The organism is Acinetobacter sp. YH01022, assembly GCF_013420235.1.
Lineage (GTDB): Bacteria > Pseudomonadota > Gammaproteobacteria > Pseudomonadales > Moraxellaceae > Acinetobacter.
The window spans coordinates 57,672-107,808 of sequence record NZ_VOYP01000008.1 but is presented as its reverse complement, the minus strand read 5'-3'; the positions used below and the strand labels follow the sequence as shown (position 1 = coordinate 107,808).

Sequence of the window (50,137 nt, the reverse complement as noted above, 5' to 3'; positions counted from 1 at the left end):
TGTAGCTTCCCCAAGGTAGTTGAAAATGTGGACCATCTTTAAATGTTTTCCAGTCGCCACCCCATTCAATAGGAACGTTCAGTTCTTTTGCGGCTTGTTTAACGGCATCGGCAATTTTGTAATACAGAGGCCAATCCCAGCGAATGTCTAAACCCATCATGGCGACCAGATCGACAGCATGACCCGTAAGGTGGCGAGAGTTTTGAGTTTGGCTTGCACCTGATTTCACCAGTTCAGCTTGACGAGCCTTAGTCCGAAGTCCTTCTGAAACACGGAAATCAACTTCAGTGATTTCAATTGCTCGTTTAACGACTTTGACTAAATCTGGGTGAACACCTTCAAGACGGCTTAAGCTCAGCCTGGATAAGACAAATTTCTTTTTTTGTACTTCAGACATTGAAATAAACTCTTATTTAACGTCTTGTAAGTTTTGATGATTTTGCAAACTATTCCTTGCGGAACTACTTCCATAAAAAAACCGCCCGGAGGCGGTCAGTGGAGAAAAAGTAAAAGCAATTAGCAGGCAAACATATCGAGCTGTCGGTCATACTTTGAAACGGCTGGAGTCTTACTGACCTGATTTTTACGGACAGATCGAATCCAGCGTGTTGTGACATTATATTTTTTAGCAAGCTGACGTTGAATATCAGAGGATGCCCCTAATTCTGCAAGGTCCTGTTCAATACGCTTATCACGTAGAATACCCAGATAACGGTCAGACTTAGGAATGTAAACAATATCGCCATTCCAGAACTGGCAGAGCTTTTTCAGATTATTGAAGCCCAGCAGCTCAGCAAGTTCATGGCTTTCAGAAATGGATTTAAGGGGAGGGAAACTATAGTCAGAACCGCCATAATGCTTGATCAGAATCATGGCAGTTCTATAGTCAGTCAGCTGAATAATCAGCCGAAGGTTTTCAGGTAGTTTGTCTAGGTATTCGTCTTGTTTCATTAGCGGCCCGCTTAGCTTTGTACTCCAATGCTGCCACTATACGCCACAGTTCGTTTTCTGTACAAAATTCTAACGCTTCCTTTTGAAACATTTGTTTTGCAATGCCTTTTGCATAATTCCAATGCAATTTATGCTCGGTTAAATGTGCCTCAATTTTGCCTATTAATGCCTCCTTACTCAACTTCACTTTGGGTTTTTTTCCAAAATTACGCTTGGAAAAACCCAGCTGGTCCAGATGCTGAATGACTTTAAGCAAGTCATTCATGTCCATGTCTTTGGCAGATCGCTTACTGGTGACATGCTCAAGCATGTCTCGGTACGTATCCTCATCCAGATTCAACGCTTTTTTCCCCATGTGAATGGCAGCTAAACGTTCATTACGGGATGATTTTTTCATGCAGCCATCTCCGCTAGAAGTTCAATTGAATCGCTGACTTTGATCAGGTGTGATAGAGCTGCTTTAGGTGAAGAAAAATAACAAGATTTCGACTCAATGACCTTGTCTAAGTCAGGAAATGATTTTTTTGCTTCACGTTTACCTAAAACTTTAATGATTTCAGCTTTAGATTTTTGGCTGTATATTTTTACTTTTTTAGTCGGTAAAAATTTTGCCTCTGGATGTTTATCTGGTTCAGTCAGCCAGATTCCCTTAAACATCAGGTCAATGTAAATATCCACGACCAATTTCATTTTCATGCGAACCAGGCGAAGTGTGACATCGTGGCCATCACAATGCAGGATGACTTTGTTATAAGGGATGTCTAATTCTTTAAGTACATGATTTTGCTGTTCTTTGCTTAGGCTCATAATGATGTCCCCAATCTTTCATATTGCTTACCACCATTCATTGCTTGGTTAAGTTGGGCAGATTTACCTGACTGTTGACCTGCACGGTAATCCGAGTGGTTTATAGTCTTGCCTTTATTACGATCTTTGGGTGTAAATGAATTAAGACTTCCATGAGTCTGATCCATATATTTTGTGATCCGTGCTGTGGTGTTTGCTACAACCTCAATATTAATTCCAATAATTAGATGTCGAACTGCTTCCACCCATCCTTCACAGAATAGATCGGCACGACGTACTTTATTTTTCTTAACTGTGACTCGTTTTAAAGAGGTCTCAATAAAAGATTTTCTTGCACGATTAACCTGTCGATAAAGTACATCAAATGCATATGATGCAATTTCAGGGGCTGGATCAACGCCAATAAAAGTCCATTGAGCTTTAGTGCCGTAGAAAGGATTGCCTGAAGAAAAAATCAATCTACACTGCATTGATTTGGTAATTGTGCTTACTAACATAGCCTCCCAAGTTTGAGGGGTTTTCTTCACATTACTGGAGCAATTGGCTTCAACAATATCCAATAAATCAGGATCAATTTGAAACTCAAGCATTAATGCCTGAGCTTGACGCAAAGCAATAGCCGCTTCATGTTCATTACCTGATTTAGATAATGCCAAGCACTTTTTAATTTTTAGAATAGCTTCTTCACGTGACATACTCATTATGCGGTCTCCTTAAGACTATCCACTACTTCTGGTGGCAACTTGTCTAAATCTTCAATTTTGATCATTCTGTTTTCCTAAATTTTGGCCAAAAAAATCCCGCCAAAAGGCGGGACCTTTTGTTTTTGTTTAATCAATTGGCTTTTGAGTGTTTAACCGTTAGAAATAACTGTTTATTTTTTCTAAGGTTGCGAATCAAAAGTTTGTAGTTTTCTACCGTTGGTTTTGCTTTGATCAATTCACAGCATCCTTGAAAGCTTTCCCCGCCTTAAATGTCGGGCTTTTGGTTGCAGGAATAGTGAGGGTTTCACCAGTCTTTGGATTACGGCCCTGGCGTTCAGCGCGGTTAGTAATTTTGAAAGTGCCAAAACCTTTAAGCTCTAACGTTTCCCCATTCGCCAGGCTATCAATAACAGCAGTTTCAAATGCCTGAAGGGCAGCTGTAGCTTGAGTTTTATTAATGCCCGCAGTAGTTGCGATGTGTTGAATAAGTTCTGCTTTGTTCATGGTTTTATTACCTGTATTTGTTAAAGTTTAAACATTGGCAAAATCGAGCGAAATCGCTTGATACTTGCCTTCACTGTCACGCTCATAAAAGCGCACATAATTTTTGCTGTCAGTCACAATAATGCTGTCACTGATTGCATCCATTGCACGTAGCCATTTCTCGTCACGAATATCCAGGCGGCGCAGGCTGAGTACACGGCCTGTTGAAATTTTCCCTTCCTTGTCAACCTGGAAGGCATCATTGATCAGCACACGAATGTTGTCGTTAGATCCGGCAGCCCATTCAGAAATACATTCATCAATTAATGCTTTGGCAGCCTGCAAGCTTTCATCAAAACGAATGCTTTCCTGGCTTTGGCGCACAATCTTGTATTTGCCGTCAAAGCTGAATAGCGTCACGTTACCTTTGTTCCCTCCTAATTGTACGCCATGCTGTTCAGCAGAAAGCTGAATAAAGGCAGCAATATCTTCAAATGCCAGTTTTTTAAATGCCAGCATTTGTTGCTGTAGTAGCTTGGCACCACCAATCAAACGTTCGACCAGATCACTACGTTCAATATCAATTGCTTTAACTTGATCAACTGGAATCAAACGTCCTTTGGCATCAATACGATAACCTGCTGGAACTTCTACAATTGCGTTCATTATTTCCCCATTAACGATATTGTTTGTTGTGAATTTCAACTACCGTTTGGCAGTCAATACAAAGTGTCACACCACCCAAGGCACGACGTTGTTCTGGAATTTGGCAGCCACATTCAAGGCACTCAAACTCACTTTCAGCGTTATATTGCTGACGGTTTTCAAGCGTATGAGCCAGATGCTCATCAGCAATTTCACCAGCAATGTCTGCTAAATCAGCCATTTATTTATCCTTTTAAAGAATTCTTTTTCTGATGCAGGCATGAGGACATTTTTGACAAGCTCTCCAATGCCGCATTTCCGCAGGGTTTTGTGTCGGAGCTTCACGTTCGCGGAAACTCACACACTTTTCTGGGCTTAGCTCTTGTTCAAGGTGAGGACAGTGAACACTGCCCAAAACCCGCATAACTGTTTTTTCCAATCTATCGGTATTCCCGACGTATTTACCGCGTAGGGCAAGTGACAGACTTGGCCTGGCATATCCCAGCTCATCGGCAACTTTTTGAATGCTTCCAAGTTGCTCTTTGCGCTGTTCAACTAGCAAAATCCATTCTGGTTTATGTGCGTTGTAGGACATAGACAAGTACTCCGATCAGTACGACATTCAGGCAAAGCAAAAGTGAAATCAGATTTTTGCTGCGTACCTGAGTTTCAGTAAGCTCCCGTTCATGCTGTTCAGCTAAAGCCTTGAACTTATTGCGTTCCGTGAACAAGCGCATTCGATCTTGGGCAACAAAAGCATGTGATTCAGGATTAATCTGGATATGGTTATTCATCATTAATTTCCTCTTGGTTGAGTGACAGAGTCCCATGCTTCAGTTCTTCTTCGAGTTCTGGGCGTTCTGTATACATCAAGGTATTGGTATTTGGATCAAACACTTGTTTTGCACGTTGGATCTGGGGTGGGTTTGGCCCAGTGTTCATATTCGGTAGCAATTGATACTTAGCTCTTCCACCTGCATTATTTGCTTGCTGTGTAACAACTAAATAACCAGCACGTTGTAACGCACGTAAATACTCTTTAGCAGTCTCAACTTTGATTGTTAACTCATCATTGGAGGCTAGTTGAGCTAGTTCATTTGCATTCAATGCACGCTTTGTAATTCGCAGTGCATTCCACATAGCTTTATTACCAGTCACCTTTGAAACTACAGTTCCATCCTTAGTTAGAGTTGGCACTGTATAACCAAGATCTTGAATCAATCTGTAATAACGTTTTTTAATTGATTTGGCGTGGTCATACACTTTGTCTTCACGAAGAATCTCTGTAACTCCTGCTTTTGTTAGACTGCAAATAAATTCTCGTGCACTTTCATATTTCATCTGACCTAATTCAGCGACTTGTTGAATCGTGAATTCATTACGATGCTTACGAATGGCAACCCAAACCCTTTGACGTGGTGATTGGTATGGTTGACCTGCATTCATAAGACTTTCCCCTTTTGTCAAAACTGACGAATTTGTACCAACTTGCATTTACAACAATCCTTAGAAACTGCGTGGTTTAGGGCTTTCGCCAGTAACGAATCCATCAGGCAGTAAACTTTTTAAAGTCTTAAGACTGATATGTTTAACGCCTTCTTCGAGTGCTTTTTCATTCAACATTTCGAGGTTTGTTGAAACACGACGTGTAGATCCGCGTACTTGACTTACAAGTTGCTCTAAAACAGGTTCATCAATTTCAAGCATTGGTGCGTAGATAGAGCAAAGTAACTTTGCATCTGAAATGTCAGCAGGAAGAGCAGGAACCCAGTTCAAAATGCGGCCATGGAATCGCTCCCATTTCTCAAGTTTCCTAGCCAGCATTTCCTCACCAATAATCAAGAATGTACCTTGGCTGGCTTCATACAGGTCACGCACAATTTCAACTTTGTTGCCTTGAACAAGATGATCAAACTCATCAATGATTAACGGGCGGCCAGACTTAGCCAGTTCACTACTTGCCAGTTCCATCATTTCGCTAAGTGTTACTGGGTATGGAATCGACATTTCACGCAGCAAGGCTTGTAAGAATGCTTTTTTTGTATAGGTACTTTTAACTTGTACATAAAAAGCATTAGTTTTAGTTGCAACATAATTTGCAGCTGTGGATTTACCAAAACCGCTAGGACCATAGAACGCTGAAATACCTGGTAATAAAGGATTACGTTCTAAAGTACGCTTCACTGCTGTATAGCACTGAGCAATATTGCGGTTCATTGCAATGCCATTAGGCACAAAATCATTAGGATTGACATTTTGGTTCATATAAATCACCATTAAAAAAGTAGGTTGTTTTAAAAGTGGTACTTGCAATACCGCTTTATCCCTGACGCTGGGCTAAATAGCTTTTTAGTTCAGCGTCTTCCTCTTCAAGTTCTCCAAACTTTTTAGAGGTCTGGAAAAGTTCCCAGAAAGTTTTGTCTGCTTCGTTCATCTCCTCATTACGGTTAAATTTTTGGTCTAAACGAATCCATCTCTGAATTTTGCTTTCAGTCATAGATGGCATCTCATCGTTCACTGTTTTCAATGCACTGGCTTCTTTAAAATAAATCACGCCATCTTTAGGTTTTGAAATAGGTAAAGCATTCAGCTCAGCCATCAATTCAGCATGTTGGTTTTGGTTAAATGGAATAACGGTTTGATTCTCGATATGCTCAATAACCAACTGTGGATTAACTTCCTGCAAGACTTCATCCTGCTTCACAGCCAGGCGGCGTAAACGTCCGTCAGCGCGACGCTGGCGAGCTTGTTCAACCTTGGTCATCGGGAAGTAACTGCGCTTATTGGCATTCCAGAATGCATAACAAATCAGGCGGCCATCTTCATCACGTACCGTAATGCGGTCAGCATTGTGGATGTCATAACCAACACAAACTGTATCCCCATGGTATTCAGCAAGTTCCTGGCTAAAGTAGCGGTTCCCGAACAGCTCAATCTCGCCACGACGTACCTTGCGTTCTTCATAAGGACGGAACAGATCCTCTGCGTCCCAGTCTTCAACACAGTCAATTGGCGCACCCATTTCTAACGCTTCGTTCCAGGCTTCTAACGGACTTTGATGGCGTGTTTTCATCGTCACAGGGTCAGTAATACGTTTCAGACTGCTATGCGGTTTGTTGTTGTAGTTGTTCACTACTTCAGCCACATAATTCAGAAAGTCAGCCCAGCTCATCAGTCCCTTGGAAACACCAATCTGTTTGATTTCGCTACGAGTGAGCTTGAACATCTTGTTGCTGGCTTCAGCATCCATGTCTTTACCTATATAAGACGGTAAGTTTTTGGCTGCCTTTACCCACAAAGTCTGGTGACTACGTTCAATCAAACCTTTGGCCTGAGAGTTATATGGCAGGGCATGACTCATTTCCGTATTTAAACGAGCCATCACGCCACGGCCTTTTGCTCCCATCATTTGGTTCTTATAACCAGAACCGTTGTCCACATAAAAAATGGCAGGGATGCCGCATTCACAGGCACTCATACGTACTGCATCCAGCACTGCCCAACCACTTTCCGCCAGGTCAATAGACCACCCAACCAGACGACGTGTAGCCACATCAATAATGGATGTAATTTCAGGGCGGAAAGGTTTGCCATGCATAGGGTGAGCAACTTCGGCATCAAAGCAGTGACCATCAGCGGTATAGACATCTGTAGGTAAAAGCTGCTCGGTATCACGACGGATAAAAGGCTGTAAGTTCTTTAACTCACGGTTGCCCATACGACCGCGCTGCGCCTCAACATTGCCCATTTTTTCTTTAATAAAACGGTATGCCTGATTATAGGTAGGACAAGGCACATCGGCTTTTAAATAGTTTGGAAGTAATTCCAACACGGCAGCCAATGTCGGTTTTTGTGGTTGTGCCCAAAGCTTAAGTAAGTCCATTGCCCAGACTGGAATATCCGAACGACGGGCTTTAGGTGCCAGCACACTAATGACATTGATTTTATGTTGTTCAGCTTCCTCTACTGATTTAACCCAGTCGAAAACACTGCGACGAGAAACGGTGCGGCCTTCACCTGCTTTGGCATTAGCCTTTTGCACAGCAAGCTGCATTTCTTCAGGTAATAAAAGCGCTTCTGCATCTGCAATAAATTGCTCGATTGCTGGAGTCTTTTTAGTACCTTGTTTGATTTGCTGCTGAATGTAGCGCACCACAAACAAACGGTTTTCAGCAATTTCACGTTGCCAGTCCATCAACTCCGTTGAGTTTTGAACACTAGTTGTACCTACAATACTAGAATTAATAACTGTTGGTTCTGAAATAGTTGAAACGTTCTTTTTGATATTTTTAAGAACCACTAAATCCATGAGATTTTTTGGTAGTTCGTATTCTTTGCGAAGCCCCCCTTTCCCGCGGCTTGGAAATTCTTTATACTTAAAACTGTTCCTAGCTAAGAACTTATCCAAACCTTTTTGAGTTTTGGGTAAACCTTCTAATTCCAAAGCTAGCAACTCGGCAACACTGTAGTGTGTTTTCATTAGGCACATTCCTTATTGCTATAACGAGGGTATATACGCTTGTTATCAATCGTCCAACGTTCTGGGAATAGCTCGTGCAAAGGTTTTCCGAGAAAATCGGAGATAACAATCTCGCCCTTTTTACTTGGGTGATACAGCGCATTACGAACTGTCCTGTCAGACATGCCGTAGTCTTTTGCAAGCTGGGTAACGCTTTTACCGCGTCGCTTAATTTCAGCTTCAATACTGTATCTATCCCATTGTTCTGTGGGTTTTTGCTCTAAGCCCATATGAACTCCTTGCCTTTTTAGGCATTTTTTTAAATCGTTAGACTAGGTATTTACCTAATCTAAAAAGAACTATAGGTTCTTTATTTTGAGCTGTCAACAGTTCTTTATTTGAAAATAGAACTATTTTGAGTTGTTTTTATAATAGTTTAAACTTTTCAATGGCTTAGGCAGTTCTTTTTTGAATAAGGTTTTTTGTCATGAGTTCTATAAACGCTGAAAATAATTCAGAACTTGATAATCCTCTTAAAGAAAGAATCAAGGCATTAATGTCAGTAAATGAATTAGCACACCCATATAGCTTCGCCACAAGAGTTGGTTTGTCGAAGGGAACTTTTACGGGTATATGGAGAGAGGGAAGGCAGTCCCTACATCAAGGAACAATAAATAAAATATGTGCAGCGACTGGGGCCGATCCTGGTTGGCTTGCGACTGGTGTGGGAGTTCCTTTTCCTGTTAACAACTATGATGAAATAATCAATCGTCAAATCGACGAAGCTTGCCAGGGGATGGTTGATGAGGATGAAATTGTTACTATTGAACTCGATACATCTTTATTAATTCAGGCTTTTGAGACACTTGATAAGGCACTATTGACAACTGGTCGTGTAATGCAACCAAAAGGTCGTGCTCGTTTTGTTGCTGCTGTATATGCAAGTTTGAAAGAAAATGAAGAGATGGATACCCAATTGCTTGAAGACTGTATTTTCACAATTGAAGAGTCTTTGAAATCTACGCGACGCACTATGTCGTCCAAATCAAAAACTGATTTGATTCTAATAATTTACGAGCTGTATAGTGGCAACGCTTCATATAAGGAAGCAATGACCTCAACAATAAACCAGCTAATAAGGAGCGTGTCTTAATATGCTAGAACCCAGTAATAACAATAGCTTTGGATTGAATGATTTAAAAGGAAAGGGTATTAAGCTAAGTACCAAAGCTATGCAAGTGTTTAGTGAAGAAGCAAAAAACCAAAATTTGTCTATACAAGTGAAGCTATTGGGAAGTGAGCTTTTTACTTTGCAATTTAACCTGGACAATATCAACAGCCCAGACAAGACCACTACCCACATTGTAGGGGCAACTGTTGAAGCTCTACTGAACCAAATTCCGCTCATAAAAACAGTGCAAAATAAAAACTAAAAAAACCACACATCCAGAGAAAGCGTTAAATTCAGTGCAAAATAAAGGGCAAATCAAGTTCAACCTGGTTTGCCCTTAAAAAAATCCTCAAATGCTTATCAGCTCAAGCTTTCATCCCACATAATCCCAGGACTTCCCGAATCTTCCCGCATCACTCCAGTGCAGAATGAATTAATAAGTCACACCTTAACAGCACTATCTTTAAAATCGCTATTTTTTGCCGATAATGCCGTTAAATTTAGACCAAGATTAGACCAAGAATATAGAGTTATAGACCCTGAAAATGCCCAAACCGATCAAGCGCGGTGAAAGCTATAGAATTAAAATAATGATTGCTGGAAAAACATATTCAGCAACCAGAGATACCGTAAAAGAATGCGAGCAATGGGCCGCGCAAAAATTACTTGAGGCAAAAGCTAATAAGCTTGCGGAAGACCAGGGTATAAAACAGCATTACCCATTCAAGACACTTTTTCATAAGTATTATGATGAGCATGGGCGAAAGCTTCGAGGATCCAAGTATGTTAAAGAACAATTAGGTCCTTTTGATGAGAAATTTGGTGCACTGGCAGATATGTCTATTCATGACATCACACCAAAGCATTTAACCGCCTGGAGAAATCAACGTTTAAAACAGGTTGGAGCTAATACAGTGCTACGCGAAATCGCGCTTTACTCATCTGTATTTAGCTACGCCGTAAAAGAGCTATTCCTACTTGAGACTAACCCGTGGATGGGGATTAAGAAACCGGCAAAGCCTAAAGCCCGTAATCGCCGTATTCGTGATGATGAAATTGATCTTATTCTTGAAGGTTTAGGTTACCAGCAAGGGCAGGTGCCAACATTGGCAGAACATTATGTTGCCTGGGCATTTTTATTTGCCTTGGAAACGGCGATGCACGTAATGTGCCACTGACGAAAAAGGCTTTAGCTTTACTGGACCTAATTGATCATGATGGTGATATAAGTTGATTCCCCAGAATGAGAATGCCTTCAGATTGATGTGGGAGCGCCGTAAAGCGAAAGTAGGGCTTATCGACATACATTCCATGACACACGCCATGAAGCGATTACTCGGTTCGTGAATAACCAAAAATTACCGGTAGAAGTGCTGGCTAAGGTGACGGGGCATAAAAATATTAAAGTTTTAGTGAATACTTATTACAACCCGGATGTTGAAGATATTGCAGATATGATGGACGCTTAAAAAGCCCTCATAAGAGGGCTTTTCATTATTTTAATTGACCTACACCAGTGAATTTGTCTGGAACAATTACCATAGTATTCAGTGTTCCTTTTTCAGCAGCTTTGAGCAATGCTTCAGCTTTAGTTTTTTCGGCTTCTGCACGTAGTAGATCTACATATTTTTCAGATGCATTTTCTGCTAAAACTTTTTTGATTTCAGTTTCAACACGTGCAGTTTCTAATTCATTTTGCTTTGTCTTTAAAGCATTTTGAGAATTAACAATTGCTAATGATGAATCTAAAATAGATTTAGGTGGTGAAACTTTTAAAATATTAATTTCATTAACTTTGACAAATTTATCTTTGCCTTGAGCTTTTAATTTAGTATTAATACTGTTCTTTATTTCAGTCTCTATGACCGCTCGATTGTCATTTACAGCTAAAGCTTTATATTTGCTCACAACATCATTGATTGCCGAGTTTGCAACGTACTGCACATACTGACCTAGTAAATATACATCACCATCATCTGTAATAATGTGCTGTGCTTTTTCAGTCTTATACGCGATTGCAGCATTTGATGGCACAATCCCGTAATTCACTTTTAATTGAAACTCTTGCATTGGAATCTTTTCGACTACAATTGGTTGAGATTCAACATTAAGTACAAGATTTCGCTTTGATACTTTGATTACATCACCGACCACGGTTTGATGTAATCCTTGCCCCAGTACGGTATCTTCAATTTCACCGCTGAACGTTTGACGAATACCAACATCTGCATCAGTGATGCGCGTAAAGCTTGCAGGTATAATAATTAAAGCCAGAATAATTGCGACGATGATTGTGGCTACTATGCCAACAGTCCTATATGGCTTTTTTTCCATGTTTTACCCCTTTATCAAAAAATAATTAATTTTTTTCTACTGCGCCCACGTTTAGCCAAGGGCCTAGCCGTTAAAATCAAGTTCGCCTGTTCTGGATCATAAAGACACTTTCCTCGAGTACCTTTATTGATCTCTGCACATCGATCACGGACCACATCAACACTAATGCCATATTGTTGAGCCAATTCTGAAGCTGATACTAATTTAGGGCTTACATCCTTAATCGATACGATCTTTGCACCGCCTACCTCAGAGCCTACAAATAGCTGAGGTGCTTCACCATGTACGGTGATTTGAAAAACTCCCATTATGGCATCTCCCGCAAACTCTGCAAAACTTCAAAAGGCAATTTCACATTCACATTTGGCTCATCATTCCGCATCCAAAAATCAACAGCGATATAATAAAGTGCAGATACTTGCTCAGCTGTAAGTTGTTTTGACTGTGCCAGTTTGACTGGTTACATGCGGTGCCAAGTCTTCAGTAAAGTCTTTTGCAATTTCTAGAATATCCATCACGCCACCTCTCGTCTGATATTAGATATGGTCGTTAAACTCGGTAACTACAAGGAAGGCCTAGATAAAGCAGGTCGTCAGGCTAAAAAATCAGGCAAGGAAATCGAAAGTGGTTTAAATGTTGGTTCGCTTACAATTAAAGCTCTAGGTGGAGCCACAAAATTTCAAAATTATTTAGTATATACTCTGTGTGGTAAGTGTAATATTTTGCACTTAAAGCTACTTTTTGCTGATTATGTACAAATTAATGTACTTAACCACATGTAACGCCAAATTTGCATCAACAAAAGGAAATCGCATATCTTTGTAAAGGTCTTATGAATGTCATCAAAGATATGCAATTTCATCGCAATGATTTCCCTGTTTCAATTGCTGAGGCCTTAGGTGATAGGCTCAAACGTGTACGTCTCAATAAAAACTTAACTCAGAATGAAGTTGCTCAACTTGCATGGATATCGAGACGAACAGTGCTCAATTTCTTGTATCACCACGTGTATCAATGAATTTTTTTAATTAAAAAATATATAAAAATCAAAATTTTAAAAATGTGTTCGGTAGAGGATATCCACCAATATTCTAAACGTTATGTTATAAGGGTTTTAAGCGAAATCAGTAGCTTAAAACCCTTTTTTGTTGTCTTGAATAAAGTCTACCATTAACAGTGCTATCTTTAAAATCGCTATTTTTTGTCGATAATGCAGTTAAATTTACGTCAAAATTTTTGGAATTTACGTCATGAAAATACCTAAGCTAAGAAAGTGCGGTTCACGTCACCTCATAGCCATAGTGGCTTAAACCTGCTTTGGTGTCGCTTAGCAGAACATGCTTTAGAGTAAAAACCTCGCACGGGTGTGACAATTCAAACAAACCTTAGAACGAAAGCAAGTAAAGCAGACCATGCATGTTAGGTGGGTGTGATTGTGAGTCGCTATGGATCACAGCATAGAACTTCTGTGGTGATCAATTCAAAATCAGATCAGCTGTGAAATAAACGTGATATTTATCAAAAAATTACGAAATAAACTGATTGATTAAATAGCAAATACCGGGTAATTTTTTATCAGGTTAGACGAAGTTATATATCGCCTAGCTGGGAAAAACGACTGACACTCGGAAAGACGAGAAGTACCATAACCGCTCACAGCAATGTGAGCGTTTTTAATGCCCTGAGAAATGTTTTTTGTGTAAGCAATATCAGGGCACCCAGATTAGATTTTAATAATTATTATTGTCTAACAAAAATCAAAAATAACTTAAAGTAACCGAACAGAAACTATTTATGCATATTTTTTATACTTTGTAATTTGCTTTAGAGTGATAATTTTTAACTACATCAAGAGAGCACAGCGTTAATAAAAATAATAAAATGGTTATCAAAGACTTCACCTGCTTAATCACATCCCCAGATTAAGCGGGTTTTTTAATATTTAATATATTATTAATCAAGTCTTTCTAAAATTTTGATTAAATTAGTAATATTTTAATTTTTGGTATATTCCGCCACTGAATGTTACTTGAATAGTGTACAAAATAGTCAATAGAAACTGCTGTAGTTTCTGAATGGTCTTTCAAGATCCTTAGTTTATAAGCCCACATCGTCTTTCCATGTGTGGGCTTTTTTTTGCATGGAGAAAAGTAATGCTTCATTGTTTCTTAAGGCGTTTATTTGGTCTTCATGATGCGACTGAAATTGAATACACGATTGATGGTAAAGAAATTAAGGTATGCCGTTATTGCTTGAAAGAAGTGAAGTAATCACTGATCAAAAAAAATGCGATTAATTAAATTAATAATCATATTTTTTTATTTTCACAATGCTGAAATAATTTAATCTTATATTCACTGAAAACAAATAATAACTCCAAAAAGTCTAAGGTATTGGCGCAATTAAGCCTGTTTAATTTTGGAGAGTTAAGCAGGCTTTTTTATTGAAGATTTTTATCTTTTGTCGAAAGTATTACGATATATAAGCCTCTTCATTAATATGTTGGGGCTTTTATTTTTCTAGAATATGTATAAAAACTAAGGCATAAAAATACTCTGGTTTTTATTTATAAAATTTCATCTTTTATAAATTTTGGTAGTTTTTGATATTCATATATTTAAAATACATATTTAGAATGCGCCAACAAATTGAAACGCTGTAGTTTCTCTGGTTTTGGTCCTATGCATCCCTCGCATGGGACTTTTTTTTGGAAAAAATTATGCTCCAATTCTTAATGTGTTTATTTGGCCTGCATGGTGCTACTGAAGTTGACTACACGGTTGATGACAAAGAAATCAAGGTGTGTCGGGATTGTTTGAAAGAGATTGGTTAAGGCGGTTTTCATTTTTTATCATGCTTTAGATAATCAATTTTTAGAACTTAATAAGAATGAAAAATGCATTGTAAGCACATTGGCTGAGAAAGTAATTAGATCAAAATATCAAAGGTGAAAATCTTGATGTATTGGGATTGGTTGTTTCATCAAGTTTAGAATAAGTTGGATTGTAGGGTCTTGGGCTTTCCTTTGCTAAATGTGCGAAAGTTGTAAATGATCATCTATTTAGCAAAGCCTTTGAAAAATTTCTGGTAAATTGAAAGGGTTAACACCTGATCAGAAAATGAAATTTTATAATAAATATTCAAAGAAGAGTATTCAGGAATTTGGTGAACAAGCGATCCCTAATATTAAACAAGATTGAAATGCCTTTAGCTGCAAAAATGATTGGACGAGTACATTATTTATTAATATTGGGTGAAATAGATAAGGCAACATATTTTAATGTTTCAGACTATATTAAATTTTTCCATACTTGATAAATCGTCTTGATTTTTTCCCTTCATAGGAAGAAATAAAAGGTGCTGATGAAAGAAGTTCATTAATGTTATTTATCATCACGACTGTACTTTTTGTATAGCACTACGCTTAAGCTGTTCTAACTCTATAATATTTTGGTCAATCTGATGTTCCATTGCCGGTAAAATCTGCCTTAAAAACTGGCAATATGAAATAGCTTCATCCGCAGCAACCATGCCTGTTCTGACCAGCTGTTTTTGCTGTTCCAACATTTGGCTCACCTGACGTAAATCGGGCTGCTGTCCATGACTCAAAGCGTCGCTAATGGCTGCAAAATTTTTATATAGCCGGTCGCGTTGTTGAAGTAATTCTGCCTGATTTGGCACCGATACGGTATCTGTTTGAACGGGTGTGGTAGATATAACTTTTTTTTCAACAGGAGCTACTACAAGAGCTGGAGTGGGTTTTGCTTTTGCTGTATCTACCGGTGGAGAGGAAAGCGGTTTAAATATATAAACCACCACGAAGAGTGATAGGGTCACCATAAAACCAATGATAAGACCAAGTTGTATGCTACGATCCATGTCAGAAATCTTGCTCTTGCATTTAAATGAAAACAGACCCAATCTTAAGATCAGGCCTGTACGATTTATAAATTAAACAGTTAAGGGGTAGACCAGCCCGCAGGTGCATAACCGATACGAACCCGTTGTGGGTGATTTCCAACAGGAACACTCAGTACTTTTTCACCCGTTGCGAAATCAATCACGGTAACCACATCAGCCGCACTTTCAGAAATTACACAGCTTTTACCATCTGGACTTTGTGTTGCCCAATAAGGCTTGCCTGCAGCAATCAGCTTTCCGGCTTTCAGGGTTGAGCGGTTGACAATGGTTGCATAGTCATCCATGGTTCCAGCGACACATAGTTTTTCACCATCAGCACTAATTGATAATCCATGATGACGCGAGTCATTTACATATTTGGTCCGGTCAGACGGAATAGTCGAGCTACCTGGGAGTTGACCAATTCGAGTCACTTTATTCTGATTCAGGTCATATTCGATCAAGCCATTAAAAAATGAAATCTGGGCATAAATTTTACTTTCATCATTACTCAGGACAATCGGACGTACCGCATTGGACAAATCTTTACGGCCAACTGCATCGAGTGCTGGACGGAAATCAATGGTTTTGAGGACTTTAAAGGTATTGGCATCGGCAATGGTAAGGAGTCGTTTCCCTTTGGTGAAATCTTGCCATGCGGCATCCATGGATGTTTCCACATTACCAATGGCTGAGTTTAGAATTTTTGTGCCACCGTTAAAGAAAATATTTTCATGTGGTTTGTCGCCAGTTGCAAAGCGTCCCAATTCTTTACCGGTATTGATATCCAGCACCTGAACCACATTGCCTGAAGATGCCGATACCGCTAAGCGCTGACCATCAGGAGAAACTGCCATATGATCGGCACGGAAGCCTTCTATAGGAGTACGCCAGTTGATTTTACCCGTTGCAATATTAATCGACACGATATCAGCAAAACTTGGACGCGATGCCACCACAGATTTGCCATCTGGTGTGGAATACATGTCATCCACCAGCTGATCATGACCTTCACCAGCGGTGGACTGAATGTAAGTATAGGCAATCAGTTTAATTGGATTGAGGTGGATTTCCGTCAAACGCTCTTTGCGATCAGGAACCATGTTGATCACACCGATTTTACCAAAATCACCCGATGGACGAATGACGGTTACCGTTCCATCCCAGTTATTGCCCACAAAAAATACCTGTTGGCTATTCGCCGGGGCAGGCATTACAGATGTCGTGGCATGGCTATTCAGGGATGTGAATGCGATTGATGCAAATAACGCATTTACACTCCATTTGAGGAAAAGATTTTTGTTTTTCATATCATTATTCTCCGATTCAGCTCCATGAAATCGATTTTTTTATTTGAATTTTCATTGCTGTCGAATACTCCTGTATTCGCTGAAGCATAGAATAAAGAATTCAACCATCAAATCCCGGATAATCCGATAAAAACACGCGCTAAAAATGACCTGAATAAGTCTTTTATTTTATAAATATTTGAATAATCAATTTATTATGCGCACAGAGCAAATTGTTTTTCCGACGGATTGCCGAACCCTATTTTAGCTTTTAGCCACATCTCTGATGGAGGTACGGAAAAATTGCAAAACACTACATGATCTTTTATACAGAAGTCGTACTATAAAAATGATTTTGTTGAGTTTCCAATATTATGTCTCAGATAGATATGCTTGTTGCCTTAGCTGACATTGAAGTGAATCGGGCTGAACTGCTGTCTATTCAGCAGAATGATTTGGTCCCTTTGCTGCAAGATCAATATCGTCTGAATCATTATGCCGATTCAGTCATTCAGGCTCAGTCGGTGCTATTAAACGGGGTTGATCCACATCTGACCCAGCAATTAAGCAGCACCATAGAGCAGCTGATTCAGGCATTGGCCGATTCAAAAAAATATCTGACCCGCCGCAAGTTTAATGCTTTGCAAAAGTGGCTGGGGGTTGATCTGGAATATGGTTCCGGGCAGGTCGAGTATTATAAAAACCTGGACCAATTGCTTCATCGGGCCAATCAATTAAGTCAAAAATTGCAGATTGAAATACAAAAGTCCCAGGCACGTTTTCAGCAGTTACTCGGGCATCGTGAGCAAATGGCAAAATACATTCGGGCAGCGCAGGAATTTTTACAGGAATATCCAAATTTCGTCAGGAATATACATCCGCTGGATAATTTTGCTGAAAGGTTATCGAAAAAAATCAATTCATTACAAACTTTGCAAGCCAGTAATGATATTGCAATTACACAGATGCAGTTGTCGCAGCAGCTTTCTTTTACTTTGCTGGACCGTTTTAAAGAGGCGCAGCAGATACTGATTCCTGCCTGGCAATATCATGTTAAACAAAGCAATCAGAACAGTTCGGGTATTGAACTGGACAAGCTGGAGCATAGCAGAGAGAAGTTAATTCATACTTTAAGAAAATCACTCGAGAAACCTATACATTAATCAGACCCTAATTTTCAGGTGAAGCATGACCAATTTAGAACACAAAGATTTACCCGCTGAAGCCTCTCAGGATCTTGTTCAGCAAAAGTTTCAGCAATTGAATTTACAGGAAATTGGTTTGCAGGATTCAGACTTTAATGAAGTGATGAATGCACATAAAGAACTGGCTGAAATGAGCCATAATGCAGTGGCGGAATATGGGAAAAATATTGCGACAAAAACGTCGGGTTATACCGACGAACTGCTGAATCTGGTACAAAATAAAGACCTGGATACGACCGGTCAAAAATTGAATCAGGTAGTGCAGGTTGCCCAGCAGTTGAATAGCAGCAGTATTTTGAACAAGAAACACAGTACGGGTTTTTTAGGTGGCCTGATCAGTAAAATGAAAGGGGCCAAGCAAAGCTTTGATCAGCATTTTCATAGCGCCAAAGAACAGATTGATGTTCTGGTCAAAGAAATAGAAACGTCCCAATCGGGATTGAAAACCCGGGTGGACACTTTGGATAAAATGTTTCAGGGTGTGCAGGAGGAATACCGACAGCTGGGTATCTATATTGCAGCGGGGAAATTAAAAGAGCAGGAAATTCAACAGCAAATTGCACATTTAACGGCCCAGGCCCAAGATCAGCCTACGGTACAAAAGGTCTATGACCTGAATCATCTGGCCAATAATCTGGAAAAACGGGTCAGTGATTTACAGGTTTTACAGCAGTCTGCCATGCAAACCTTGCCGATGATCCGGATTATTCAGTCCAATAACCTGATGCTGGTGGATAAGTTTTATGCCATTAAAAACATTACCTTACCGGCATGGAAAAACCAGATCAGCTTGGCTATTTCCCTGCATGAACAGAAAAACAGTGTCCAGCTGGCGAATAGTATAGATGATGCCACCAATGACCTGTTACGCCGTAATGCCGACTTGCTGCATCAAAATTCGGTGGCTACAGCCAAAGCCAACCAGCGTTCAGTGATTGATATCGAAACGCTTGAACATGTGCAGAATACCCTCATTAAAACAGTGAATGACGTGATTCAGGTACAAAAAGAGGGAATGCAAAAACGTGCTGAAGCGACAACGCGTTTATGTACCTTACAGGAAAATCTGAATCATCTGGTTATAGAATCAAGTAGTAGTGGAATGAATAAATCTTAATCCTTCGTTTAAGCTCATTGCCAGCACTTTAGGAGAAAGCGTTTGCCTCCCTTAGATGAATATGCTGTGAATTCGCAACAGATTGAAACAGGTGTGGTGATGCTGAAGATGCGTCAACGCAATGTGATGTTATGGGCGATCACCAGCAGCACCATTTTCCTTGCTTCAGTGGTGGCTTTTTTTCTACAGCATGATTTTGTCTATAGTTTTTTCGGTATTACCACGGAACTGAAGCAATTGCATATACCGCTCAGTGTAGATGCAAACCTTGCTGAACTTGGTCAGCATCGGGATTATTTTAGCAACCTGTTGTCATGGTTTGGCTGGCTGATTCTGAAGCTGTTCGTTTCTTTTATGGGTGCATTTTTTGTCATTCATTTTCTAAAAAAAATCCGCTTTTTCTATGTCCGTTTTCAGTCTTTTATTTTGAAGTTTGTGGGCTGGATCATTGCTTTTATTATGCTATGGTCAGGCTTGACCTATCTGCAATATGATTTAAATAATGAAGAGAATGATGCCTATAGGGAAGTGATTCAATACGATAAAAATATTCAGCAAAGCGAGCTGGCACAGTATTTACAGCGAAGTGAAGTCGATGAGCCAGTCAAAGCTTATTTACTGGCACAAGCCGCGTTGCTGCATAAACCGGTTGATAAAGATGCTGCTATTCCACAAGTTTTAGCTCTGGTTAAAGCCGAAAAAACAGATCCTGATTTTTTTGAATATGGTTTTAAGCCTGAACAGCTCTGGACCATGCAACACCAGCTTTATGGACAAAGTCTAACGCCAATGGCAAAGATTGTTTCCAGACAGGTAGCTCAGGCAGAGCAAATGAGTTCAGTGGTACAAATTTTGATTATTGCTGCTGCCATACTGTTCGGAATTTTAAGTGCAATTCTACTGCTGCTGTCGCAGCATTTAAAAAGGCGAATATTCAGAGTTGAGCAGCGTATGCAGCTTAAATGATGCATTTCAAAAGCCCCGGAATGGGCTTTTATTATTTTTTGATGCCTTCTTTTAGTCAGATGATTCAGGCAATGCTGAAGGGCAGGATAGACCAAAACAGGGTAAAACTTATTTAATTTAATATTTCGATTATAATTATAAAAACAAACTGTTTTACCTATTTAAATATTTATTCTACTATAGCTTTATTAAATAAGCATTTACTCCCTTGGAGATGTTAGCCATGTTAGACCAAAATACTTCAGCACAACTTAAAACACTGTTGGAACGTCTTGAAGGCCCAATTGAACTGATTGCAACTCTAGATGGGTCGGATAAATCTGACAAGATTAAAGAACTGGTGACTGAAGTTGCAGCGTTATCTGATTTAGTGACTGCCCGCTTCGACGGTACAAATAAACGTGCCCCAAGCTTTGGGGTGGCAAAACAAGGGGAAGAACCGCGTGTCTTCTTTGCCGGTTTGCCGATGGGACATGAATTTACTTCCCTCATTCTGGCCTTGTTACAGGTGTCAGGCTATGCCCCAAAAGTGTCAGATGAAGTCCTGGCACAGATCAAGGGTTTAAATTTAACAGCTGATTTTGAAGTGTTTATCTCGCTCAGCTGCCATAACTGTCCGGACGTGGTACAAGCCCTAAACTTAATTGCGATCTATAACCCGGGCACCACGGCCACCATGATTGACGGTGCATTTTTCCAGGATGAAGTGGAACAGCGCAAGATCATGGCGGTACCAATGGTGTTCCAGGACAACGCCCACATTGGTCAGGGCCGTATGACGCTGGAAGAGATCATTGCCAAACTGGATAGCAATTCTGCAGCCAAAGATGCAGCAAAGTTAAATGCCAAAGACGCGTTTGATGTGCTGGTGATTGGTGGCGGTCCTGCCGGCAACACCGCAGCGATTTATGCCGCGCGTAAAGGCATTAAAACCGGAATCGTAGCGGAACGTATGGGCGGTCAGGTCATGGATACCATGGACATTGAAAACTTCACTTCCGTACAGAAAACCCAGGGTCCGAAATTTGCCGCCGAAATGGAAGCGCATGTACGTGAGTATGGTGTGGACATCATGAACCTGCAACGTGTATCCAACATCAAAGGTGCAGATGAAACGGCGAATGGCCTAGTTGAAGTCACTTTGGAAAATGGGGCGAAGTTAGAATCGAAAACCATCATTCTATCGACTGGTGCACGCTGGAGAGAGATGAATGTTCCGGGTGAGCAGGAATACAAAACCCGTGGTGTAGCATACTGTCCGCACTGTGACGGTCCATTATTCAAAGGCAAACGTGTTGCGGTGATTGGTGGCGGTAACTCTGGTGTGGAAGCGGCGATTGACCTGGCCGGGATTGTAGAGCATGTAACTTTGGTTGAGTTTGATACCAAACTGCGTGCCGATCAGGTCTTACAAGACAAGCTCAACAGCTTGCCAAATACCACCGTGATCAAAAATGCGCTGTCGACTGAAGTAGTCGGTGACGGTTCACAGGTCACTGCACTGAAATACAAGGACCGTGCTACCAATGAGGAACATACGATTGAACTGGCGGGAATTTTTGTACAGATCGGTTTGTTGCCAAACACGGATTTTCTGAAAGAAACCGCTGTTGAACTGACCAATCGTGGCGAGATCGTGATTAACGAGCGCAACGAAACCAACGTGAAGGGTGTGTTTGCTGCCGGTGACTGTACCACAGTGCCGTACAAGCAAATCATTATTGCTACCGGTGAAGGTGCGAAAGCATCTCTATCTGCCTTTGATTACATTATCCGTTCGGGACAGTAACTAAAAAAGCCAAAGTGGCTATGTAAACATAGACACTTTGGCTTTAGTTCCCCAAGTTTTTGTTTTACCCTGTTTATAGGAACTCAGCATGCTAACTCTGGGTTCCTTTTTTTATTATGACCATTTCCATGGTTATTCTGTTCTTCTGCATTTTTTGTTTTGCCTTTTTTATTGTTCTTTCCCCAAACTTGTTGTATTTAATTAAGCAATTTTAATGCCATCTCCAAAGATTTTTTTAAGATTTGAATAAATTCAAGTCCTTAAACTTCTGCATCAACTGTTCTTGCGTCTCCATATGTTCAGGATGAGGAATAATGCACTCAATTGGACACACGGCTACACAGGTTTGGTGCTCATAAAAGCCGACACATTCTGTACAGCGCTTCACATCAATTTCATACACCTTGTCACCCTCATAAATGGCCTCATTCGGACATTCAGGCAAACACATATCGCAGTTGATACATTTGTCAGTAATCAATAGAGCCATGTTGTATGGATACTCAAACAGCTTGGTACGCTAAAGATGAAGCCGAGATGTCTGCTGTTGAATTCGGTAAGTTGCGAATCAACAGGGCATAGTTCATGTCAACATCGGCAGGGACAGGAATATCCACGATATGGCCTGAACCTTTGGCATCTTCAATCAGATTACCTTTTTTATCTTTCATTTCTGTTAAAGTAAAAGTGATATTGCCTGAAGTGGTCATCAGCTCAAGTGAGTCACCGACCACAAAACGGTTTTTGACTTCAATCTTGATGTAGTCACCGTTACGCTCTAATACTTCACCAACAAATTGCTGATGGTCAAAACGCGATGAACCGGTTTCATAATTTTGATATTCAGTATGTACATGACGACGCAGGAAACCTTCCGTATAACCACGATTTGCCAGACCTTCTAGCTGAGTCATCAGGGATGGGTCAAATGGCTTGCCCTCTAGTGCATCATCAATCGCTTTACGGTAGATCTGTGCAGTACGCGCGCAGTAGAAATATGATTTGGTACGACCTTCAATTTTTAAGGAATGAATGCCCATTTTGGTTAAACGGTCGACATGCTGTACTGCACGCAAGTCTTTAGAGTTCATGAAGTAAGTGCCATGTTCGTCTTCTTCAGCTGCAAACATGTCTTCTTCATTGCGTTGTAATAAAACCGGTTCGCCAAATTGGTGTTGTTCTAGGGCGTGTTGCTCATCGGCATCTTTGTTTTTGCAGCATGATGATGATTCTTCAATTTGTTGAACTGGAATCACATCTCCAGTTTCATCTTCAGCTGCTTCGTGAATTTTGTAGTCCCAGCGACAGGCATTGGTGCAGGCGCCTTGATTAGCATCACGTTTATTCATATAGCCAGAAAGTAAGCAACGACCGGAATAAGCCATACATAATGCACCATGCACGAAAACTTCAATTTCTATGTTAGGAACATTATTTTTAATTTCTTCAATTTCTTCGATAGAAAGTTCACGTGACAGAATGACACGAGTGAGTCCCATGTTTTTCCAGAATTTGACAGTTGCCCAGTTGACAGCATTGGCTTGTACAGACAGATGTACAGGCATGTCGGGAAAATGTTCACGCACCATCATAATCAGACCCGGGTCAGACATAATCAGTGCATCTGGATTCATGGCAACCACAGGTTCCAGGTCACGAATGAAGTTTTTTAACTTGGAGTTATGCGGCTGGATATTCACCACCACATAAAACTTTTTACCTAAGGCATGGGCCTCGGCAATACCAATGGCAAGATTGTCATGATCGAAAGCATTGTTACGCACACGTAAACTATAACGTGGCTGACCTGCATATACCGCATCGGCACCATAGGCAAAAGCATAGCGCATGTTTTTTAGTGAGCCGGCAGGTGAAAGAAGTTCTGTAACGTGAGTAATGCTCATGACAAAATTAAAGGCATATTAAAAATATGGCTTAATTGTATGGATTTAAAAATTAGATTCAACCCAGTAAATTAGTTGGATATTTCCTTATTTTCGGCTTCGAGTTGTTTTAAAATCTGGCAACTGTCAATGGTTTTGGTGCTACTGCAAGAGGCGCGTAGCTGGATGAGCTGTTGTTGAAATTTTTGTAATTCTATAATTTTATCAGTAACTTGTTCAATATGTTGTTCAATTAGCTGATTCACTGCATGGCAGCTTTGCGAGGGCTGCTGTTCTAGTTCAAGCAAGGCTTCAATCTCGCTGAGTGAAATATCGAGCGTGCGACAGCGTTTAATAAACATCAGTCGTTTGAATGTATTTTCATCATAATAGCGATAATTATTGTCGCCACGAAAGCTGGGTTGGAGCAGATTTTTCTTCTCATAAAAACGGATCGTGTCAGTGCTGAGCTGGGTTTTATTGGCTAATTCTTTAATTAAATAATATTTAGGTGTATTCATGCTTGACCTTGGAGTTACTCCATAGTTTTGAATAACAATAATACAAACAAGGTTTTAAATAAAGTCATAGAGGTGGTGAAAAATGGCATGTAGTTGCAGTCATGAACCTGCACCGCAAAAGCCACATAGTAAATTTCGGACTGCTTTGTGGATTGCGCTCATTATTAATATTGTGATGTTTATCGTAGAATTGATTGGAGGAGCATATGCCCATTCATCGGCATTGTGGGCAGATGCACTCGATTTCTTTGGGGATGCGGTGAACTATGGCATCTCACTTGCCGTATTGGGTGCAAGCCTATACTGGCGTGCTACGGTGGCGTTGTTAAAAGGCGCGACCATGGCGCTGTTTGGTTTCGTGGTTATGGGTAAAGCTATTTATGCCTATCTACAAGGTATTCCGCCTGAAGCCATGACTATGGGGGCAATTGGTCTGCTTGCTTTAATTGCCAATGTCACTGCGGCAGTGATTTTATATGCCTTTCGTGATGGTGATTCAAATATGCAGTCGGTCTGGCTGTGTAGCCGTAATGATGCCATTGGTAATGTCGCGGTGATTTTGGCTGCCGTCGGTGTGTTTGGTACAGGGAGCATGTGGCCTGATATTGTCGTCGCTTTAATTATGGCAAGTTTAGGTTTAACAGCAGGATATCAAGTCATTCAAAAATCTTTACAAGAGCGCAAAGAGAATAAGCCTTTTGTACATGCATCTGAGTAATTAAAGGAAAAAATCTAAAAAACCGAGCTACTCAGCTCGGTTTTTTAGATTCAAGGAATCTTATTTTTCAACGAATGCACGTTCAATTACGTAGTCGCCTAAAACGCCCATACGTGGAGATTCTTTTAGACCATGCTGGTCAAGAAGAGCCGCTACGTCGTCCAGGAATGCCGGGCTACCGCAAAGCATGGCACGGTCAGTTTCCGGGTTGAAACGTGGCAGACCGATTTTTTCGAACAATTGACCAGATTCAATGGCAGTGGTTACACGACCTTGAGTATGGAACTCTTCACGAGTTACAGTTGGGTAATACACTAATTTTTCTTTAGCACCTAACTCACCAAAGAATTCATGGTTTGGAATTTCGTTGAGAATCAAATCTTGGTAAGCCAATTCTGAGATAAAACGTGTACCGTGAACCACGATGATTTTTTCGAAACGTTCGTAAGTTTCAGGGTCACGAATCACAGACAGGAATGGAGCAAGACCAGTACCAGAAGAAAGAAGGTACAAGTTTTTACCCGGGTTCAAATCGTCCAGAACCAAAGTACCTGTAGGTTTTTTAGAAACCAGAATTTCGTCACCCACTTTTACTTTTTGCAGAATAGAAGTTAAAGGACCATCTGGAACTTTAATAGAGAAAAACTCGAGTTCTTCTTCGTAGTTAGCACTTGCAATTGAATAAGCGCGCATTAAAGGCTTACCATTCACTTCAAGACCGATCATCACAAATTGTCCGTTTTTAAAACGCAATGCAGTGTCACGAGTGGTTTTAAAAGAGAATAAAGTGTCATTCCAGTGGTGGACGTGAGTAATCTTTTCGACGTTGAAAGCAGCCATTAAAGGTCTCAATAAGTTATCAAATTAGAACAGGTTACTATTCTAATCTAAAAACATTCTCGATAAACTGAATATATTTAATTGAACTTATCAGAAAAAGTGATTATGACTGAGCTTAAAATGCCAATAATAGGGTATATGAGATCGCCCTATAAAGAAAAATTTGGCATTCCACGCCAACCCAATCTGGTACAAGTTGGGTCCTATATTGAAATGGTTGAACCTTATAATGATTTGTCTGCTTTTGAAGGGATTGATGAATTTAGTCATCTCTGGCTGTTGTGGCAGTTTCACGAAAATAAAAATCAGAAAGAAAGTCAAAAGTTTAGACCACAAGTTCGTCCGCCGCGCTTGGGAGGGAATACAAAAATCGGGGTATTTGCAACACGCAGTATGTACCGTCCATCACCGATAGGTCTATCCGTTGTCCAGCTGAAGACAGTGAAAAAAGTTGGTAAGTCTGTACGTGTGTATGTGACAGGGAGTGATCTTCTGGATGGCACGCCGATTGTCGATATTAAACCTTATATCCAATATTCAGATGCTGTCGTTACGGCGCAAAGTGGTTATGCACAGGATGAACCTGAACGACATTCTGTGATCTGGACAGAAAATGCCGAACAGCAAAAGCAAGATTTAATGAAAGGCCGTAGGTTAAATAGTCAAATTGTGAATGAACTGGAACAGGTTTTATCGCTTGATCCCAGACCGGCTTATCAAAATAATGCGGAGCGGGTATATGGCATGTTGTTTGCTGACTTGAATGTGAAGTTTAAGGTGGATGACCATAAGGTGCAAATTCTCGAAATTTTGACGTCAAGAAAGGAGCTTTAAGCTCCTTGTCTGATGTCGCACGCTTGAGCAGTTTAAGGTTTCATTGAATTTTGAATAAACTGTGCTGCAGTGTCATTATACCAGCTACATTCATTGTTCAAAGTTTCAATTTCTTGAATGGCCAGTTGGCGCTCTGTATTAGTTAATGTACTGCTTAACTTGTTTTTTTGTTCTTGAATGTACTGCGCTAAGCTGTATTCGATCCCTTCTAGATAGCGTCCAGCACCATAGTAGTTACCTTTATATTCTGCAGCGCCATAAGTTGCGCCTGCATCTGTACCGTCATAGGAATATAAGTAGGCAATGGTATCTTTATAGGTTTTCTTAAAGATGTGCTTGTCATTTTGGGCATAGTCTGCTGCATAACTATCAAAAGCTAGTTTTTTGTCACTATTGTCACTGGTGTAGAGATAAATATTCTCTTGATTATTGCTGTGAATACTATTTTGTAAGCAATATGCACCAGCAGGGAAAGTTAGGTCTTTAACTGAATTATAATAAGCAAGGCGCTGTGCAGAAATATTTGAAATCGAATTATTTGCAATTTTCCATTGATCTCTGGACTCCAATGTCGCCAAGGCATTTTTGCCGCTGAGGTCAATTTTTTTGAAAGTTGTGCTGAATATAAGGCCGGTTGAGCCAACAGGGGAATAAGGTTTATGTGTAAACACTAAATTGCTTAAAGATCCTGTCCCTGTTAAATATCCATATTGGGAATTTTTTGGTCCTAAATCTTGATAAACACCATTTTGAGTAACAAGAATGTCATTGTCTGGTATAGGTGAATCATCTTGAACATATACGTTGCCTTGATCAAGGGTAATCATATTATGAACAAATTCAATTGGTTCATTGACTGCATATCCAGCTTCAATTTCAAAATAATGCCATTGTTGAAAATCTTTATTTTCTTCGACAGATCCAGAATCTGTACTTTGGTAAGCGCTGTCTGAGCCACCTCCGCCGCCTCCACAGCCAGTCAAAGTTAATGCTGTAATAATTGATAAGCTCAGATATTTAAGCTTCATAATGAAATACCCCCATTATTATTGGTTAAAAATTTAAGTTTTATGATCATAGGAAAAAAATATGCCAATATATGTCTTTCATAATTATTGATACCCTTTTATTTTTCTTCCCTAGGGAGAAATAAATGGGATTTATGAAAGAGGTCTCATCATTAATTATTGTTTTAAGAATGTAAATGATTAATTATTACTTTAAAAATATTATAAAAATCATTATTTTAAATTTAACTAAAGGAATATTTTAATTAATTAATAATAGTTAATAATTAAATTCAATTTAACGCTGTACCAGCCACCAAAGTACACCGATCAAAACAGCCATATGCAGAATTTGTATAGGTGCAAAATAAAGTGCAAATTTTAATCCTCCGCTTATGGCTGCATTAATGCATTTAGAAACGGCATGCGCAGCCAGACCTAACATCATTGCATAGAGCAAGCTTGCATTTGTCGGTTCACCCTGAATCACTACAGCGGCTGCAGCAGCATGAATTTCAAACAGTGAAGCCAGCAGTGTACCTGCAATTAATCCGGAATCACCCAGTAAGAGTTCTAGGCCATGCACACCCGCCTGAATGACCGTTAATGTCCCTGCAATAATGGCTGCTTCTTTTAGACTGAACATGGCACTATCTACAGGTTCTGTTTCTTCGATAGGCCCTGCTTTACGTAAAAGCCAGTAAGCACACAGTGCTAAAATGCTGATTGCAATGAGCGAGGGAAATATCAGCAGCTTTAGCCAGATTAAGGAGACTCCTCCTACCACAATCAATAAAAGTACCAAAGTGGATATACATGACATCAGTGCTGCACCGGCATTGGATCGGGCATCGGCTTCTTCATTGCGTACTTGTATACCTAAATGTGCAATCATTGCTGTACTGGAAACAAATCCGGAAGCAATTGCAGAAAGTATGAGAGCTTTCTTACTTGAAAGTAAACGTTTGGCAATATGTGCCAATGCTTGTACGACAAGAATCAGGGTGAGCAGTTTTAAAATAATATGCGGATTAAGCACGTTGCCCCATAAAGGCGTATCAGGGGTCAGCGGTAAAGCGATTAAAATTAGGGCCAGTAAAAATACACCATCTTTAAGTTCTGCCCCGGTAATCCATTTTCCAGCAATCCCGTGCATGGACTGTTTCATCATTAAAATGAAGGTCAGTATCACAGAGAGACTGGCAGCCAGCGTAATATTCCACACACACAGCGCACCAATGAAATAAGTCATGACAAAAGCCAGTTCGGTGGTAACCCCGGGATCTTGCAGCTGGTTTTTAAGGGAGAAAATACCGATACCGCCAACAATCAGTGCACCAATCACGCCAAAGATATCGCCAAAAGCAAAACACAAGGCTCCCAGTAGAGCGCAGATTGCGAATGAGCGAACCCCGGCAAAGCTATGCTGATTTTCACGTTGCTTGCTACGTTCACGTTCCAGACCAATCAGCAAGCCACAGCCCAATGCTGCTGCCATAATCATCAGCAAGGCTTGAAATGATGTACTTTGAAGGGGCAGATTCAGCATATTATTCACAGTGAAAATCCAGTTATCGGGTTATGCATATTCAGCTGCTGAATTAAACAGCATATTCGGCATTATTGGCTATAAATGTCCGAAAGTAAAAGCATAATGCTGATGAAAAACAGCTATAGTTTATTTTGCAGTAAACGGTTATATAAATCAGTTTAGAAAAAGATATGGGGATATCTTTTTCTAACAACGGACTGAAGCGAGATGATCTTTAGTTTGTTATAGTGTGTGAATGTTTTGGGGCATATAATAATGAAGTTTAATTTTGAAATGGATACATCTTGGTGTCTGGAACAACTACAAAAAGATGGACGTATTACCGAACGTAACAAGCTACTGATCCAAACTACACACCGTCAACGTGAGCAACTGAAATGGCATCCCTTGCAGTGGATCGCACATTTTAATCTGGTCGATCAGGCGCATCCACAATCGACCTTAACCTTAAACCGCTTGTGCCAGTGGATTGCAGACAAAGCCAATATTCCTTTTTATATTATTGATCCCTTGAAGGCCGATGTTGGTGCTTTGACCAATATCATGTCGCAAGAATTTGCGGTGCGTAATAAAATTCTGGCCGTCGAAATTCAGCCGGACAAAGTCCTGATCGCCACCGATCAACCGTTTAAAACGGAATGGGTGGCCAATCTTGAACATAGTATTGCCCCGAAAAAAATTCAGCGTGTACTGCTCAGCCCTGATCAATTACAGCGCTATCTGGTGGAATATTATCAGGTGAGCCGGGCGGTTAATTCATCGCAAAAAAACAGTGCTTATGACCGTGATAACAAAGGCGTAGAAGCACTATTGCAACTGGGCGATACGCAAAACCCGGATGCCAATGACCAACATATTGTCAAGCTGGTGGATTGGGTGTTGCAGTTTGCCTTTGAACAGGGTGCCAGTGATATTCATCTGGAACCCCGTAAAGATACCGGCAAGGTGCGTTTCCGTATTGATGGGGTATTGCATACCATTTATAAAATGCCGGCCAATACCCTGACCGCCGTGATTTCGCGCATTAAAATTTTAGGCCGCATGAATGTGGCGGAAAAACGCAAACCGCAAGATGGCCGTTTAAAAACCCGTACGCCTAAAGGACAGGAAACTGAGTTACGTCTATCCACCTTGCCGACGGCCTTTGGCGAAAAAATGGTGATGCGTATTTTTGACCCGGAAGTGTTGGTACGCAGTTTTCAGCAGCTCGGTTTTGAAGGCGGGTTACTGAATGATTGGCAGGCTTTAACTGCACATAGTCATGGCATTATTTTAGTCACGGGTCCGACCGGTTCAGGCAAAACTACCACACTGTATTCGTCACTCAAGCAGCTGGCGACTGAAGAAGTCAATGTCTGCACCATTGAAGATCCAATCGAGATGCTGGAACCGAGCTTCAACCAGATGCAGGTGAATCAGGGGATTGATTTAGGTTTTGCTGACGGTGTGCGTGCGCTGATGCGTCAAGACCCGGATATCATTATGGTCGGCGAGATTCGTGATCAGGATACCGCCAATATGGCGATTCAGGCCGCATTAACCGGTCACCTGGTGTTATCCACCTTGCATACCAATGATGCACCATCCAGTCTGACCCGACTGCATGATTTAGGGGTACAGCCCTTTTTAACTTCAGCCACGATTTTAGGTGTACTGGCACAGCGTCTGGTACGTAAACTTTGCCCGCATTGCAAACAGGAAACCTTTATTAATGAACAGGAATGGAAGCATTTAACCTTTGATTATGCACTGGAAATGCCAAACTTCGTATTTCAGGCGGTGGGTTGTGAAGAATGTCGCCATACCGGCTATAAAGGACGTGTCGGCATTTATGAGTTTATGCCTTTAAGTCTTGCGACCAAACAGCTGATTGGTGCAGATGCGACTTTAAACCAGCTCCGTGATCAGGTGAAAAAAGAAGGGATTGAGCCGTTACGTATCGCGGGGGCGCGCAAAGTGCTGGCAGGGATGACCACGCTGGAAGAGGTGTTACGCGTTGTTCCACTGAATTGAAATACTGTTTGAAAATGAAGCTATCTTAAGATTCACCTCATCTTGATTTGTTTTAATCATGCTATTGAAATGAGCAACAACTTAATGAGGGTTTGAGCATGAACATGATTTCTAAAATAGCTTTAATGACTGCTTTGGTCGGTGCAACAACATTCGCCGTGGCAAATACTGCGGTAAATCAAGCTGCAATTGCACCACAAAAAGCCACTACGGTTAAACAGGCTTTAACTTTAAAAGATGACAGCAAGGTACAGCTTAAAGGCTATGTGGTAAAAGCAGTCGGGGATGAAAAATACCAGTTTCGTGATAATACCGGCACCATGACCGTCGAGATTGACGATGAGTTATGGCAAGGTAAACCCGTAAATGCCAAAACGCCAGTGACCATCATCGGTGAAGTCGACATCGATTACAAACCGGCTAAACGTATTGAAATTGATGTGGATGCCATCCGTTTTTAAGTGATGCCATGATAGATCAAGATGTAAGAGATTCTTCCTGATTTCTCCCCAAAACCACATGCATGTCATGTGGTTTTTTTGCAATCATGTGGTTTAAAAAACTGTTATCTTAAACAAAAACATATCCAGACATGAGAACAAGATATGCGAATCTTAGTGGCAGAGGATGATGCTTCCCAAGCAGAAAGCATCAAAACATGGTTGGAAATGGATGGCTACAATATTGACTGGGTGGAACGTGGCGATCATGCCATTTTAGCCATTGAACAGCATCAGTATGACTGCATCCTGCTCGATCGCGGACTACCCAAAGCCAGTGGCGATGACATTCTTAAAGCTCTACGTGCGCATCAGCAACAAACCCCTGTGATTTTTATTACTGCACGGGATAGTATTCATGACCGTGTTGAAGGGCTGGATTTGGGTGCCAATGATTATTTGGTCAAGCCTTTTAGCCTGGAAGAACTTTCTGCGCGTGTACGTTCGCAATTACGCCAGCATCAAAGCAGTGCCGGACAATATCTGCGCTATGCAAATTTAGTCCTCGATCCACAGGCCAAAACGCTGATTCAGGATGGAAAGACCGTCAATTTAACCGCCAAAGAGTTTCAGATTTTACATAAACTAATGCAAAAGCCGGAGCATGTAATTACCCGTGAACAGCTGGAAGAATCACTTTATGCCTGGGGCGATGAAATAGAAAGCAATGCCATAGAAGTGTTTATCTATCAATTGCGTAAAAAGATTGGCAGCCAGTATATCAAGACCCTTCGTGGTTTGGGCTATCGCATGAGTCAGGGTTAGTATGTCAAAAGCCATTTCTCTACAAACCAGGTTAATCAAGACCTCATTATTCAGTTCCATGTTGGCTGGGGTTTTGGCCTTGCTGCTTTTTGTGGGGGTTTCCCTGTACCAGACCATGCAGGTACAAGACCAGATCATGGATGAAATTGCAGATATGCTGTTGATTTCAGATGTAAGTACGAGTTCAGGACAACAGGTCGATGAACTCAGTGATGAATTTGACATTCAATACCAGTTAAAAGATCAGCAACAGGTACTGAGCGAATCAGAAAATTTCCATTTGGACCATCTGTCTTCAACGTTCAAAAATAATGCCGATGAAGGTTATGATCTGATTTGGCACGATCAGCAGTTGTGGCGTATCTACACCTCGCAAAATCCTGAACTAAATACTTCGGTATTGCTATTGCAGCCGATGGGAGAGCGCTTTAAAGCTTTGGCTCAAAATGTCATGGGCTATGGCCTGATTTTAATTGTGCTCTGGTTCATTCAGTGGCTGATTTTACACTTTGCCGTGAAACGCCAATTTAAAGTCATTCATCAACTGTCCAGAGAAATTTCAGCTAAAAGTGCCGATGATCTCGCACCGATTCAGCAGCAAGTACCTGAATTAAAAGAATTACAGCCGATGGTATGGCAGCTGAACCAGTTATTACAGCGGCTTGAACAATCTCTGGTGGCAGAACAGCGTTTTACTGCAGATGCCTCGCATGAATTACGTTCACCCTTATCGGCTATTCAAATGCGTTTGCAGGTACTGAAACGTAAATATCCGGAACTCGACCAAGACTTGGCGAGTATTCAAAATGATGTCAGCCGTGGTACACAGGTTTTAGAAAACTTGCTGTTACTGGCACGACTGGACCCGGCCCATACGGGTCAATTGCCCAAGTCTGAAATGGATATGAACAGGGTAATCAATGAGGTCTTGCAAGCCTTACAGCCCTTTGCAGCCGAGAAAAATATTCAAATCCAGACAACACAATTCGCCGAAAATCTGGTGATTACTGGCAATGACAAACTCATTTTCAGTTGCCTGCGCAATCTGCTGGACAATGCCATCCGTTATGCTGGGCAAAATGGTCATGTATGGATTGAGATGCAGCACAAGCAATCATACATCAGCATCGTGATTGAAGATGATGGACAAGCTGTGACAGAAGAGGTTTTACAACGACTGGGTGAGCGCTTTTATCGGGCATTGGGTACCAAGACACAAGGTTCAGGACTGGGGCTGTCGATTTGTAAAAAGATTATTGAATTACATGCCAGTGAAATTCATTTTTCTCGGTCGGCACATGGTGGATTAAAAGTTGAACTGCAATTTCCATGGCATATCCAGAGTTAAAAAGCAGTATGTTTGCGCTCATACTGCTTATTTCCACGTTTATTATTGTTGAGTGAATTATTTTTATTTGGTCAGAATAAGACGATTGTTACGGGTTAAACGTAGACGATATTCTTCTCCGGCATGCATAATCCGAATTTCTCGCCCAAGAGCAAACAGGTTGTTCGAGTGCAACATGGGAAGTGAGTGAGCTGTATCGTTATTACGGGTAAATAGGCTAAATGGTGCGTTCATTCCGTCGATTCCGTGGTATGTATTAAATTATTTAAATGATAATCATTATCAAGTAATTCTGTCAATTAATTATTTAAGATTTTATAAAAAACTTAAATTTGCTTACACTCTGTAATATTTTCATGCCGAGGAACAGGGAATGTTTAAACCCATCATTGATGTTGCCATTGCAATTTTACTTCATCAGAACAATGTGCTGGTCGGCTGGCGTGAAGCGAAACAGCATCAGGGCAATAAACATGAATTTCCGGGAGGAAAATTGGAGGAGGGTGAAACGCCTTTGGCGGCATGCCGCCGTGAAATTTATGAAGAAGTGGGCATTGGTCTGCATGAATGGCATGCCTTTGATGTGATTGTTCATGAATATGATGATGTAATCGTCAAGCTGCATTTATTTCATGCCGTTGTACCGACTGCTTTATTGAATGAAATTCAACAGCCGTGGAGCTGGTACAGCCGTGAAGAATTGTTGAATCTAAATTTCCCTAAAGCCAATTTAGCCATAATTCAGCGCCTGTATTGGCCCCATCAGATTAAAATTTCAGCGCAGCTGGATGAGGTTGCACAGTTAAAACAGGACCAGTTGTTATATTGGCGTGTCGAGGGAACTCAGCAGCAGCTCACGGAACTGGCTAAGCGCAGTGTGAAGCATTTATCTCGGCTGATTGTCAATGTCGATATTTTTGAACAATTAAACCCGATTCAACAGCAAGCCATTTCCGCCATTCATTTAAAACAGCCACAACTGATGGCATTAAAGCCGGGTGATTTGCAGATCGGTAAACGTTACATTGCGGCATGTCATGATTTGGCTTCAATGCAACAGGCGCAAAACATCGGTTGTGATGCAATCTTGCTGAGTCCGGTTCTGCCTACAGCCACCCATCCAGAGGCTGTAGCATTGGGATGGGAACAGTTCAAGTGCTGGGTTTCACAGGTCGATATACCGGTTTTTGCCTTGGGCGGCATGCAGGCGGGTGATCTTGCCATTGCTAAAGAGCAGAGTGGTTATGGCATTGCCGGGATGAGATTTTTATAAAACAAAGACAGAGGATGTATTGAGATGATCAGTTCAATATCTCCTCAAGTTTATAAGCTTTGCAGGGCTTTTTGCGCTTGTTGAATGGTTTTTTGATCTTTTTGCTGTTGTGCAGCTTTTAAAATGACCTGCCAAAGCTGTTTCTTCATGGCATTGGTTTGTGCATAACTAAGCCCGCGTTGTGCCAAAGCTTGAGCATTTACTGGTCGATTCTTTTTATTGGCAATCAAGGCCAGATACAAGAAGGTTTCAGCGGATTGCGGCGCAAGGCGTTGAGCTTGCAATGCCGCAGCTTCAGCTTCATTCCATTGCCCTTGCTTATAGGCGAGTTGAGTTTTTTGCATGAGCTTTTGAAATGCAGGTAGCTGGCGGCCATCATCAAACTGCTGTTTGCTCTGTTGCTCAGGAACAATCACCTGCATCTTTTTACGTTGAATTTCTTCACGTTCATAAGGGGTAATGACCACGCCTGCAGGGGTTTTAATGTCCCGCTTTTCTGTCTGGGTAGGTTTTGGTGGCTGTTTGCTCTTGGGAGCAGGCAGGCTTTGACAGCCCGCCAAAGCGATCAAGCTCAGAATAATCAGCCCGTGTTTATGCCGTTTAGATTGCCTGTTCATGCTCAATTATTACCCTTAATTGTTATAACTACCGCTTGAAATGATCTGATTGGTAGAACCATCGTTCTGGGTTTCAGTCTCACTTTCACGGATATAGTTACCAATACTATCGTTTTGATCTACGGGTGTCTGATTGTTTTCAGTATTAGGTGTGTCAGCAGGTTCTACCTGATAATGCGGTATACCACAACCGGTGGCCTGACGTGGCATGTTACTGCGTAGTAAGGGAATGTACATCGCACCTTCACAGCCTTGTGCGGATAGATGACCCGTCGAACGATCAATCCATTGCCATTGCACACTGTCAGTTTGACGCAAGTTAACCGGTTTTTGACGCAACTGTTTCATGACATTAATCCAGACCGGAAGTGCACCTGAAGAACCGGTTAGACCAGTCACCTTGTTATTATCCAGACCCAGCCAGACTACGCTGAGATAATTGCCTGAATAGCCTGCAAACCATGAGTCGCGGGTATCATTGGTGGTGCCCGATTTGCCTGCCAGTTTCAAGTCAGCAGGGAAAGCACTATAAGCTGCACGTCCCGTACCAGAGTTCATGACTTGCTGTAAACCATAATTCAAAATATAAGCTGCAGAAGCGTCGATGGTTTGTTGTGGCGTCAGACCATAACGATCGAGCAGGCGTCCATTGGAATCGACCACTGAGCGAATGGACTTGATAGGATATTTGAAACCGCCGGTTGCAAAATTGCCGTAAATACTCATCACTTCCATCGGTGACATATCAATTGCACCCAGGAAGATCGACGGATAGTTTGGAATATTGGCAGTCACGCCAAATTTTTTCAGATGATTGCTAAAGGTGGAAATACCAAATTCCTGACCCAAACGTACTGCCGCGAGGTTATAGGAGTTTGCCAGGGCTTCCGACATTGGAATAACACCGTGTGCACCACCACTGTAATTCCTAGGTGTCCAGTTTTTACCTTCACTTAAGATGCTGATGGCACTATCTTCAATGGGACTGGCCCAATTATAGCGTCCTGACTCGATTGCGCTTAAGTAAATGACCGGTTTAAGCAAGGAACCGACCTGACGTTTTGCATCCAGCGCACGGTTAAAGCCAGTAAAGTCCTGAGTCGAACCTAAAGCGGCAACCAGTTCGCCATTTTCAGGATGAGAAATTAAAACAGCACCTTGCAAATCTTTTAAACGTTGCGGGTTGGCATTGGCCAAATTGGAAACAGATGCTTTAAATGCTTCCTGTACCTTGGTTTGGGCAATCGGGTCCAGCGTGGTAAAGATTTTTAACCCTTGATTGGTCAGGTCGCCTTCCTGATATTCGGTGCGTAGCTGTCGACGTACAATATCCATGAAATCCGGGAAGCGAGCAGGCCCCAAGGTGGGTTTTGCAATGACATTTAATGGTCGTGCAACTTCTCGTTCATACTGTTCTTGGGTCAGATACCCCATCACCAGCATGTTGTGTAACACGATATCGCGACGTTTTTTTGCACCTTCCGGATTTTTCCATGGATTAAACAGGGACGGTCCTTGTACCAGACCGACTAAATAAGCCTGCTGGGCAATATTCAGTTCACGTAGCGGTAAGCCAAAATAAAACTGTGAAGCCAGACCATAGCCATTAATTGAATAATTGCCATTTTGCCCCAGATTCACTTCATTTAAATACGCTTCCAGAATTTCATCTTTGTCATAATGAAGCTCAATCAGCATGGCCATCAGGGCTTCATTGACTTTACGTTTTAAGGTTCTTTCTGGACTTAAATAGAAATTCTTCACCAGCTGCTGGGTCAGGGTAGAACCGCCCTGACGTTTGCCACCAGTGAGATTGCTGACTACAGCACGCGCTGTACCACGAACCGATATGCCATGATGATGATAAAAATTACGGTCTTCTGTTGAGATCAGGGCTTCAATGAGCGGTTTAGGCACATTATTAAGCTTAATCAGCACACGGTCTTCATTATGTTGCGGATAAATTCCGCCAATCAGTAAGGGTTCTAAACGTGCAATGCCGGTAGAAGAAGGTTTGGTTGCACTGACTTCACCAATCTGATTATCATTAAAGGTAACTTTTAACACCTGCTCAGGTTCAACGCTGTCACCAAAGTCGAAGCCGCGGGTATGCACATAGATTGCATCACCGGAGCTTACATAATTGCCGGATTGGGCATAGCTATCAGAACTTTTATAGCCCAGCAGTTTGAGTTCCTGAGAGAAGTCTGTCTGGTTGACCGGCGCATTGTTATAAATCTCCAAAGGACGGGCAAAAACTTTTGCCGGAATGTCCCAGCGTTGACCTTCAAATTTATTGCGTACAATATTATCCATTCGGATTAAATAGATACTAAAAACTAAGAAGATGCCAATGACTAATATTGAGAAAATAAGGGCCACTAAACCGATACCGCGTTCAGACTTCATCAATGATTATAAGATCCAAATAAATTGTGCTAATCATGCGAAGCTTTTTATTTTTTTGCAATAATTAATCTGTGAATGAAGAGAAAATATAACAATAAACCGCACAAAATATTTGTAATGAGTCTTTGATTTTATAAAAGATATTATTTTTAGTATTCAAACCGTATTTGCAAATAAATATGTTCATATTAAAGCAAGTGAACAGCACTATACCTCTGAGTTATTCTACTTAAAGTAATTTTGTAAACCGGGTAGCTTTTAGCATAAAAAATCAGGTTGATTATGGCTTTAAGTTCATGCAAGGTGAACAGATCTGAATAACTGGCTAAACTCAGGTTTAGTTTTTGAAATCACTGGATGGTCAATGCAATCTGAACTTAAAGCTTTTTAAAATGAACAGGGTTAATGCTATGATAGTCAGGAATCGTAGCGGAGCGATGACCTAGGTGCAAATTTCACATAAAACTTTTCGTAACATTGGATTAATAGGACGTCCAGATAAATCCTCCGTCGTGGAAACTTTAAGTCTTATTCATGACCATCTTTTAAGTTTGGGTTTACATCCTGTTTTTGATTCGGAAACAGCAGCCCTTGTCCCTTATAGCAATACGCAAACGGTAAGCCGCAGTTTACTGGGTGAAGTGGTGGATCTGGTCATTGTGGTCGGTGGTGACGGTTCTTTACTGCATGCCGCACGTGCCCTGGTCAGACACAATACCCCTGTCATTGGGGTCAACCGTGGGCGTTTGGGCTTTTTAACCGATATCAAGCCGACTGAGGTTATTTTTAAGCTGGATCAGGTGCTCAAAGGCGAATTTCAGCTCGACCGCCGTTTCTTGCTGGAAATGGAAATCCGCTCCAAAGGTGAAAGCATTTATGATGCGATTGCCTTGAATGATGTGGTTTTACATTCCGGCAAGTCGGTTCATATGATTGACTTTGAACTGAATATTGACGGTCAATATGTCTATCGTCAGCATAGTGACGGTTTGATTGTTTCGACGCCTACCGGCTCTACCGCTTATGCGCTTTCTGGTGGTGGACCGATTGTCCATCCGAGTATGGATGCCATCTCTTTGGTGCCGATGCACCCGCATACCTTGTCTTCACGCCCGATTGTGGTCGGTGGACATAGTGAAATTAAGATTATTATTCGTGAAAACCGTGTTTTACCGATGGTCAGTGCCGATGGTCAACACAGCGTTTCACTCAGTGTCGGGGATAGTTTGCATATCCGCAAACATCCATTTAAATTGAATCTCCTTCATCCACCCGGTTATGATTTTTATATTGCTTGTCGTACCAAACTGGGTTGGAACCAAGATTTTGACTCTTTACAACAGCAGGATTAAATGATGAATATTGAACAAATGCTGGCCGTACTCGATCCTGAAATTGTTGCGCGTTTAAAGACAGCAGTGGAAATTGGTAAATGGCCGAATGGCGTAGCACTTACGCAAGAGCAACGCCAAATTTGTATGCAAGCGGTTTATGCTTGGGAAATAAAAAATTTGCCTGAGACTGAACGTAGTGGCTATATTGACCGCGGTACCAAAGAAGAAGATGAGCACTGCGATTCACATGACCCGCAGCAAGACGAAGAATTCAAGCCGATTCGTTTTGTTTAAATATTTATTTGTAATAAAAAAGACACTGCAGTGTCTTTTTTATATTTTAATTTTTTGAAAGGTACGACGGATGTCTTACCGATAAACCTCAATTTATAGAAGCTCATCTTGTTACTTTGGATAAGCCCAAAGTAACCAAAGGCATTGCCATCCGCAAAACTCGTTCCATACTATCATTTGATGAATGTTTCGCAGAACCATTTTTATCAAATGAAGTCTTGCCTCGAACAATTGCGAATGGCTTTGTCACGTATCATCTATTCTGCATCAAATCAGATTTTAGACTGGCGATTTAGCCATAGCTCTTTGGCTTTTAACATTGCCTCTTCATAAGAAGCACATGCTCCCATCGTGTATAAAGCAATTCCCATGGTTTCAGTGACAGCAATTTCGCCATATTCATGATCTTGCTTGCCTTCCCAAACCGCTTTAAAAACTGCTAAATCCAGTTCTTCTTCAACAGGACTACGGTTTTCAGTCAATTTCGGTAATTCATGTTCGTACAGCTCGCCATTTTTAATCCCGCAGATTAAGGTTTTAGCATCCGGATTCCGTTCAAATTCACCACCTTCACCCTTAATCACTGCACTATTTTGATAGCCCAGTTTAAATGCGGCCTGCTGGTGTGAAGTACGATAAGCCGGATGGAAAATAGCCTGCACTGTAGCTTTGGCATTAAAAGGATTAATTAAACGGGCTAAAGTATGAATAGGTGAGCGCAAGCCCATCACATTACGTAAAGAAATTAGATCGCTCAAAATAGGTGAAATTGCTGCTAAGGGCATATAAGCAAAATTGCGTTGTTGCAACTGCTGTTCCACCTCGCTGTCATTCTGGCAAATTGGATAACCAAGATATTCCAGAACCTGTTCGGTATAAAGGCGGTTAATGGTATGTCCAGAGGCGCCATGCATCACGACTTTATAGTCGTGTTGTGCCAGGGTCAGCGCTGCCAATAAGAACCAGGGATAATGTTTGCGTTTGCCAGCATAAGATGACCAGTCCAAATCCACATCTAAAGCTTTGAAACTGAGCTGATCACGGGTGGCTTGTACAAAACCGGCCAGTTCATCGACAGACTCTTCTTTAACACGCAGTAGCATGAGGAAAGCCCCCAGTTGAACATCCAAAACCTCATTTTTTAGGATCATGGTGAATGCCTGATAGGCTTCGTCAAAAGTCAGCGAACGGGCACCGTTTTTTCCTTTGCCTATAATACGGACATATTGTGCGAAAGGATGTTCAGCATCTTTGTAGATATTTCTTTTGGTTTGCATAAGGAGTATTTCTTGGCAAAGGAAAATAGGATGGATAATAGTTTATAAAGATAAGGTAAATATTTCAGCCTAATTTAAATAAAAGTAACTTTAGTTATTTCGACTAATGTCTAATGAGTAGCGATGGTATTTTAAACAAACTTAACAATATAGACCGCATCAACAAATAAAAATTAGGTAAAATTTAACATTAGGTAAAATTATGTAGATTTGCTTATCAGCATGTGTGACCGAATAGGTGGATTTTTTATAAATTCAATTCATTCATGATGATAAGTTTATGATTTTTTTATATCCCAGTATTTGAGCTTACTCAATACTTTTTGTATGTTCTTTTGTGATGAATACAAAAGGATTAAAGGCTGTGTATTCGTAAGAATAGGCAAAAACTGAATATTTCTAGTGCTGGAAATATCTAAAGAAGTAATGTTATGGCTAAAAAACCAATTTATAAGTCACTGTATTTTCAGGTGATTGTTGCCATCATTTTAGGTGTTATTGTTGGGCATTTTTACCCAAGTTCATCTGTAATCGTTGACGGCGTTAAGCAAAGTGTTCCAGGCTTGGGCGAGCAATTAAAACCATTAGGTGATGCTTTCATTAAGCTCATTAAAATGATTATTGCACCGGTGATTTTCTGTACTGTGGTTAGTGGTATCGCAGGTATGGAAAGCATGAAATCTGTGGGTAAAACAGGTGGTATCGCGCTGCTTTATTTTGAGGTTGTCTCAACACTAGCATTAATTATCGGTTTGCTGGTGATCAATATTGCAAAACCGGGTGTAGGCATGAACATTGATCCTGCATCTTTAGATACTTCAGGTATCGCCAAGTATGTGGAATCCGGTGCATCTCAATCGACCGTTGATTTCTTTATGAACATCATCCCGAATACGGTGGTGGGTGCCTTTGCCGAAGGTGAAATTCTTCAAGTCCTTTTATTTGCATTGCTGTTTGGTTTTGCGTTACATAAATTGGGCGATGCAGGTAAACCGGTCCTTAAATTCATCGATCAAATTTCGCATGTATTCTTCAATATCGTAAACATGATCATGAAACTTGCGCCTATCGGTGCGTTCGGTGCAATGGCATTTACGATTGGTAAATATGGTATTGGTTCACTTGCTCAGTTAGCTCAACTCATCATCTGCTTCTATATTACCTGTTTGCTGTTTATCTTCATTGTATTGGGTAGTATTGCGCGTTTCAGTGGTTTCAGTATTGTGAAATTGATTCGTATGATTCGTGAAGAACTCCTGATTGTCCTGGGTACATCATCTTCTGAATCCGTACTTCCACGCATGTTGAAAAAACTGGAAATTGTCGGGTGTGAAAAGTCAGTTGTGGGTCTGGTGATTCCTACCGGTTATTCATTTAACCTGGATGGTACTTCAATCTATTTAACCATGGCTGCAATCTTCATTGCACAGGCAACTAATACTCAGCTTGATTTAGCACATGAAATTACACTTTTAGCGGTGTTGTTGATCTCTTCTAAAGGTGCGGCAGGTGTAACAGGTTCTGGTTTTATTGTCATGGCGGCAACATTGTCTGCTGTAGGAAATATCCCTGTAGCAGGTCTGGCATTGATTCTGGGTATTGATCGTTTCATGTCTGAAGCACGTGCCTTGACGAATCTTGTGGGTAACTCATTGGCAACAATTGTCGTTGCAAAATGGGTCGGTCAATTAGATACAGTTAAATTAAATGAAGCATTAAACAATCCTGAAATGGTTGACCAAAAAATGCAAGAAGAAGCGACTCAAGCACACGCTTAATCGATGCAGATTTAAAAAGGAAGCTACGGCTTCCTTTTTTATTGACCCTAAGGTCATAAAATATAAAGCCTATACGACATGACAGATATCTATAAAGTGGATAGCATGAGAAAGGGACAGAACTACAACAACTCAATATAAGGATGCCGTATGTTGGCTTATGATGCTGATTTAGAATTATTCCGCGACAATTTCAAACGCTTTATGAATGAGCATATTGCTCCACATTATGAACAATGGGAACAGGAAGGCATTATGCCGCGTTCAGTCTGGAACTTGCTGGGTGAAAACGGTTTCCTGTGCGTGGATGTTCCTGAAGAATATGGCGGTTATGACGTGCCAACCCATTATTCACTGATGCTGGTAGAAGAATCTGCACGTGCCGGATTTAGCGCACTATCCACCGGTATTTCCTGCCACTCTGAAATAGCAGCACCTTATATTTTGCATATTGGGACAGAAGAACAAAAGCAGTACTGGTTACCCAAAATGGTGACGGGTGAAGTGGTAGGGGCGATTGGCATGACGGAGCCGGGTGCCGGTTCCGATTTGCAGGCCATGCGTACCAATGCCATCCTGCAGGAAGATCACTATCTGCTCAATGGTTCCAAAACTTTTATCTCGAATGGTCAACATGCTGACCTTGTGGTACTGGCGGCTAAAACTGATCCGCAAGCCCGGGCAAAAGGCGTGTCTTTATTGCTTTTAGATACACACCTGGAAGGTTTTAAAAAGGGCACCAACCTCAACAAGATTGGTTTGCATTCACAAGATACTTCAGAACTGTTCTTCGATAATATCAAGGTGCCTAAAGATCAGCTGCTGGGTCAGCCAGGACAAGGTTTTGCCTATTTAATGCAGGAATTACCACGTGAGCGCACCGCGATTGCTGCAACAGCCATTGGTGCTATTCGTGGTTCAATTGATGTCACCATTGCTTATGTCAAAGAACGACAAGCCTTTGGTCAGCCAATTAGCCAGTTCCAGAATACCCGTTTTGTTTTGGCTCAGGCGAAAATTGAGGAACAGGCGACTGCTGCTTTTTATAACCAGAACGTTGAGTTATATATGCAGGGTAAACTGGATGTGGAAACGGCAGCAGCTTTAAAAAGTTTCGCAACCGACATGCAGATGAAAATAGCGGATAAGCTGTTACAGCTGTTTGGTGGCTATGGCTATATGACAGAATATCCAATTTCACGTTTCTTTGTGGATGCCCGTATTCAGCGAATTTACGGCGGAACCAATGAAATTATGAAAGAGATTGTAGCACGTAGCTTATTGGGGCGTTAATTCATGAATAAGACGCTACAATAAAAAAAGAGCTGAATAAATAGAGAGGCACCCTAAAAGCTGGACACCAGGTCTGACTTTGCAGGGTGCTTTTTATTGATTCAAAACCATTAAGCTTTCTTCTATAAACGCAGGTAAATCATCAGGAGAGCGTGATGAGATATACAGATTATTATCGTTGACCACACCAACATCATAATAGACTGCGCCGGCATTAATCAGATCCTTGGCAACCGTTTTAATGGTGGTCATTAAGCGGCCTTTGACGACTTTGGCTGTAATCAGTAACTGCGGACCATAACAAATGCTCAAAATGGGTTTTTCTGCATGGGCAAATTTACGCACAAAATCCACGAAGCGGTCATCGCCACGGAGCCGGTCTGGAGAATAACCGCCAGGAATGAGCAAAGCATCAAAATCATGCACGGTGACATCATCTATACTTTGGTCAATGGTGACGGCTGATTTTCGCTTATGACCATAGACAATATTGCCTGCTTTGTTTTCAATATTTAAAATACTATGCCGTGCTGCACGAAAGGCTTGCACAGGTTCAGAATATTCGACATCTTCAAAATCATGGGTCACTAGCACGGCGATTCTTTTGGACATTATTTTTCTCCGAATTGCTTTGTTCACAGACTATAAATTAAACATTAAACTTTTGTGATGAAGTTTGGTAAAGGACTCTTGCATCTGTAAAATATCTGTAAGTTTACCTGGATGAGTGTTTTCAAGCATTTGTAAATATTAAAAAATTAAACTAAAAACTTTTGTTTCTACATGTGTCAAATGGTCAGCATGCAAAATTTTTCCGATGATTGATTTTGTTAATTATTTCAAAATGGCTGTGGATTTTTTGACTTTGTATGCGGTCAGATGGGCGTGATTGCGTTTTGTGATGTTATTCATTGCGAGATGAAAAGCTATCCTGGCTATCCAGGTTTGAAGTGACTCCTGAATGTGTTGATCTACAATACCGATCACTGTTGCTTGCAGAACTTGAAGATATTCGACCAGAATCGCTTAATCGAATCTTTGAAAATAAGGAAAATGGCTAAAAATAATTCAGTATTAAGTGTTTTTAACGATGAGCTTATTTGCAAATACCAATAAATTTATTTAGTGAAATGACATAAAATTGCGAGCCAGATTGCTGAATTACAGATGTATAGCCGTGGTGTCTTTTTTAGCGAATTGGCAAAAGCTCAGCAATTTAAAATACTCCGGGCAAAAACATCAGCAATAAAATTGCTGATTAAATCAACTGTATGTTTTTAAGACTGAATCAATCAAAGTCTTATTGCGTAACATTTGAAAGCTAACTATTGTTATACTGTTTGCATAACGTTTTTGAAGGGCAACATAACAATGATCAACGACGATCAAAACACATCGACTTCTCTTGATCTGGCTCAAATCCGTCAGGATATTGATTCTGTAGACCAACAGATTCAACAGCTTATCAATAAAAGAGCAAAACTGGCTGAAGCTGTCGCAAAAGCAAAATTTGCTGCTGAAGAGAATCCATTGTTTTACCGTCCTGAACGTGAAGCACAAGTTTTACGTAATGTTATGCAGCGTAATGAAGGTCCATTGTCTGACGTCACCATGGCGCGTTTATTCCGTGAAATCATGTCTGCGTGTCTGGCACTGGAAGCACCACAAAGTATTGCATTTCTAGGGCCTGTGGGCACTTATACCCATTCAGCAGTATTGAAACATTTTGGTCAGGATGCCATTGTCCGCCCATTGCCTACCATTGATGAAGTGTTCCGTGAAGTCGAAGCGGGCAGTGCACATTATGGTTTGGTGCCGGTAGAAAACTCATCTGAAGGTGTGGTGAACCATACCTTGGATTGTTTTAAATCTTCACACTTGAATGTGATTGGTGAAGTGGAACTGCGTATCCATCACCAGTTTCTGGTGTCCTCCAATACCCGTAAAGACAGCATTAAACAGATTTATGCCCATCAGCAGACCTTGGCACAATGTCGTAAATGGTTAGATGCCCATTATCCAGGCGTGGAACGTGTTGCCTTAAGTTCTAATGCCGAAGCGGCACGCCGTATTCGCAATGAATGGCATTCCGCAGCGATTGCGTCAGAAGTGGCTGCCAATATTTATGACCTGGAAATCCTGCACAGCAATATTGAAGATAATCCGGAAAATACCACTCGTTTCTTGGTAATTGGTCGTGAAAAAGTACCGCCAAGTGGCAATGATAAAACTTCATTATTAATTTCAGCGCATGACCGTGCCGGTGCATTACTGGAAATTCTGGCACCCTTTGCCAAACACAACATCAGTCTAACCAGTATTGAAACCCGTCCTGCATTGCCTGAAAAATGGGCCTATGTATTCTTTATTGATCTGGAAGGCCATATCGAGCAAGAAAATGTCAAAGCGGCAATTGAAGAAATTCGTCCTTTGGTCAAAGAAGTTCGCGTATTGGGTTCATATCCGATCGCAGTTTTATAAATCACTCTGGTGATCGGCTTGATTTTTTAATTTTAGGCTGATTCCTTTTATCACTTGAAATAGCGGAAGAGTAACATGTCGTTTGTCCCTGCCAATGAAGGCATCTCAAAGTTAAAGCCTTATCAACCAGGTAAACCTATTAGTGAACTTGAGCGTGAGTTAGGGATTACTGATATTGTCAAATTAGCCTCAAACGAAAATCCGTTGGGCTGTTCTGATAAAGTCAAACAGGCTGTAGCAGCTGAACTGGCAGAAATTGGTCGCTATCCGGATGGTGGCGGTTTTATCTTGAAAGACCAGATTCAGGCACAATTTGGTGTAACTGCTGACCGTATTACTTTAGGTAATGGGTCAAACGACTTGCTGGAAATGTTTGCCCGCGCATTCGTTTCAGAGAAAGACTCGGTAATTTATAGCCAGCATGCTTTTGCCGTATATGCTTTGGTGACTCAAGCGATTAATGCAGAAGCGATTGAAGTGCCGGCCAAAGGTTTTGCTCACGATCTGGATGCCATGGCAGCAGCAATTAAAGACAATACCAAACTGATCTTTATTGCCAATCCAAATAACCCGACGGGAACCTGGTTTGAAGAAGCCGAATTTGAAGCTTTCATGCAAAAAGTTCCGGGAAATGTCATTGTTGTTCTGGACGAAGCTTATGTGGAATATTTCCCGGAAAACTTCAACAGCCTGAAATTTCTGGAGCAGTATCCAAACCTGATTGTCAGCCGTACCTTGTCTAAATGTTATGGTCTGGCTGCACTGCGTGTTGGTTTTGCCTTGGCATCGCCAGAAGTAACAGATTACCTGAACCGTATTCGTCAGCCATTTAACGTCAATCATCTTGCCATGGTTGCTGCGGTTGCTGCACTCAAGGATGAAGACTTTATCGAGCAATCGCGTGAAGTGAACAAGGCGGGTATGGCACAGCTCGAAGCTGGTTTTAAAGCTTTGGGGCTGAACTATGTACCTTCTCGTGCCAACTTTATTTTGGTCGATGTACAGGCTGATCCAGCACAAACGTTCAATGCCTTGTTAAAAGAAGGCGTAATTGTACGTCCTGTGGGTATTGCAAATCATCTGCGTGTATCGATTGGTACTGAAGCGGAAAATGCCAAATTCCTGACAGCACTGGCGAAAGTACTCGATTTAGCTCCTGATGCGGTAGAGGAAAAAGCCTAAGCCATGTCTCAGCCACTGTTTGAAAAAGTTGCCTTTATTGGACTTGGGCTGATTGGCTCAAGTCTGGCTCGTGTCATCATTGCTGAAAAACTGGCAAAGCAAATTGTTGCCTCAACGCGTTCGCAAAAAACGTTGGATGATGCAAAAGCGCTTGGACTGATTCAAGAGGGCTATAGCAATCCCGTAGATGCGGTGCAAGGTGCAGATCTGGTGGTTTTGGCTTTACCTGTGCGGGCAACGCAAAAGGTGTTAGAAACCATCAAGCCTTATCTGTCAGAGAACACCATCATTACCGATGTGGGCAGTACCAAAGGCAATGTGGTGGATGCAGCCAAAGCCGTATATGGTGAAAACCTGCCGGCAGGTTTTGTTCCGGGTCATCCGATTGCGGGTGCGGAACATACTGGCGTGCATGCAGGTAAGGTTGATTTGTTTGCCAATCATAAAGTCATTTTGACGCCATTACCAAGCAGTGCTGACTGGGCTGTGGATAAACTGGTTCAACTGTGGCAAGCTGCCAAGGCAGAAGTGATTTGTATGGATGTGGACAAGCACGATGAAGTGCTGGCCCATACCAGTCATCTTCCGCATTTAATGGCCTTTAACCTGGTTGAGCAACTGGCCAACCGGGAAGATAATCTGGATATTTTTCGTTATGCCGCTGGGGGCTTTCGTGATTTTTCCCGAATCGCGGCGAGTGACCCGCAAATGTGGCATGACATCTTTTTTGCCAATAAAAAAGCAATTTTAAATGCAGTGGATGGCTTTGAGCAGCAACTGGCTCAAATTCGCAAACTCATTGAAGATGAAAATTCCAAGGCATTGATTGGACTGTTGGAGCATGCACAAGCTGCGCGACAACACTTCAATCATATGCTCGCTAAAAAACCTTTGATGGAGAACGATAACGTGACACAACAATTTACCATTTTGCCGGGTGATAAGACATTTAAAGGTAAATTTACCGTGCCAGGTGACAAATCTGTGTCACACCGCTCCATCATGTTTGGTGCGATTGCTGAAGGAACCACACATGTTAGCGGGTTCCTTGAAGGTGAAGATGCATTGGCAACACTTCAAGCATTCCGTGATATGGGCGTGAGTATTGAAGGGCCTAAAAATGGTGACGTGACTATTCATGGCGTAGGTATGCATGGCCTAAAAGCCCCTGCAAGTGCCTTATACATGGGCAACTCGGGTACTTCCATGCGCCTGCTTTCCGGTATGCTCTGTGCACAGAAGTTTGATTCAGTCATGACTGGTGATGCATCCTTGTCAAAGCGTCCAATGGAACGTATTGCTAAACCGTTACGTGAAATGGGAGCACAGATTCAGACTACAGGTGAGCGTGGTACACCGCCCGTTTCCATTACCGGCAATCAAAAGCTTAAAGGTATTCATTACGACTTACCAATGGCTTCGGCTCAGGTGAAATCAGGGATTTTACTGGCGGGCCTTTGGGCAGAAGGGGAAACATCGGTGACTGAACCGGAACCGACCCGTGACCATTCCGAACGTATGCTGCGTGCCTTTGGTTATGAAGTAAAAACTGAGGGTAACCGTATTTCCCTGCAAGGTGGCGGTAAATTGGTCGGTACTGATATTCAGGTTCCATCTGATATTTCATCCGCTGCATTCTTTATGGTGGGTGCTGCCATTACTGAAGGTTCCGATGTCACTTTGGAAGCGGTAGGGATTAACCCGACCCGTACCGGTGTCATTGAAATCCTGAAACAGATGGGTGCAGATTTGACTGTTGAAAACGAACGTATCGCAGGCGGTGAACCGATTGCAGACATTCGTATTCGCGGCACGCGCACCTTAAAAGGTATTCATATGCCGGAAGATCAGGTGCCATTGGCCATTGATGAATTCCCAGCTTTATTTATTGCTGCAGCTTGTGCTGAAGGTCAAACCATTTTGACTGGTGCTGCCGAGCTTCGGGTAAAAGAATCTGACCGTATTCAGGTAATGGCAGATGGCTTGCAGACTATGGGCATTGACTGTACGCCAACCGATGATGGCATCATCATTGAAGGTAAGGGCAAGTCTGGTGACTGGTCTGCAATTTTCACAGGTGGTGAAATTGAATCGCATCATGACCACCGTATTGCCATGAGTTTTTCCATGGCGGGCTTGCGTACTTCCGGCGAAATTAAAATTATTGGCACCGAAACTGTAGCAACCAGTTTCCCAACTTTCACTGAGTTGGCCAATCAAGCTGGTTTAGCCATTCAAGTCAGTGAATAATTAGTCTAATTTTGTATATTTGTTAAACAACAGCCAAGCTTTCGCTTGGCTGTTTTGTTTTTATTGCTTATGCTAAAACCATACAACAATAATGTCTTTGGATACACAGATGAGAAAATTAGAATTTACTGCAAACTGTGAAAAGCAT

General features: G+C 41.3%; 51 protein-coding genes and 1 pseudogene (1 of these 52 running past the window's edge). 23 read left to right on the top strand and 29 right to left on the bottom strand.

All coding sequences use genetic code 11. The features are described 5' to 3' along the window. From FTT87_RS04505 to FTT87_RS04440, 14 genes are all read right to left on the bottom strand, one after another. On the bottom strand, window positions 1–397 hold a 397-nt coding region (locus FTT87_RS04505; protein WP_180174498.1), incomplete at its 3' end, for a M15 family metallopeptidase. A 119-nt stretch (window positions 398–516) separates the two neighbouring features. Further along, on the bottom strand, window positions 517–951 hold the full coding sequence (locus FTT87_RS04500) for a Mor transcription activator family protein (protein WP_016167200.1): 435 nt from the start codon (window positions 949–951) through the stop codon (window positions 517–519). Then, window positions 917–1,348: a gp16 family protein gene (locus FTT87_RS04495; RefSeq protein WP_180174497.1), complete on the bottom strand. Its 432-nt coding sequence runs from the start codon at window positions 1,346–1,348 to the stop codon at window positions 917–919. The genes FTT87_RS04500 and FTT87_RS04495 overlap by 35 nt, the downstream gene beginning before the upstream one ends. Continuing rightward, window positions 1,345–1,758, bottom strand: a complete 414-nt coding sequence (locus FTT87_RS04490; protein ID WP_180174496.1) for a hypothetical protein — start codon at window positions 1,756–1,758, stop codon at window positions 1,345–1,347. Before FTT87_RS04490 ends, FTT87_RS04495 begins: the two co-directional genes overlap by 4 nt. Further along, a complete protein-coding gene (locus FTT87_RS04485) occupies window positions 1,755–2,459 on the bottom strand; it encodes a DUF2786 domain-containing protein (protein WP_180174495.1) in 705 nt (234 codons plus the stop codon). The genes FTT87_RS04490 and FTT87_RS04485 overlap by 4 nt, the downstream gene beginning before the upstream one ends. 234 nt (window positions 2,460–2,693) lie before the next feature. After that, entirely contained in the window at window positions 2,694–2,966 is a 273-nt protein-coding gene (locus FTT87_RS04480; protein WP_180174494.1) for an HU family DNA-binding protein, read from the bottom strand. A 27-nt stretch (window positions 2,967–2,993) separates the two neighbouring features. After that, complete coding sequence (locus tag FTT87_RS04475) at window positions 2,994–3,611, bottom strand: DUF3164 family protein (RefSeq protein ID WP_180174493.1); 618 nt, start codon at window positions 3,609–3,611, stop codon at window positions 2,994–2,996. Between the two features lie 10 nt (window positions 3,612–3,621). Continuing rightward, window positions 3,622–3,831 (bottom strand): TraR/DksA C4-type zinc finger protein, encoded by a 210-nt coding sequence (locus tag FTT87_RS04470; RefSeq protein ID WP_180174492.1) that lies wholly within the window; start codon window positions 3,829–3,831, stop codon window positions 3,622–3,624. Between the two features lie 12 nt (window positions 3,832–3,843). Next, window positions 3,844–4,185 (bottom strand): LysR family transcriptional regulator, encoded by a 342-nt coding sequence (locus FTT87_RS04465; protein ID WP_180174491.1) that lies wholly within the window; start codon window positions 4,183–4,185, stop codon window positions 3,844–3,846. Further along, window positions 4,166–4,387 (bottom strand): hypothetical protein, encoded by a 222-nt coding sequence (locus tag FTT87_RS04460; RefSeq protein ID WP_180174490.1) that lies wholly within the window; start codon window positions 4,385–4,387, stop codon window positions 4,166–4,168. Before FTT87_RS04460 ends, FTT87_RS04465 begins: the two co-directional genes overlap by 20 nt. Further along, the gene (locus FTT87_RS04455; protein ID WP_180174489.1) at window positions 4,377–5,036 is read right to left on the bottom strand and encodes a hypothetical protein; all 660 of its coding nucleotides are present in this window, start codon (window positions 5,034–5,036) and stop codon (window positions 4,377–4,379) included. The genes FTT87_RS04460 and FTT87_RS04455 overlap by 11 nt, the downstream gene beginning before the upstream one ends. A 60-nt stretch (window positions 5,037–5,096) precedes the next feature. Beyond that, window positions 5,097–5,855 carry an AAA family ATPase gene (locus tag FTT87_RS04450; RefSeq protein ID WP_180174488.1) on the bottom strand — a complete coding sequence of 253 codons (759 nt, stop codon included), beginning with the start codon at window positions 5,853–5,855 and terminating at the stop codon, window positions 5,097–5,099. A 55-nt stretch (window positions 5,856–5,910) separates the two neighbouring features. Beyond that, on the bottom strand, window positions 5,911–8,070 hold the full coding sequence (locus FTT87_RS04445) for a Mu transposase C-terminal domain-containing protein (protein WP_180174487.1): 2,160 nt from the start codon (window positions 8,068–8,070) through the stop codon (window positions 5,911–5,913). Next, window positions 8,070–8,339: a helix-turn-helix domain-containing protein gene (locus tag FTT87_RS04440; protein ID WP_180174486.1), complete on the bottom strand. Its 270-nt coding sequence runs from the start codon at window positions 8,337–8,339 to the stop codon at window positions 8,070–8,072. Before FTT87_RS04440 ends, FTT87_RS04445 begins: the two co-directional genes overlap by 1 nt. A gap of 197 nt (window positions 8,340–8,536) precedes the next feature. Between FTT87_RS04440 and FTT87_RS04435 the strand changes: the two genes are divergently transcribed. The 3 genes and pseudogenes from FTT87_RS04435 to FTT87_RS04425 all read left to right on the top strand — a co-directional run bounded on the left by FTT87_RS04435 (window position 8,537) and on the right by FTT87_RS04425 (window position 10,689). Further along, window positions 8,537–9,202, top strand: a complete 666-nt coding sequence (locus FTT87_RS04435) for a helix-turn-helix transcriptional regulator (RefSeq protein WP_180174485.1) — start codon at window positions 8,537–8,539, stop codon at window positions 9,200–9,202. Between the two features lies 1 nt (window position 9,203). Then, the gene (locus tag FTT87_RS04430) at window positions 9,204–9,482 is read left to right on the top strand and encodes a hypothetical protein (RefSeq protein WP_180174484.1); all 279 of its coding nucleotides are present in this window, start codon (window positions 9,204–9,206) and stop codon (window positions 9,480–9,482) included. Window positions 9,483–9,765: 283 nt separating this feature from the next. After that, window positions 9,766–10,689, top strand: a pseudogene (locus FTT87_RS04425) (tyrosine-type recombinase/integrase). A 25-nt stretch (window positions 10,690–10,714) separates the two neighbouring features. Here the strand turns inward: FTT87_RS04425 and FTT87_RS04420 are convergent. Both FTT87_RS04420 and FTT87_RS04415 read right to left on the bottom strand, forming a co-directional pair. Beyond that, complete coding sequence (locus FTT87_RS04420; protein ID WP_180174483.1) at window positions 10,715–11,554, bottom strand: SPFH domain-containing protein; 840 nt, start codon at window positions 11,552–11,554, stop codon at window positions 10,715–10,717. Window positions 11,555–11,568: 14 nt separating this feature from the next. Continuing rightward, window positions 11,569–11,862: a hypothetical protein gene (locus FTT87_RS04415; RefSeq protein WP_180174482.1), complete on the bottom strand. Its 294-nt coding sequence runs from the start codon at window positions 11,860–11,862 to the stop codon at window positions 11,569–11,571. Between the two features lie 234 nt (window positions 11,863–12,096). Between FTT87_RS04415 and FTT87_RS04410 the strand changes: the two genes are divergently transcribed. After that, entirely contained in the window at window positions 12,097–12,336 is a 240-nt protein-coding gene (locus tag FTT87_RS04410) for a hypothetical protein (RefSeq protein ID WP_180043307.1), read from the top strand. Window positions 12,337–14,947: 2,611 nt separating this feature from the next. Here FTT87_RS04410 and FTT87_RS04405 read toward each other — a convergent pair. Together FTT87_RS04405 and FTT87_RS04400 are read right to left on the bottom strand one after the other, a co-directional pair. Next, window positions 14,948–15,433, bottom strand: a complete 486-nt coding sequence (locus FTT87_RS04405) for a hypothetical protein (protein ID WP_180043874.1) — start codon at window positions 15,431–15,433, stop codon at window positions 14,948–14,950. 80 nt (window positions 15,434–15,513) lie between these two features. Next, a complete protein-coding gene (locus tag FTT87_RS04400) occupies window positions 15,514–16,764 on the bottom strand; it encodes a YncE family protein (RefSeq protein ID WP_180174481.1) in 1,251 nt (416 codons plus the stop codon). Window positions 16,765–17,117: 353 nt separating this feature from the next. On the opposite strand from FTT87_RS04400, the gene FTT87_RS04395 reads away from it, so the two are divergent. The 4 genes from FTT87_RS04395 (at window position 17,118) to ahpF (ending at window position 21,820) form a co-directional block, all read left to right on the top strand. After that, window positions 17,118–17,906: a tellurium resistance protein gene (locus tag FTT87_RS04395; protein ID WP_180174480.1), complete on the top strand. Its 789-nt coding sequence runs from the start codon at window positions 17,118–17,120 to the stop codon at window positions 17,904–17,906. A 25-nt stretch (window positions 17,907–17,931) separates the two neighbouring features. Then, complete coding sequence (locus FTT87_RS04390; protein ID WP_180174479.1) at window positions 17,932–19,065, top strand: toxic anion resistance protein; 1,134 nt, start codon at window positions 17,932–17,934, stop codon at window positions 19,063–19,065. A gap of 42 nt (window positions 19,066–19,107) precedes the next feature. Continuing rightward, on the top strand, window positions 19,108–20,031 hold the full coding sequence (locus FTT87_RS04385; protein WP_180174478.1) for a hypothetical protein: 924 nt from the start codon (window positions 19,108–19,110) through the stop codon (window positions 20,029–20,031). A gap of 223 nt (window positions 20,032–20,254) precedes the next feature. Continuing rightward, the gene (gene ahpF, locus FTT87_RS04380) at window positions 20,255–21,820 is read left to right on the top strand and encodes an alkyl hydroperoxide reductase subunit F (protein WP_180174477.1); all 1,566 of its coding nucleotides are present in this window, start codon (window positions 20,255–20,257) and stop codon (window positions 21,818–21,820) included. Between the two features lie 235 nt (window positions 21,821–22,055). Here ahpF and FTT87_RS04375 read toward each other — a convergent pair whose 3' ends face one another. The 3 genes from FTT87_RS04375 to FTT87_RS04365 all read right to left on the bottom strand — a co-directional run bounded on the left by FTT87_RS04375 (window position 22,056) and on the right by FTT87_RS04365 (window position 24,224). Then, window positions 22,056–22,310, bottom strand: coding sequence for a YfhL family 4Fe-4S dicluster ferredoxin (locus tag FTT87_RS04375; RefSeq protein ID WP_086195634.1), 255 nt, complete (start codon window positions 22,308–22,310; stop codon window positions 22,056–22,058). A 13-nt stretch (window positions 22,311–22,323) separates the two neighbouring features. Beyond that, entirely contained in the window at window positions 22,324–23,724 is a 1,401-nt protein-coding gene (yegQ, locus tag FTT87_RS04370) for a tRNA 5-hydroxyuridine modification protein YegQ (RefSeq protein WP_180174476.1), read from the bottom strand. A gap of 71 nt (window positions 23,725–23,795) precedes the next feature. Further along, window positions 23,796–24,224, bottom strand: coding sequence for a Cd(II)/Pb(II)-responsive transcriptional regulator (locus FTT87_RS04365; RefSeq protein WP_180043891.1), 429 nt, complete (start codon window positions 24,222–24,224; stop codon window positions 23,796–23,798). A gap of 82 nt (window positions 24,225–24,306) precedes the next feature. On the opposite strand from FTT87_RS04365, the gene FTT87_RS04360 reads away from it, so the two are divergent. Further along, window positions 24,307–24,942 (top strand): cation transporter, encoded by a 636-nt coding sequence (locus FTT87_RS04360; protein WP_180174475.1) that lies wholly within the window; start codon window positions 24,307–24,309, stop codon window positions 24,940–24,942. Between the two features lie 60 nt (window positions 24,943–25,002). Here the strand turns inward: FTT87_RS04360 and FTT87_RS04355 are convergent, their stop codons facing one another. Then, window positions 25,003–25,782 (bottom strand): ferredoxin--NADP reductase, encoded by a 780-nt coding sequence (locus FTT87_RS04355; RefSeq protein ID WP_005236496.1) that lies wholly within the window; start codon window positions 25,780–25,782, stop codon window positions 25,003–25,005. Between the two features lie 105 nt (window positions 25,783–25,887). On the opposite strand from FTT87_RS04355, the gene tsaA reads away from it, so the two are divergent. Continuing rightward, window positions 25,888–26,616, top strand: a complete 729-nt coding sequence (gene tsaA, locus FTT87_RS04350) for a tRNA (N6-threonylcarbamoyladenosine(37)-N6)-methyltransferase TrmO (RefSeq protein WP_180174474.1) — start codon at window positions 25,888–25,890, stop codon at window positions 26,614–26,616. 32 nt (window positions 26,617–26,648) lie between these two features. On the opposite strand, the gene FTT87_RS04345 is transcribed toward tsaA, so the two are convergent. Both FTT87_RS04345 and FTT87_RS04340 read right to left on the bottom strand, forming a co-directional pair. After that, window positions 26,649–27,644: a hypothetical protein gene (locus FTT87_RS04345; protein WP_180174473.1), complete on the bottom strand. Its 996-nt coding sequence runs from the start codon at window positions 27,642–27,644 to the stop codon at window positions 26,649–26,651. Window positions 27,645–27,921: 277 nt separating this feature from the next. Then, the gene (locus tag FTT87_RS04340; RefSeq protein WP_218954195.1) at window positions 27,922–29,172 is read right to left on the bottom strand and encodes a DUF4010 domain-containing protein; all 1,251 of its coding nucleotides are present in this window, start codon (window positions 29,170–29,172) and stop codon (window positions 27,922–27,924) included. Window positions 29,173–29,430: 258 nt separating this feature from the next. On the opposite strand from FTT87_RS04340, the gene FTT87_RS04335 reads away from it, so the two are divergent. From FTT87_RS04335 to FTT87_RS04320, 4 genes are all read left to right on the top strand, one after another. Beyond that, entirely contained in the window at window positions 29,431–31,188 is a 1,758-nt protein-coding gene (locus tag FTT87_RS04335; RefSeq protein WP_180174472.1) for a GspE/PulE family protein, read from the top strand. A gap of 98 nt (window positions 31,189–31,286) precedes the next feature. Then, a complete protein-coding gene (locus FTT87_RS04330) occupies window positions 31,287–31,649 on the top strand; it encodes a NirD/YgiW/YdeI family stress tolerance protein (RefSeq protein WP_180174471.1) in 363 nt (120 codons plus the stop codon). A 144-nt stretch (window positions 31,650–31,793) separates the two neighbouring features. Further along, the gene (locus tag FTT87_RS04325) at window positions 31,794–32,453 is read left to right on the top strand and encodes a response regulator transcription factor (RefSeq protein ID WP_180174470.1); all 660 of its coding nucleotides are present in this window, start codon (window positions 31,794–31,796) and stop codon (window positions 32,451–32,453) included. A 1-nt stretch (window position 32,454) separates the two neighbouring features. Then, entirely contained in the window at window positions 32,455–33,801 is a 1,347-nt protein-coding gene (locus tag FTT87_RS04320) for a HAMP domain-containing sensor histidine kinase (RefSeq protein WP_180174469.1), read from the top strand. Window positions 33,802–33,864: 63 nt separating this feature from the next. Here FTT87_RS04320 and hemP read toward each other — a convergent pair whose 3' ends face one another. Then, window positions 33,865–34,035: a hemin uptake protein HemP gene (hemP, locus tag FTT87_RS04315; RefSeq protein WP_180043905.1), complete on the bottom strand. Its 171-nt coding sequence runs from the start codon at window positions 34,033–34,035 to the stop codon at window positions 33,865–33,867. Window positions 34,036–34,174: 139 nt separating this feature from the next. Here hemP and FTT87_RS04310 point away from each other — a divergent pair, with 139 nt between their 5' ends. Further along, complete coding sequence (locus FTT87_RS04310) at window positions 34,175–35,074, top strand: NUDIX domain-containing protein (RefSeq protein WP_180174468.1); 900 nt, start codon at window positions 34,175–34,177, stop codon at window positions 35,072–35,074. 50 nt (window positions 35,075–35,124) lie between these two features. Here the strand turns inward: FTT87_RS04310 and FTT87_RS04305 are convergent, their stop codons facing one another. After that, a complete protein-coding gene (locus FTT87_RS04305; protein ID WP_180174467.1) occupies window positions 35,125–35,691 on the bottom strand; it encodes a tetratricopeptide repeat protein in 567 nt (188 codons plus the stop codon). Window positions 35,692–35,706: 15 nt separating this feature from the next. Further along, on the bottom strand, window positions 35,707–38,100 hold the full coding sequence (gene mrcB / locus FTT87_RS04300) for a penicillin-binding protein 1B (protein WP_180174502.1): 2,394 nt from the start codon (window positions 38,098–38,100) through the stop codon (window positions 35,707–35,709). A gap of 446 nt (window positions 38,101–38,546) precedes the next feature. Between mrcB and FTT87_RS04295 the strand changes: the two genes are divergently transcribed. After that, window positions 38,547–39,452, top strand: a complete 906-nt coding sequence (locus FTT87_RS04295) for an NAD(+) kinase (RefSeq protein ID WP_180041853.1) — start codon at window positions 38,547–38,549, stop codon at window positions 39,450–39,452. Window positions 39,453–39,455: 3 nt separating this feature from the next. Beyond that, entirely contained in the window at window positions 39,456–39,728 is a 273-nt protein-coding gene (locus tag FTT87_RS04290; RefSeq protein ID WP_086195677.1) for a YeaC family protein, read from the top strand. A 272-nt stretch (window positions 39,729–40,000) separates the two neighbouring features. Here FTT87_RS04290 and FTT87_RS04285 read toward each other — a convergent pair whose 3' ends face one another. Beyond that, entirely contained in the window at window positions 40,001–41,005 is a 1,005-nt protein-coding gene (locus tag FTT87_RS04285; RefSeq protein ID WP_180041851.1) for a glycosyl transferase family protein, read from the bottom strand. Between the two features lie 431 nt (window positions 41,006–41,436). On the opposite strand from FTT87_RS04285, the gene FTT87_RS04280 reads away from it, so the two are divergent. Together FTT87_RS04280 and FTT87_RS04275 are read left to right on the top strand one after the other, a co-directional pair. Then, window positions 41,437–42,783: a dicarboxylate/amino acid:cation symporter gene (locus FTT87_RS04280; RefSeq protein WP_180174466.1), complete on the top strand. Its 1,347-nt coding sequence runs from the start codon at window positions 41,437–41,439 to the stop codon at window positions 42,781–42,783. A 150-nt stretch (window positions 42,784–42,933) separates the two neighbouring features. Further along, window positions 42,934–44,076 carry an acyl-CoA dehydrogenase family protein gene (locus FTT87_RS04275; protein ID WP_180041847.1) on the top strand — a complete coding sequence of 381 codons (1,143 nt, stop codon included), beginning with the start codon at window positions 42,934–42,936 and terminating at the stop codon, window positions 44,074–44,076. Between the two features lie 93 nt (window positions 44,077–44,169). Here FTT87_RS04275 and FTT87_RS04270 read toward each other — a convergent pair whose 3' ends face one another. Beyond that, window positions 44,170–44,688 carry a type 1 glutamine amidotransferase domain-containing protein gene (locus FTT87_RS04270; RefSeq protein WP_086195616.1) on the bottom strand — a complete coding sequence of 173 codons (519 nt, stop codon included), beginning with the start codon at window positions 44,686–44,688 and terminating at the stop codon, window positions 44,170–44,172. A 759-nt stretch (window positions 44,689–45,447) separates the two neighbouring features. Between FTT87_RS04270 and pheA the strand changes: the two genes are divergently transcribed. The 4 genes from pheA to FTT87_RS04250 form a co-directional block, all read left to right on the top strand. Beyond that, the gene (gene pheA, locus FTT87_RS04265) at window positions 45,448–46,557 is read left to right on the top strand and encodes a prephenate dehydratase (RefSeq protein WP_086195615.1); all 1,110 of its coding nucleotides are present in this window, start codon (window positions 45,448–45,450) and stop codon (window positions 46,555–46,557) included. A gap of 75 nt (window positions 46,558–46,632) precedes the next feature. Beyond that, the gene (hisC, locus tag FTT87_RS04260; RefSeq protein ID WP_180081372.1) at window positions 46,633–47,739 is read left to right on the top strand and encodes a histidinol-phosphate transaminase; all 1,107 of its coding nucleotides are present in this window, start codon (window positions 46,633–46,635) and stop codon (window positions 47,737–47,739) included. 3 nt (window positions 47,740–47,742) lie between these two features. Further along, window positions 47,743–49,989, top strand: coding sequence for a bifunctional prephenate dehydrogenase/3-phosphoshikimate 1-carboxyvinyltransferase (locus tag FTT87_RS04255; protein WP_180174465.1), 2,247 nt, complete (start codon window positions 47,743–47,745; stop codon window positions 49,987–49,989). 109 nt (window positions 49,990–50,098) lie between these two features. After that, a protein-coding gene (locus FTT87_RS04250; protein WP_180041840.1) for a hypothetical protein crosses the window boundary here: on the top strand, window positions 50,099–50,137 show its beginning. 339 nt of this gene lie beyond the right edge of the window; only the first 39 of its 378 coding nucleotides appear in the window; the start codon lies at window positions 50,099–50,101; its stop codon lies off the right edge, out of view.

Coding starts and splice junctions, on each gene's coding strand:
- FTT87_RS04500 (WP_016167200.1), bottom strand. CDS start 951: ATGAAACAAGACGAATACCTAGACAAACTACCTGAAAACCTTCGGCTG.
- FTT87_RS04495 (WP_180174497.1), bottom strand. CDS start 1,348: ATGAAAAAATCATCCCGTAATGAACGTTTAGCTGCCATTCACATGGGG.
- FTT87_RS04490 (WP_180174496.1), bottom strand. CDS start 1,758: ATGAGCCTAAGCAAAGAACAGCAAAATCATGTACTTAAAGAATTAGAC.
- FTT87_RS04485 (WP_180174495.1), bottom strand. CDS start 2,459: ATGAGTATGTCACGTGAAGAAGCTATTCTAAAAATTAAAAAGTGCTTG.
- FTT87_RS04480 (WP_180174494.1), bottom strand. CDS start 2,966: ATGAACAAAGCAGAACTTATTCAACACATCGCAACTACTGCGGGCATT.
- FTT87_RS04475 (WP_180174493.1), bottom strand. CDS start 3,611: ATGAACGCAATTGTAGAAGTTCCAGCAGGTTATCGTATTGATGCCAAA.
- FTT87_RS04470 (WP_180174492.1), bottom strand. CDS start 3,831: ATGGCTGATTTAGCAGACATTGCTGGTGAAATTGCTGATGAGCATCTG.
- FTT87_RS04465 (WP_180174491.1), bottom strand. CDS start 4,185: ATGTCCTACAACGCACATAAACCAGAATGGATTTTGCTAGTTGAACAG.
- FTT87_RS04460 (WP_180174490.1), bottom strand. CDS start 4,387: ATGATGAATAACCATATCCAGATTAATCCTGAATCACATGCTTTTGTT.
- FTT87_RS04455 (WP_180174489.1), bottom strand. CDS start 5,036: ATGAATGCAGGTCAACCATACCAATCACCACGTCAAAGGGTTTGGGTT.
- FTT87_RS04450 (WP_180174488.1), bottom strand. CDS start 5,855: ATGAACCAAAATGTCAATCCTAATGATTTTGTGCCTAATGGCATTGCA.
- FTT87_RS04445 (WP_180174487.1), bottom strand. CDS start 8,070: ATGAAAACACACTACAGTGTTGCCGAGTTGCTAGCTTTGGAATTAGAA.
- FTT87_RS04440 (WP_180174486.1), bottom strand. CDS start 8,339: ATGGGCTTAGAGCAAAAACCCACAGAACAATGGGATAGATACAGTATT.
- FTT87_RS04435 (WP_180174485.1), top strand. CDS start 8,537: ATGAGTTCTATAAACGCTGAAAATAATTCAGAACTTGATAATCCTCTT.
- FTT87_RS04430 (WP_180174484.1), top strand. CDS start 9,204: ATGCTAGAACCCAGTAATAACAATAGCTTTGGATTGAATGATTTAAAA.
- FTT87_RS04420 (WP_180174483.1), bottom strand. CDS start 11,554: ATGGAAAAAAAGCCATATAGGACTGTTGGCATAGTAGCCACAATCATC.
- FTT87_RS04415 (WP_180174482.1), bottom strand. CDS start 11,862: ATGGGAGTTTTTCAAATCACCGTACATGGTGAAGCACCTCAGCTATTT.
- FTT87_RS04410 (WP_180043307.1), top strand. CDS start 12,097: ATGGTCGTTAAACTCGGTAACTACAAGGAAGGCCTAGATAAAGCAGGT.
- FTT87_RS04405 (WP_180043874.1), bottom strand. CDS start 15,433: ATGGATCGTAGCATACAACTTGGTCTTATCATTGGTTTTATGGTGACC.
- FTT87_RS04400 (WP_180174481.1), bottom strand. CDS start 16,764: ATGAAAAACAAAAATCTTTTCCTCAAATGGAGTGTAAATGCGTTATTT.
- FTT87_RS04395 (WP_180174480.1), top strand. CDS start 17,118: ATGTCTCAGATAGATATGCTTGTTGCCTTAGCTGACATTGAAGTGAAT.
- FTT87_RS04390 (WP_180174479.1), top strand. CDS start 17,932: ATGACCAATTTAGAACACAAAGATTTACCCGCTGAAGCCTCTCAGGAT.
- ahpF (WP_180174477.1), top strand. CDS start 20,255: ATGTTAGACCAAAATACTTCAGCACAACTTAAAACACTGTTGGAACGT.
- FTT87_RS04375 (WP_086195634.1), bottom strand. CDS start 22,310: ATGGCTCTATTGATTACTGACAAATGTATCAACTGCGATATGTGTTTG.
- yegQ (WP_180174476.1), bottom strand. CDS start 23,724: ATGAGCATTACTCACGTTACAGAACTTCTTTCACCTGCCGGCTCACTA.
- FTT87_RS04365 (WP_180043891.1), bottom strand. CDS start 24,224: ATGAATACACCTAAATATTATTTAATTAAAGAATTAGCCAATAAAACC.
- FTT87_RS04360 (WP_180174475.1), top strand. CDS start 24,307: ATGGCATGTAGTTGCAGTCATGAACCTGCACCGCAAAAGCCACATAGT.
- FTT87_RS04355 (WP_005236496.1), bottom strand. CDS start 25,782: ATGGCTGCTTTCAACGTCGAAAAGATTACTCACGTCCACCACTGGAAT.
- tsaA (WP_180174474.1), top strand. CDS start 25,888: ATGACTGAGCTTAAAATGCCAATAATAGGGTATATGAGATCGCCCTAT.
- FTT87_RS04345 (WP_180174473.1), bottom strand. CDS start 27,644: ATGAAGCTTAAATATCTGAGCTTATCAATTATTACAGCATTAACTTTG.
- FTT87_RS04340 (WP_218954195.1), bottom strand. CDS start 29,172: ATGCTGAATCTGCCCCTTCAAAGTACATCATTTCAAGCCTTGCTGATG.
- FTT87_RS04335 (WP_180174472.1), top strand. CDS start 29,431: ATGAAGTTTAATTTTGAAATGGATACATCTTGGTGTCTGGAACAACTA.
- FTT87_RS04330 (WP_180174471.1), top strand. CDS start 31,287: ATGAACATGATTTCTAAAATAGCTTTAATGACTGCTTTGGTCGGTGCA.
- FTT87_RS04325 (WP_180174470.1), top strand. CDS start 31,794: ATGCGAATCTTAGTGGCAGAGGATGATGCTTCCCAAGCAGAAAGCATC.
- FTT87_RS04320 (WP_180174469.1), top strand. CDS start 32,455: ATGTCAAAAGCCATTTCTCTACAAACCAGGTTAATCAAGACCTCATTA.
- hemP (WP_180043905.1), bottom strand. CDS start 34,035: ATGAACGCACCATTTAGCCTATTTACCCGTAATAACGATACAGCTCAC.
- FTT87_RS04310 (WP_180174468.1), top strand. CDS start 34,175: ATGTTTAAACCCATCATTGATGTTGCCATTGCAATTTTACTTCATCAG.
- FTT87_RS04305 (WP_180174467.1), bottom strand. CDS start 35,691: ATGAACAGGCAATCTAAACGGCATAAACACGGGCTGATTATTCTGAGC.
- mrcB (WP_180174502.1), bottom strand. CDS start 38,100: ATGAAGTCTGAACGCGGTATCGGTTTAGTGGCCCTTATTTTCTCAATA.
- FTT87_RS04290 (WP_086195677.1), top strand. CDS start 39,456: ATGAATATTGAACAAATGCTGGCCGTACTCGATCCTGAAATTGTTGCG.
- FTT87_RS04285 (WP_180041851.1), bottom strand. CDS start 41,005: ATGCAAACCAAAAGAAATATCTACAAAGATGCTGAACATCCTTTCGCA.
- FTT87_RS04280 (WP_180174466.1), top strand. CDS start 41,437: ATGGCTAAAAAACCAATTTATAAGTCACTGTATTTTCAGGTGATTGTT.
- FTT87_RS04275 (WP_180041847.1), top strand. CDS start 42,934: ATGTTGGCTTATGATGCTGATTTAGAATTATTCCGCGACAATTTCAAA.
- FTT87_RS04270 (WP_086195616.1), bottom strand. CDS start 44,688: ATGTCCAAAAGAATCGCCGTGCTAGTGACCCATGATTTTGAAGATGTC.
- pheA (WP_086195615.1), top strand. CDS start 45,448: ATGATCAACGACGATCAAAACACATCGACTTCTCTTGATCTGGCTCAA.
- hisC (WP_180081372.1), top strand. CDS start 46,633: ATGTCGTTTGTCCCTGCCAATGAAGGCATCTCAAAGTTAAAGCCTTAT.
- FTT87_RS04255 (WP_180174465.1), top strand. CDS start 47,743: ATGTCTCAGCCACTGTTTGAAAAAGTTGCCTTTATTGGACTTGGGCTG.